At 42.0% G+C, this 57671-nt stretch carries 43 protein-coding genes (2 of these 43 cut by a window edge); 21 read left to right on the top strand and 22 right to left on the bottom strand.

The genetic code is table 11. The features are described 5' to 3' along the window. The 3 genes from KEM09_RS10515 to KEM09_RS10505 form a co-directional block, all read right to left on the bottom strand. A protein-coding gene (locus KEM09_RS10515) for an MFS transporter (protein ID WP_212228140.1) crosses the window boundary here: on the bottom strand, positions 1–1087 show its 5' portion. 233 nt of this gene lie to the left of the window's left edge; 1087 of the gene's 1320 nt are visible here — the first part of the coding sequence; it begins with the start codon at positions 1085–1087; the stop codon falls past the left edge of the window. A gap of 91 nt (positions 1088–1178) precedes the next feature. Next, positions 1179–2879 carry an alpha-amylase family glycosyl hydrolase gene (locus KEM09_RS10510; RefSeq protein ID WP_212228139.1) on the bottom strand — a complete coding sequence of 567 codons (1701 nt, stop codon included), beginning with the start codon at positions 2877–2879 and terminating at the stop codon, positions 1179–1181. 1 nt (position 2880) lies between these two features. Further along, positions 2881–4887 (bottom strand): alpha amylase C-terminal domain-containing protein, encoded by a 2007-nt coding sequence (locus tag KEM09_RS10505; protein WP_212228138.1) that lies wholly within the window; start codon positions 4885–4887, stop codon positions 2881–2883. Between the two features lie 365 nt (positions 4888–5252). Between KEM09_RS10505 and KEM09_RS10500 the strand changes: the two genes are divergently transcribed. Further along, positions 5253–5609 (top strand): hypothetical protein, encoded by a 357-nt coding sequence (locus tag KEM09_RS10500; RefSeq protein ID WP_212228137.1) that lies wholly within the window; start codon positions 5253–5255, stop codon positions 5607–5609. Positions 5610–5886: 277 nt separating this feature from the next. Then, positions 5887–7263, top strand: a complete 1377-nt coding sequence (gene rimK, locus KEM09_RS10495; RefSeq protein WP_212228136.1) for a 30S ribosomal protein S6--L-glutamate ligase — start codon at positions 5887–5889, stop codon at positions 7261–7263. 58 nt (positions 7264–7321) lie between these two features. Here rimK and KEM09_RS10490 read toward each other — a convergent pair whose 3' ends face one another. The 6 genes from KEM09_RS10490 to arcC all read right to left on the bottom strand — a co-directional run bounded on the left by KEM09_RS10490 (position 7322) and on the right by arcC (position 16928). Continuing rightward, positions 7322–9295 carry a GNAT family N-acetyltransferase gene (locus KEM09_RS10490; protein WP_212228135.1) on the bottom strand — a complete coding sequence of 658 codons (1974 nt, stop codon included), beginning with the start codon at positions 9293–9295 and terminating at the stop codon, positions 7322–7324. A 25-nt stretch (positions 9296–9320) separates the two neighbouring features. Further along, complete coding sequence (locus tag KEM09_RS10485) at positions 9321–10565, bottom strand: radical SAM protein (RefSeq protein WP_212228134.1); 1245 nt, start codon at positions 10563–10565, stop codon at positions 9321–9323. Between the two features lie 228 nt (positions 10566–10793). Then, positions 10794–11648 (bottom strand): mechanosensitive ion channel family protein, encoded by an 855-nt coding sequence (locus tag KEM09_RS10480; RefSeq protein ID WP_212228133.1) that lies wholly within the window; start codon positions 11646–11648, stop codon positions 10794–10796. Positions 11649–11856: 208 nt separating this feature from the next. Continuing rightward, a complete protein-coding gene (locus KEM09_RS10475; protein ID WP_212228132.1) occupies positions 11857–14694 on the bottom strand; it encodes a S9 family peptidase in 2838 nt (945 codons plus the stop codon). Between the two features lie 105 nt (positions 14695–14799). Continuing rightward, positions 14800–15801, bottom strand: a complete 1002-nt coding sequence (locus KEM09_RS10470; protein WP_212189107.1) for an ornithine carbamoyltransferase — start codon at positions 15799–15801, stop codon at positions 14800–14802. Between the two features lie 146 nt (positions 15802–15947). Then, positions 15948–16928 carry a carbamate kinase gene (gene arcC / locus KEM09_RS10465; RefSeq protein ID WP_212228131.1) on the bottom strand — a complete coding sequence of 327 codons (981 nt, stop codon included), beginning with the start codon at positions 16926–16928 and terminating at the stop codon, positions 15948–15950. A 319-nt stretch (positions 16929–17247) separates the two neighbouring features. Between arcC and KEM09_RS10460 the strand changes: the two genes are divergently transcribed. From KEM09_RS10460 to KEM09_RS10405, 12 genes are all read left to right on the top strand, one after another. Beyond that, a complete protein-coding gene (locus KEM09_RS10460) occupies positions 17248–17928 on the top strand; it encodes a hypothetical protein (protein ID WP_212228129.1) in 681 nt (226 codons plus the stop codon). 134 nt (positions 17929–18062) lie between these two features. Then, the gene (locus KEM09_RS10455) at positions 18063–20522 is read left to right on the top strand and encodes an FtsK/SpoIIIE family DNA translocase (RefSeq protein ID WP_212228128.1); all 2460 of its coding nucleotides are present in this window, start codon (positions 18063–18065) and stop codon (positions 20520–20522) included. A 73-nt stretch (positions 20523–20595) separates the two neighbouring features. After that, positions 20596–21237 carry an outer membrane lipoprotein periplasmic chaperone LolA1 gene (lolA1, locus tag KEM09_RS10450; protein ID WP_212228127.1) on the top strand — a complete coding sequence of 214 codons (642 nt, stop codon included), beginning with the start codon at positions 20596–20598 and terminating at the stop codon, positions 21235–21237. Positions 21238–21900: 663 nt separating this feature from the next. After that, positions 21901–23502: a carboxyl transferase domain-containing protein gene (locus tag KEM09_RS10445; RefSeq protein ID WP_212228126.1), complete on the top strand. Its 1602-nt coding sequence runs from the start codon at positions 21901–21903 to the stop codon at positions 23500–23502. After that, positions 23483–24283 (top strand): enoyl-CoA hydratase-related protein, encoded by an 801-nt coding sequence (locus tag KEM09_RS10440; RefSeq protein WP_212228125.1) that lies wholly within the window; start codon positions 23483–23485, stop codon positions 24281–24283. The genes KEM09_RS10445 and KEM09_RS10440 overlap by 20 nt, the downstream gene beginning before the upstream one ends. Before the next feature lie 6 nt (positions 24284–24289). Further along, positions 24290–26221, top strand: a complete 1932-nt coding sequence (locus KEM09_RS10435; protein ID WP_212228124.1) for an acetyl/propionyl/methylcrotonyl-CoA carboxylase subunit alpha — start codon at positions 24290–24292, stop codon at positions 26219–26221. 48 nt (positions 26222–26269) lie between these two features. Continuing rightward, a complete protein-coding gene (locus KEM09_RS10430; RefSeq protein WP_212228123.1) occupies positions 26270–27418 on the top strand; it encodes an acyl-CoA dehydrogenase family protein in 1149 nt (382 codons plus the stop codon). Positions 27419–27459: 41 nt separating this feature from the next. After that, positions 27460–28461, top strand: a complete 1002-nt coding sequence (locus KEM09_RS10425) for a beta/alpha barrel domain-containing protein (protein WP_212228122.1) — start codon at positions 27460–27462, stop codon at positions 28459–28461. 1 nt (position 28462) lies between these two features. Continuing rightward, positions 28463–29767 (top strand): hydroxymethylglutaryl-CoA reductase, encoded by a 1305-nt coding sequence (locus tag KEM09_RS10420; RefSeq protein ID WP_212228121.1) that lies wholly within the window; start codon positions 28463–28465, stop codon positions 29765–29767. Next, positions 29768–30691, top strand: coding sequence for a GYDIA family GHMP kinase (locus tag KEM09_RS10415; RefSeq protein ID WP_212228120.1), 924 nt, complete (start codon positions 29768–29770; stop codon positions 30689–30691). It abuts the gene before it with no gap. 1 nt (position 30692) lies between these two features. Then, entirely contained in the window at positions 30693–31724 is a 1032-nt protein-coding gene (mvaD, locus tag KEM09_RS10410) for a diphosphomevalonate decarboxylase (RefSeq protein ID WP_212228119.1), read from the top strand. Further along, positions 31702–32703, top strand: a complete 1002-nt coding sequence (locus KEM09_RS10405) for a mevalonate kinase family protein (protein ID WP_244824955.1) — start codon at positions 31702–31704, stop codon at positions 32701–32703. Before mvaD ends, KEM09_RS10405 begins: the two co-directional genes overlap by 23 nt. Positions 32704–33161: 458 nt before the next feature. On the opposite strand, the gene KEM09_RS10400 is transcribed toward KEM09_RS10405, so the two are convergent. The 4 genes from KEM09_RS10400 to KEM09_RS10385 form a co-directional block, all read right to left on the bottom strand. Beyond that, positions 33162–33701, bottom strand: a complete 540-nt coding sequence (locus tag KEM09_RS10400) for a GNAT family N-acetyltransferase (RefSeq protein WP_212228118.1) — start codon at positions 33699–33701, stop codon at positions 33162–33164. A 60-nt stretch (positions 33702–33761) separates the two neighbouring features. Then, positions 33762–34961, bottom strand: coding sequence for an Lcl C-terminal domain-containing protein (locus tag KEM09_RS10395; protein WP_212228117.1), 1200 nt, complete (start codon positions 34959–34961; stop codon positions 33762–33764). A gap of 62 nt (positions 34962–35023) precedes the next feature. Further along, positions 35024–36145: a nucleotidyltransferase family protein gene (locus KEM09_RS10390; protein ID WP_212228116.1), complete on the bottom strand. Its 1122-nt coding sequence runs from the start codon at positions 36143–36145 to the stop codon at positions 35024–35026. A gap of 6 nt (positions 36146–36151) precedes the next feature. Further along, a complete protein-coding gene (locus KEM09_RS10385; RefSeq protein WP_212228114.1) occupies positions 36152–37630 on the bottom strand; it encodes a carbon starvation CstA family protein in 1479 nt (492 codons plus the stop codon). A 197-nt stretch (positions 37631–37827) separates the two neighbouring features. Here KEM09_RS10385 and KEM09_RS10380 point away from each other — a divergent pair, with 197 nt between their 5' ends. Together KEM09_RS10380 and KEM09_RS10375 are read left to right on the top strand one after the other, a co-directional pair. Further along, positions 37828–39741, top strand: a complete 1914-nt coding sequence (locus KEM09_RS10380; protein WP_212228113.1) for a beta-N-acetylhexosaminidase — start codon at positions 37828–37830, stop codon at positions 39739–39741. Between the two features lie 347 nt (positions 39742–40088). Beyond that, positions 40089–41441 (top strand): MATE family efflux transporter, encoded by a 1353-nt coding sequence (locus KEM09_RS10375; protein ID WP_212228112.1) that lies wholly within the window; start codon positions 40089–40091, stop codon positions 41439–41441. A gap of 652 nt (positions 41442–42093) precedes the next feature. On the opposite strand, the gene KEM09_RS10370 is transcribed toward KEM09_RS10375, so the two are convergent. Continuing rightward, positions 42094–43806, bottom strand: a complete 1713-nt coding sequence (locus KEM09_RS10370) for a PNGase F N-terminal domain-containing protein (protein WP_212228111.1) — start codon at positions 43804–43806, stop codon at positions 42094–42096. Positions 43807–43913: 107 nt separating this feature from the next. Further along, entirely contained in the window at positions 43914–44711 is a 798-nt protein-coding gene (locus KEM09_RS10365) for an HAD family hydrolase (protein WP_212228110.1), read from the bottom strand. A 217-nt stretch (positions 44712–44928) separates the two neighbouring features. Between KEM09_RS10365 and KEM09_RS10360 the strand changes: the two genes are divergently transcribed. Together KEM09_RS10360 and KEM09_RS10355 are read left to right on the top strand one after the other, a co-directional pair. Continuing rightward, positions 44929–46800 carry a helix-turn-helix domain-containing protein gene (locus KEM09_RS10360; protein ID WP_212228109.1) on the top strand — a complete coding sequence of 624 codons (1872 nt, stop codon included), beginning with the start codon at positions 44929–44931 and terminating at the stop codon, positions 46798–46800. A 242-nt stretch (positions 46801–47042) separates the two neighbouring features. Next, a complete protein-coding gene (locus KEM09_RS10355) occupies positions 47043–47804 on the top strand; it encodes an energy transducer TonB (RefSeq protein WP_212228107.1) in 762 nt (253 codons plus the stop codon). Positions 47805–47873: 69 nt separating this feature from the next. Here KEM09_RS10355 and KEM09_RS10350 read toward each other — a convergent pair whose 3' ends face one another. Next, entirely contained in the window at positions 47874–48332 is a 459-nt protein-coding gene (locus tag KEM09_RS10350) for a protein-disulfide reductase DsbD domain-containing protein (protein WP_212228105.1), read from the bottom strand. 346 nt (positions 48333–48678) lie between these two features. Between KEM09_RS10350 and KEM09_RS10345 the strand changes: the two genes are divergently transcribed. Then, positions 48679–49203: a putative periplasmic lipoprotein gene (locus KEM09_RS10345; RefSeq protein ID WP_212228104.1), complete on the top strand. Its 525-nt coding sequence runs from the start codon at positions 48679–48681 to the stop codon at positions 49201–49203. Then, a complete protein-coding gene (locus tag KEM09_RS10340) occupies positions 49187–49735 on the top strand; it encodes a PepSY-associated TM helix domain-containing protein (RefSeq protein WP_212228102.1) in 549 nt (182 codons plus the stop codon). The genes KEM09_RS10345 and KEM09_RS10340 overlap by 17 nt, the downstream gene beginning before the upstream one ends. 213 nt (positions 49736–49948) lie before the next feature. Here the strand turns inward: KEM09_RS10340 and KEM09_RS10335 are convergent, their stop codons facing one another. From KEM09_RS10335 to KEM09_RS10315, 5 genes are all read right to left on the bottom strand, one after another. Then, positions 49949–52273, bottom strand: coding sequence for a glycoside hydrolase family 20 protein (locus tag KEM09_RS10335; protein WP_212228100.1), 2325 nt, complete (start codon positions 52271–52273; stop codon positions 49949–49951). A gap of 209 nt (positions 52274–52482) precedes the next feature. Continuing rightward, positions 52483–53811, bottom strand: a complete 1329-nt coding sequence (locus KEM09_RS10330; protein ID WP_212228098.1) for a serine hydrolase domain-containing protein — start codon at positions 53809–53811, stop codon at positions 52483–52485. 104 nt (positions 53812–53915) lie between these two features. After that, positions 53916–54497: a thioredoxin family protein gene (locus KEM09_RS10325; RefSeq protein ID WP_244824952.1), complete on the bottom strand. Its 582-nt coding sequence runs from the start codon at positions 54495–54497 to the stop codon at positions 53916–53918. Between the two features lie 11 nt (positions 54498–54508). After that, positions 54509–54988, bottom strand: a complete 480-nt coding sequence (locus tag KEM09_RS10320) for a TlpA family protein disulfide reductase (RefSeq protein ID WP_212228096.1) — start codon at positions 54986–54988, stop codon at positions 54509–54511. Positions 54989–55033: 45 nt separating this feature from the next. After that, positions 55034–56197 carry an Lnb N-terminal periplasmic domain-containing protein gene (locus KEM09_RS10315; protein ID WP_212228094.1) on the bottom strand — a complete coding sequence of 388 codons (1164 nt, stop codon included), beginning with the start codon at positions 56195–56197 and terminating at the stop codon, positions 55034–55036. A 91-nt stretch (positions 56198–56288) separates the two neighbouring features. Here KEM09_RS10315 and KEM09_RS10310 point away from each other — a divergent pair, with 91 nt between their 5' ends. Continuing rightward, positions 56289–56813: a hypothetical protein gene (locus KEM09_RS10310; RefSeq protein WP_212228092.1), complete on the top strand. Its 525-nt coding sequence runs from the start codon at positions 56289–56291 to the stop codon at positions 56811–56813. Between the two features lie 2 nt (positions 56814–56815). Here the strand turns inward: KEM09_RS10310 and KEM09_RS10305 are convergent, their stop codons facing one another. After that, positions 56816–57671, bottom strand: the 3' portion of a protein-coding gene (locus KEM09_RS10305; protein ID WP_212228091.1) for a hypothetical protein. It continues 590 nt past the right edge of the window; 856 of the gene's 1446 nt are visible here — the last part of the coding sequence; the start codon falls outside the window, past its right edge; its stop codon occupies positions 56816–56818.

Genomic DNA, 57671 nt, shown 5'->3' with positions numbered 1-57671 from the left:
GCATGCTGCCGGTAAAAACACCATTAAAAAAGAGGGCGACCAAAAACAGGTAATATATCTTGTAGTAGCCCACTTCAAAATAGTAAGGAAAATATTCGGTGAGAGCCGTAAAGACAATAAAGAGCATTAACGATCCGAAGGTAAGAATGGCAAAACGACGCGGATCACGACTACCTATTAGCTTTCCAAACAAAGGCAATAAAAGGATGGCAATCAGGTTAAAGATAATATTGTATAACGCCACCGTTGGATAGTTAACATCCAATGCTTCTTTGTAAAAGATGGTGACTACTGCATGGGTACTCATCCAGGCAAAGCCATAAAGCATAAAGCCTATCTCCAAATGACGAAATGGAACGTTCTGTCTGACGATGCATAATATCCGCTTGAAGGAGTCACCCACGGCATACCACATGGGCTTGGTAATGCGCTCGCCTTTCTGTATGAATTCAATCTTTGTCAGTTGATAAACCGATACAACTCCCAAAACACCAACCACCGGATAAAACACTTTGTAGGAGTTGGCATTCAAATGCAACAATTCCCCCACCACAAAAGTAGACACCAACACCGCAATTTTATTCACCGTGGTTGCATAACCAAATAGCTTCCCAAATAACTGATGCCGATAGTTTCCCTTTAAATATTGGTTGATAGAAGGGACTACCGCAATTTTTGAAGTATGAAACAAGAGAAAGACCGCCAGGAAAATCAAGTGGTAAATCTCAGGTAAACCCTGTTCGCCAGTTATGGATGGAAAAAAGGCGAAGCCCACCAATGGCAGTCGGGTGATAATGCCTGTAATGCGTAAAAACCTTTTTCGGTTGGAGAAACGGCGCATCAGCTCATTGGCCACCATGGCAAACAAAAACACCACCATGCTAAACTGGAACAGAAAAGCCAATTGCACATTGGAGCCTTTTAATGATTTAATAAAAATAAACTCATTGAGAATCAGTGCTCCGCTGGCAATACCATCGATACTGCTATAGAACAGATGTAAACGAAAGGTACGGGCTTCTTGCTGATTAAGTTTACCAAATAAATTCATAGCGCGCAAAGGTAAGCTTTTTGCGTAAAACTTCATCTGCGCAGTTTTGTTTAAACCGGCTAATTCTTAATGCTTATTGCCACCCTTATTTGTTATTATCAGCCATAGCATTAGCTGCCAAAACCAATCAATAACTAATTGCCAATACCAGGTAATCCCAGGCTGGTACACGAATATCTAAGCCCTGATTAATTAATTCTTCACTTCCCATATCAGTTACCAAAACCGCATTGAGTGCTGTGAAATGCAATTTTGAGGGCCTGGGAATGTTAAGCGTTTCAAAGGCATGTGCCGGCACCTGAACAGTCATCTGTTTCGACAAACTATCAAAATTACAAACTATCAATAGCTGCTGAGAATCACTGTACCTGATAAAAGCATATACTTTTTGCGAATCAAATAGAGCATTGTCCTTATTTTGCCACATCACATCATAAAACAGTCCCTGGCTTATAGCTGGTTGTGCGCATAGCAGGCTGATGTCAATATATTTCTGTCGCAAATATTGTTGGTCATCAGATAACAAAGCACCATCAAACAATCCATTATTCATCCATTTCTGATGTTCGGGTAAGTGCCAATAATCGAAAATGCTTGTACGACCATCATCGCCACTAAAACCACAAGGCCCCTCACCTTTTTCACCCAACTCCTGTCCATTATACAGCATCACTGGCCCCTGATGCATAAAAGCAGAAACCGCCATGGCCGGTATGGCACGCTTGGATTCTCCCACTATAAATCGCGAAGCCAAACGTTGTTCATCATGGTTTTCCATAAAGCGCAGCATATGCCTGTCAAGCCCATCCAATTGCTGCCAGCACTTTGATATATTCGTGGCTGGCTGCTCACCTTTAATAACACCAATCAAAGTATCGTACAGCCCCACTTTATCATAGAGGTAATCAAATTGCCCCTGCAAAACATATGACTTATACAACTTTGGATTATATACCTCAGCTATGAAAATAAGCCAGGGGGCTGTCTGACGTAATTCTGCAATAAGCCATTCCCAAAACTGGACTGGAACCATTTCAGCCATATCACAGCGAAAGCCATCAACACCTTTGGCTACCCAATAGTTGAGAATATGCTTCATCTTTAACCAGGTGTCAGGCAGCGGACTGAAACATTTTTTATTTCCCGCTGTGTAATCCACACCGTAATTCAGCTTAACCGTTTCGTACCAATCCGCAACACTTGGCGTTTCTGTAAATCGGTCGTTACCTGTAGCTTTAGCAGGCATTTCACTATATGAAACATTCGGAAACTTGCTCTTCAGCTCTGAAGGCAGTTCAAGTGCCTGACCGGGCAAGTAATAAAAGTTATTTTGCTGACTAAATGATACGGATGTATCATCTTGTTCACCAAAATCCTCCACACCGTCAGGCTTTACATCCGAATAATACTCGCGTGCCAGATGATTAGGCACAAAATCAATTATCACCTTCATGCCAGTTGCATGAATGCGAGCAAGCAAACTCTCAAACTCATCCATTCTTTTATCCACACCATCTGCCAAATCCTGGTGAACATCGTAATAGTCTTTGATGGCATAGGGCGAGCCTGCCTTACCTTTAATGATGAGTTCATTACCATCCGGTATTGAATAACCCGGATACCCCTCAACAACAGCATGCTCAATAACACCCGTCAACCACAAATGGGTAATTCCCATTTTCTTTAATTCCTGAAGCGCCGTATCAGTCAATGCACTCAACTTACCACAACCATTCTCCCTACGACTGCCATTAAGGGTCATATCGGTTTTTTCATTCCCAAATAACCGGGGTAAAAGTTGATATATAACTAGTTTTTGCTGTTCCATATCAAAAAATTCTTTTGGGTGGAGTGTGTTTTAGAACCAATGCAGTGCGACTGGGCAGGTACAAATGCACCCGATGTCGGTTAGACATCTGTGCCTCGGGTCTTGTGAAATAGTCAATGCCATCATCAATGCGGTTAAAACCACCAAAAGATGACGCATCGGAGTTGAGCAATACGTTGTACTTACCGGCTGGCGCCGAAATACCATAGAATGTGTAGGACTGACTGGGATGAAGGTTAAAAATAAACAACAGGTGCTTTCGCCGAATGGCTAATACCTGATCCTGCTCATTGGCTTCTAAACACTGGATATGCGGCTCATTGATAAACTGCTGATTCTGCTGAAGAGCAATCATAGCCTTATCAAAAGCATCCAGCTGTTCAAACCGGAGTTCATCGTTATCAACCAGGCTCCATTGACGGCGTGCATATTTATAGGACCAATCGTTGCCGGCACGCGGGAAATCAATCCATTCAGGATGACCAAATTCATTACCCATGAAATTAAGGTAACCATTGCCGGCACAGCAAAATGTCATCAGCCGTATGAGTTTATGCAAAGCCATGCCCCTATCAACTTTCAGGCTCTTATCCTTTTTGCTCATAGCCCAATACATATCTGAATCAATCAACCTGAATAGGATTGTTTTATCACCTACTAAGGCCTGGTCATGCGATTCGGCATAACTGATCGTTTTCTCCTCTGCCCGCTTGTTCGACAGTTCAAAGAAAATATTGCCAACGCCCCACTCTTCATCCTTCTTTTCTTTAATAAGCTTAATCCAGTAATCAGGCGTTCCCATGGCCAGTCGATAATCAAAACCCAATCCTCCCTGCGCTATGGGTGTTGCTAATCCGGGATAACCACTCATTTCTTCAGCAATGGAGATGGCATAGCTGTTACATTGCTTAATGAGCTTATTTGCTAAGGCAAGGTAGACAATAGCATCTTCATCCTGGCCACCATCATAGTACATTTGATACTGCGTGAAACTTCGCTCCAGCCCGTGATCGAGGTATAGCATACTGGTGACACCATCAAAGCGAAAACCATCAAAATGAAACTCTTCCAACCAATATTTGACGTTGGATAATAGTAAATGCAGCACTTCATGCCGGGCATAATTATAGCAAAGCGAATCCCAGGCCACATGTTCGCGGCGCTCATTATCGTGAAAAAACTGGTAGGGCGAACCATCGAACAAGCCAATACCTTCCAGTTCATTTTTAACAGCATGCGAATGCACAATATCCATTATAACAGCTATACCCATTCCATGTGCTACATCAATCAGTTCCTTTAACTCATCTGGTGTACCAAACCGGGATGATGGTGCAAAAAGGCTGGATACATGATAGCCAAAAGACCCATAATAAGGATGCTCCTGAATGGCCATCAGCTGAATAGTATTATAACCAGCATCCTTAATGCGCGGCAACACTTCAGTCATAAACTCGCTATAGCTGCCCACACCTTCGTTTTCAGTAGCCATCCCAACATGAGCCTCATAGATGAGAGGCACATCAATAGCGCTTCTTTGCGAATCATTTTGCCACACATACTGCGTATCAGGCTGCCACACCTGTGCCGAAAACAATTTTGTTTCTTCATCCTGAACAACCCTGTTGGCCCAAACTGGTATGCGTTCACCTTTACCTCCGTCCCAGTGAACCATGAGCTTATACAAATCGGTATGCTGCAATATCTGCTTTGATACTTTCAGCTCAAACACGCCATTCGCCAGCTTGTCAAATTGGAATTGTCCCTCCTCTGTCCAGCCGGAAAACTCGCCAATAAGAAAAATAGCTGTGGCATTAGGTGCCCATTCCCTGATTATCCAGTCCTCGCCTGACGGATGTAATCCAAAATACTTATACCCATTGGCAAAGTCATACAACGATGTCTTGGTGAGTTGACTCTCTTTCTTCAGGATAGCTTCTGTACGAGTAGCAATAACCGACTCAAATGGCCGCAGAAAAGCATCAATTTCTGTAATGTGATTTGGCATACACTATTTAATTCAAAGGATTTGAATTGCTGAAAGGGATGTTTAAAGATACAACTTATATTATTTTTTTGATGGCTTTTTGTGTTAATCAATCATCAAATTAAACCCCAATATTAAAAGATGCTACCAAATGTGGCATTTCCATCAAGGAATGCATCAGTGCGCAGCCTATCATATATAACATCAACTAAATTTCGCATCCATCATTTCGTTCATAAATACCTGGCATTCAGTAAGCGTTATCACCGATTTTTAAAGTGGCAAAAAAAATTAGTCGAGATTGAAAAAATTCCGGTAATATGTGGAAACAGTTATTATATTAGTGTCGTAGAAAAAGTAACAATTACTCAGATAAAACTTACATTATGATTACAAATAAACCGAAGGTAATCATGGATTATCAGAAGTTGGCTGAAGACCTTAAAGAACAGCTAAAACTGGTTTATCCAGAGGGATTTCATGATAATATTATCTGGTTTAATGATAGTAAAGGGCAACGGATTTCGGCACTACGCTTTGAAACTGATGAAAAAATATATATGCTACGCATGTCAGCGGAAAGAGCCCTTGAAATTATGGATGATGATGATGACTTTGGCAGTGATTATAAACTAAAATCTGATGTTCAGAAAGAATATGCAGATAAGCACAGTGATGTGGACTACTTGCCGGATAATCTGGATGATGATGACGATATGGATGCTGCTGATGACGACGACTAGTTTAAAATACTTCCGAAAACATATTGACTCGCAATCCCGCTATTTAATGGCGGGATTTTTTTGACCCTCTACTCTATTAACAAATCCTTAACCACTACAAAAACCATACTCTCAGCCCCTCATTTACTGATATTTATACACCAATAATTTTAGCTTATTTTAACTAAACCATGCGTGTGCAATCAATGGAAAGTTGAATATATTGCAGCCATAAAATCACATTGATTTTATGGGTTATATGACAACTTATTTTACCACCTCATTTATCATTAATTAAATGAATAACAGAAAGATAGTGGTTGGTTCGGAAGAATGGTGCAACCTGCCACAATTGAATTTACCAGGCATTAAAGCCAGGGTAGATTCGGGTGCAAAAACATCAGCGCTGCATGCCGTTAATATCAGCCCATTTATTAAAAATGGCGAACCATGGATTAGCTTCGATGTGCATCCAATACAAAATGATGGTAAAACAACGGTTCACTGTGAGGCACCAGTGCTTGATAAGCGTCGGGTGAAGAGTTCCAGTGGTTCCAGTGAGATACGTTTTGTCATCAAAACAATACTATCTCTTGGCGATGAAGCCTGGGAGATTGAGGTAACACTCACCAACCGGGATTCGATGGGCTATAGAATGCTATTGGGCCGACAAGCTATGTCAGGCAAAATATTGGTTGACCCGGAAGCATCCTTTTGCAGAGGTGAGCTAACAAAAGAAACGCTTCTGGGCTATTACCATACACATATTACACGTCCAACAGGATTAAAAATTGGCCTGTTGGCCAGCAACCCTGATTTGTATAGTAACCAGCGAATTATTGAAGCCGGCCAGGAACGCGGGCACGAAATGGAGTTCCTCAACCTGAAAGATTGCTACATTAAACTGGATGGTAAAAACCCGGAGATGCACTATCGTGGTGGACGTATTCTGAATAATTTTGATGCAATCATTCCACGAATAAGACCCAGTGCAACCTTCTACGGCTGTGCACTAACCAGGCACTTTGAAGCCATGGGCGTTTATACACTCAACACGGCTTCGGCCATCACGCAATCAAGGGATAAACTGTATGCTTTGCAGCTCCTCATTAACAATGGCTTACCTATTCCAACCACTGGTTTTGCCAATTCACCACTGGATACTAATGAGTTAATAAAGATGGTTGGTGGTGCTCCGCTAATTGTGAAATTACTGGAAGGCACACAAGGAAAAGGGGTTGTATTGGCAGAAACCAAGAAAGCTGCCGAAAGCCTGATTAACGCTTTTAAAAGCCTGAGAGCCAACATACTTGTGCAAGAATTTGTAAAGGAAGCCAATGGCAAGGATATCCGCTGTTTTGTAGTTAATGGTAAAGTAGTGGCCAGCATTATGCGCACAGCTGCTCCTGGTGAATTCAGGGCGAATATTCATATGGGAGGCACCGCTTCCATTACCAGAATAACTCCTGAAGAAAGACGCATTGCCATATTGGCTGCCAAAACGCTTAACCTGAAAGTAGCTGGTGTAGATATTATACGGGGCAATAGCGGGCCGTTACTTTTGGAAGTCAATTCATCGCCAGGCCTTGAAGGTATAGAGGGGGCATCCAATAAGGATATTGCCGGCAAAATGATAGAGGCGGTTGAACGAGATTTGAAATACACAAGACCATAAAAAGAATATCAGCCGGCTCAAGCTTATGCATGAGCCGGTTTTTTTTAAGGCATATCAACTAGTATTTTGAAGTTACTTTATCGTTTGAGAAATTAATCTTGCTCACGTTTTTAGCCTGCTCTATCCGATTAATAAAAGCATCGACCAATTGCTCATACAATCGGCCTTCGAGCAATGAATCCTCAATACCAGCATCAATGTTAGGATTATCATTGACCTCTACAACATAAGCCACATCGTCCACCAGCTTTAGATCGACCCCATACAAGCCATCTCCAATTAATGAAGCCGCCTTTTGAGCTGTTTGAATAATCACATCAGGCACATCCACTACAGCTATAGTTTCATGGGCACCAGCCTTGTCATCTTCTGCACTATCCCAATTGTATATCTGCCAATGGTTGCCCGACATATAATACTTGCATGCATAAAGCGGTTTATTATCCAGAATGCCAATCCGCCAGTCAAACTCTGAATACAAAAACTCCTGGCATACAATCATATCCGATTTCTTAAACAGTTTCATCAACTGTGCTTCGGCTTCCTCGCGTGATTCTACTTTAATAACACCCAAAGAGAAGGCACTATCTGGTTGCTTTAGCACCATTGGGTACTTCCATTGGTCCAGTTGATTTTTATTAAAAAAGTTTTTAGTCAACACCAGTGTTTCTGGCGTTTTTATCTTGTTCTTCCGGAAGAGTTCATTCTGATAAATTTTGTTGGAACAACGAAGTATAGACCAGGGATCATCCAGTACAACCAATCCTTCGGCATAGGCCAGTCGAGCCATTTCATAGGTATAATGGTTCACATTGGTGGTTTCGCGGATAAACAAGGCATCAAACTCATTCAGCTTATCCACATCAGCCTTAGTTATAAATTCAACATATACACCTTTTCGGTTGGCTGCCTTTTTCATCTTCTGCAAAGCCTCATCATTCGAAGGTGGATTTTCTTCCTGTGCATTCACCAGGATGGCCAAATCATACTTAAAATTCGTCAATCGCGGAAAATTATAACGCTTCTTTTTAAAAAAGCGATTGGCGAAATCATACATGGTTGACTCATCTTCTTTTGGCACTGTTTTTATATTTAACACCTTGATGTCCTTTATTAGCCATCGCTCGTGTCTGACAAATGTGACTTTAAACAAAGGGGCTTCATACAACTGATATAAGCTCAATGCCAAAGCCTTATAAGTCTTATCGGGGGTTTGTCCGAAATATACATTCAATGAAAACTGGCTGGCGTCAGACTTGCTAAGCAAACGATTCATCTGTTCATCAATTTCGTAGGCTGCAGACTGAATCACAAGATTAATTCTTAAATCACGAATTGTCGCATTACTCGGTATCACCCGTTGTCCACGGGCTGAGGCTAAAAGGGACACATAATAGCCGTAGCTCTGATACTTGTATGAGCTACAAAGATTAAACACCCTGAATCCTGAACCATTCTGATAAGTCGGATTATTGATATACTCTTTTACCGAGACAATTCTTGCATTGACGGATATATCTTTCCAAACATTGGGATGGTTTATGACAATCAAGTTGTTGGTTTGTCCTGACTCACGGCCGATGCTCATAACCATTTTACAGGCATGGTGGCCTTCCCCGTAATAATTTTCCAGAATATCTTTCTTTTCAAAGCCTTTCGCTTCATACCACCGGAGTAATTGTATGTTATCGGCACTTGCTTCCAATATTATTTTCTTGAAATACAACCTACTGGCCATTTCTTTAATGTAACAAAGAATATATTCCCCAACTCCTTTCTGCTGATAATCTTTACAAACACCAATGGAATAAATGCGTAAAGTGTGTTTGTACTTATACAGAATAGCACATGCAATGGATTGCTTGTGTGGGCGTCCGCTTTCCACAATCAACACCTCCTGAAAAGGACTTTTAATGGCATGCCTCAGATTATTAGCTGACGTTTGCTGGAATACCGGAAAGGCTTCTTTTTCGAGCCTAAGGAGAAAAACTAAATCACTGGATGTGGCTTTTCTTATATTTAATGCTGTCATTTTAGCAATACTATTCAATTGCTGATTAAAAATAGGCCCTTAAGCCGGATTCAATATATTCGAGTTGCCAGATACGAAACAGAAGGCTATCAGCAGGAGGCACACTTGGTTCAGCAGCTAACAAAGCTTCGATTTTGCCTTGTAATGTCAATGAAAGGTTCTCCTCTTTTAATATGTAATACTCTTCGTAGTTCCATAATTTATTATCTAGCCTGGTTGACTTCGCACCCCTATTTATGCTGTTACCTGTCAATAGTTTAACTAATTTATAGGCAATGGCATTTCCAGAAAATTCGCGCACATAACCTGCTGAAGTAATCATTTCAGGTGGGTACAACTCACGTGCCAGCATCTGACGATAACCTGCCTTCTGAAAACGGTGCTTATAATGAAAGGAGCAATAATTAATCCCTATTTCCATATCCTGGCTTCTGGCAGCGTTAAGTATTTCCAATGCAGCCATTTCAGATTCTAGCACCAATGGCCTTTCTGCATTAATAATGGTATAGCCGCGTTTGAGCAATTTACTGGCATTATGCTGTGTCAATCGCATCTGATGAAGATTCAGGTTAGTGACACCAGCCTTCTTCATAGCAGGCAACATAGCTATCAATTGTTCTTTCTCCTCTGGCACAGCCGGAATTTCAATGGTCACATTCGGGATAATACCCTTCGCCAGCTTTACTTTATCCAGCGAGAAATTAGTGGCCCCTATATCAAAACGTATCTCATTGAGTCCGTTATCGGCCAACTCTGCCATTCTATGAGCATCGGCCAACAAGCCATTGGTATACATCCATATGTAAATATCGTCCTTACAGTGTTTCCTTACTGCTTTCAGATAATCCTTTGTGCGCTGATAGAACAGTAATGGCTCTCCCCCACTAAAACTGACACCTTTGAAGTCAAAATGTTTAATATAAGCCGCATATTCCATGGCATTATTAAAATCTAGCCCTTGGGTAGATGGACGTTCATCATCATTTTGCGGCACCGGACAATAAAAACATGCTGCATTACATTTATTTGTGATAAATAAACAGCTCCATTGGCCTGCTCCACATATTGAGCAACCTTTGGATATTTGCTGATGATAAGGCTTGGTAGCATTAAACAAGACACTGTTATCGAGTTTTTCAAGTAAAACAGTTCTCTGAGCTTCATAGTCTGAAGCACTATAAGGGTTCAACCAATTAATTGACGACCACTTTGCAAACTCACCCTTGTTTTTATTAACCAGTGAGTTTAACCAACTATAAATTGCTTCCATTAAAAGGAAATAGAAAATGACTGCAAAAAACAACTAGGCGCACAAGTACTGGACTAACTATGCATTAGATTATCTACTTGCCGAATAATGGGCACCTTCCATTATTATCGCAATTATAGTTCTGAGAATATAATGAGGAACATGAGCATTTTTCTCATGTTATACAGAATTTTACTGGTATAAACAGCCGTTATCATTGCTTCTTATAGAGGTATTCAATGTACAGAATTATAAGGACTCTTCCTCCTGCTTGTTGGCATGCTGAATGATTACATTTCGGTAAGGATAAGGAATAGAAATTCCGGCCTCTTTAAAGCGACGCACAATAATATTGTTCAAATCACAATTTATAATAAACGCATCATCACTATCTTTCGCCCATACATAGGCTCTTAACTTAATGGCATACTCCATTAATTCTATGGTTCGAACAATCACCTTATAGCTCCCTTTTTCTACATCCTCTGGCTTGCGGACGTCTAATGTTAATGGGTGCTTTTCCGCTTCCTCCCTGATGATGTTGTGGGCTTTTTCGATATCTGAGTTAAAATCGACGGTAAACTCAATGTGTTTCTTTATCCGTGAATCAGATATTGAACTATTGACGATTGTTTCATCACTAATAATACCATTAGGAATAATGATACGCCTGTTTTCGTAATTGCGAATGATAATATGCCGCAGGGTTATTTCCTCTACAATGCCTCTGTATTCTGTACCAATAAAAACAACATCGCCCACTCTGAAGGGTCTGAATATAAGAATAAAAACACCTCCAATAATATTGGCAAAGGCCTTTTGCGCAGCAAAACCAATGATCGCAGCAAAAATACCTGCACTGGCAAACAGAGCCGTCTTCACCTGCTTGAGGCCAGGAACGTACTGCAATATATAGATAGCCGCAACACAAAAAATAATGAAGCCAACCGAATTCTTTAAAAATGAAAACGAGGTAGCATCCGCAGAGACGCGCTTAGCGTAGCGATTAATAAACAGCTTAATGATTCGTCGCAACAGAAAATTAAGTAAAAAAGCAATTATTAATGCCCCACCTACTCTGACAACAAGCGCATAATCTTCCATATCCAACAGATATACTGTACGTTATAAAATCTAATTCTAATAATAATGCCTTGGCAATTTACATTATTTAGTCAAATACAAATACACCAAAAGCAAATTTCGTCAAGTGACATAGAAAATATGCACTAAGTCATTCACCCGTTTAACATTACAACAAGCCCCCATCAAAAAAAATGATGAGGGCTTCACTAAATTCGTTGTCAATTTCTTACTCAACCAGATCGTAGCCAAGCTCTTTACCTTTCTTAACAGCAGGAATACCATCATGCATCCATACTGGCACAGATTCACCTTTTAGGTAATGATTAAAAAACTGCATCATTCGAATACTCAAATCCTTTGAATTGGCGCGACGCGTCAGGTTATGCTCTTCATCGTTATACACCAGCATCCAAACCGGCTTTTCCAAACGGCGCAGGGCCATATAATACTCAATTCCCTGGTACCAGGGCACAGCACCATCCTTATCATTATGCATCATCAGCAAAGGTGTTTCCACCTGAGGGGCAAAAAACACAGGTGAGTTCTCGATATATTTATTGGTTTTTTCCCATAAGGTTCCACCAATGCGGCTCTGTGTTTTTTCGTATTGAAACTGACGACTCATACCCGATCCCCAGCGTATACCCCCATAGGCGCTGGTCATGTTACTTACAGGTGCGCCCGCCATACCTGCTTTAAACAGGTTGGTGCGTGTTACGAGGTACGCCACCTGATAGCCACCCCAGCTCTGTCCCTGAATACCCATATGCTCCCGATCTATAAACGAAAAACGGTCAGCCATGGCCAGGCAACCACTAACTACAGCCTCGTAGGCGCATAACCCCGGATCACCATCGCGATAGAAGATGTCCGGCACAAATATGATGTAGCCATTGGAGGCATAAAAATTCCAGTTAACGGTTGAACGACTTGGAGCAGGCGCTCTGTATCCATGCAAGTTATCGGAGTAGCGCTCATAGAAATATGAAATCATCGGGTATTTTTGATTTGGGTCCAGATTTTCCGGTGTAATCAATAATCCCTGATGTGTTAAACCATCAGACGCAACCCAATCGACCAGCTGAATATCGCCCCAAACGTAGTCTCTTTGCTGAGGATTGGTATTACTAATAACTTTTGATTGAGTTAAATCTCCCTGACTCAATCGCAATTCGGGGTATTGAGTGAATGTGGATTTACGCCACAACATTACATCTGCTTTCTTCGCCTTTATGGGTGAGTATACACGATAATCCCCCATCATAATTTCCTCAATGCCCGTTGATGATAGCTTTGAAAAACCAGATTGCTTGTTTAAATCATTAAAGGTAGTTAGTAACCAGTCTTTTGCCAGATCAACTGTTTTTTCTTCTTTATCGAGCTTCACATAGCGATACTCGGTTGTATGCTTACGTCCATTTCCATTGGTCAGGCATTGAGCATCTGTTTTACCGGTTAAGTCGAGCTTCCAGATATCGTAACGATCATATACAACCAGGAATTTATTATCGCTGGTGAAGCCTTCAATACCATAGGCTGTTGCTTCATTAGGTGTATCGTGCAGCTCGTCAGCAAAACTAACATTAGCCCCTTTAGATATCAGTGCGTTGGCTCCGGTTTTTATATTGACTGAGTAATACTGACCATCATTGGCGTTATAGTATGCAATCCAGCTACCATTTTCAGCTACAGCCTCTTCCCCCGAATGATTGCGCACCAACAGTGTTCTTTGGCCAGTGATAATATCAATTTTATAGATATCAGCCGCCCAGCGCCCTGAATAGGTTCTGGCCCAACGATAGGGGGCACTGTCATAGCCAATGGCGATATTGCCGTTGCCCTTATCTAACACTTCAACCGATTTAATTTGCTCATCGGCCAGTTGCACCACTTGTTTCTTCTTGATGTGGTATACACAATTGTAGCTCGGGTCTTTTTCTTTGCTCAGATTTTTCTTCTGCATCGGCTGAATATCCATGTCTTTCCAGCCCCAGATGTCAACATGCGTTTTTTCATCAGCTACCAATGTATCCTTTGGTTCGGGAGATGGTCGCAAACCAGCTTCGAAAAACAGGCGTTCACCATTTTTTGAGAACTTCAAATCGCCTTTTGTGCGTGCAGCCCATTCCGCAGGTAATGCAACATGTAGCGTGTCAATGATCATTTGAGGCACCTTCATTTTAGGAGCGAAATGATATAAACGGTATACTTTTACATCAGCTGTATCTGGCGAAAAGAAGAAGGCACACTGTGCGCCATCATAAGCGCTGGCAATCTTCTCCACTTTACCAATTTGCTTAAATAGCGTATCAACAGTAAAACTCTGTGGATTAAATTTAAGCACCTTTGACACCTCTGTTGTATCACCAATACTTTGCACAATATAAGCTGCCGAACCATCTTCGGCCAGTGTGTAATGATTCACTTTTTCGATATAAAGGCTATCACCTGAGGATGGACGGTAGAAAACCAGCGGCTTACCCTTTGACTTGAAAGACTTTTTCTTCTTGTCTTTCTTATCCTTCTTTTCTTCGATAGCCTCTTCTACTTTGGTGGTATCCTTCGGCTCATCCTTTTTCTTTACTTCTTTGTCAAGCAAATAAGCCACCCAATCACCACCTTTCTTTGGCGCACTCCACTTACTAATGTCAGCTATCTTAGTCATTTCACCCGTAGACAGGTTCATGATAAACAGACTATCTTTAGGCAACTTATCTTTTTTGACTTTCTCCAGTTTCAATGCCCGAATACTATCTGCCTGAGGCAGCACATTAAAAGCAACAAACTGATTGCTATAAGAAAAAACAGGAGACTTTCCTCTTGGCACTGAATCGAGCTCCTCGGTGGCAACATTGTATAGATAGAGGTATGTATCGCCCTTTTGAGGCTTAATAACATACGAAACAAATTTCCCGTCGTTAGAAACAGCATAACCTCTGTCAATCGATTTCCATCCATCATAAACGGATGCATCCAACTGCTTTTTTTCGTCTGCCATTGATGGGACAAAAATCAATGACGCAAATAATAAGATAAGTGTAGTTTTAATTGTAGATATCTGCATAGTTAATATGTGTTATTGAATACCGAAGATAGAAAAATCGTTAGACATTTTTGAAACAAAAAAGGCACCTCAGATGAGATGCCTTCATATTGTTATTAAAAAGTATTATGCGCCTAAAGTTGCTACCATAACAGCCTTAATAGTATGCATACGGTTTTCAGCCTGATCAAATACAATTGAAGCAGGTGATTCAAACACATCTTCAGTTACTTCCATTCCGTCTAAACCAAACTTCTGGAAAATCTCTTCTCCCACCTTTGTTTCGCGGTTGTGGAATGCTGGCAGACAGTGTAAGAATTTACAAGCCGGATTACCTGTAGCTTCCATGGTTTCTTTATTGATTTGATATGGCTTCAGCAGGTCGATGCGCTCTTTCCATACTTCATCAGCTTCTCCCATTGATACCCAAACATCGGTATAAAGGAAGTCACATCCTGCAACACCTTCTTTCACGTCATCTGTGATGGTAATGGTAGCACCTGATTTTTCAGCAATTTCCTGGCACTGCTTCACTAAGTCTGCATCTGGCTGCAATGAAGCCGGACCTACAATGCGCACATCCATACCCATAATAGCACCACCCACTAATAATGAATTGGCCATGTTGTTACGGGCATCGCCTAGGTAAGCGTATGACACCTGATTTAATGGCACACTAGTGTGCTCCATCATGGTTAAGAAGTCAGCCAAAATTTGTGTTGGGTGGAACTCATCCGTCAAACCATTCCATACAGGCACACCTGCATACTCAGCCAACTCTTCAACAATCTTTTGACCATATCCGCGGTACTCGATACCATCGTACATACGACCTAAAACGCGTGCCGTATCTTTCATCGACTCTTTATGTCCGATCTGTGAACCTGAAGGGCCAAGGTAAGTAACGTGCGCTCCCTGATCGTGAGCTGCTACTTCAAAAGCACATCTTGTGCGTGTCGATGACTTTTCAAAAATCAGAGCAATGTTTTTACCGGTCATACGTGGCTGCTCGATACCTGCATATTTGGCAGCTTTCAAATCCTGTGACAATTTCAGTAAAAACTTAATCTCTTCCTGTGTGAAATCCAACAACTTCAGGAAGTTCCGATTTTTAAGGTTGAATGCCATAATTCTTTGTTTTTATATGTTATTTATTTGGTTTAAATTTAGCTATTAGCCTCTGGCTGATAGTCATTAGCTATAAACAGCTTGAAAAAACAATAATACTCTTCTCTCTACAACTTCTACCTACTGCCTAAAAGCTACTGAATTAATTACTTCTCGTACTTATTCAAATCTGCCTCGTCGTACTCTGTGGTAATTTTTGTACCATACGCTTTATCTTCCAGCTTTGTGGCTTCGGTAATCACACTCATATCGCCCCCACCTTCAACAAACTGAAGGGCTGCCTTGATTTTTGGAGCCATACTTCCTTCGCCAAATGTTCCGGCCTCGAGGTATTTATGGGTATCCTCCACGTTGAGGAATTCCAACACCTTTTGATCAGGCTCGCCAAAGTTAGTATAAACAAATGGTACATCCGTTAAAATATAGAAACGATCTGCTTTAATCTGACGCGCCAATAAAGAATTCGCCAAATCCTTGTCGATAACAGCTTCTATTGGACGAATATCCCCTTTTTCATCGGTGTAAACAGGAACGCCACCACCACCAACAGCAATAATTATGGTTCCTTCACGAGCGTTCTTTTCAATCACTTCCCAGTTGCCCACAGTTTTGGGCTGAGGAGATGGTACCACGCGTCGGTAGCCACTTGTAGTTTTCTTTTCCTCTTTAAAGGTCCAGCCTTTTTCCTGTGCCAGCTTATCGGCTTCTTCTTTCGAAACAATTTTACCAATTCGCTTAGTAGGATTCTTAAAGGCTTCATCATTAGGATCTACTTCCACTGTTGTCATCAAGGTAAGTACATTACGCTGAATACCGTGCTTACGCATCACATTCTTAAGCGAACGCTCGATCATGTATCCAATACCTCCCTGTGAATCAGCTACACAAACATCTAATGGCATCTGAGGTATATTATACATTTGTTCGCCAGCATCGTTGCGCATCACAATGTTACCAACCTGCGGACCATTGCCGTGAGATATGACAATGTTGTAGCCTTCCTTCAACAGAAATACGATATTCTCTAGTGTATCAGTAGTATTTTGCTCTTGCTCATCAATAGTACCAACCTGATTGTCACGCAACAGAGCATTTCCTCCAAGTGCAATAACTGCTAATTTGCCCATGGTTTTTTAGATTTTAGTTACTTGGTTTATAATTATTAGGTCTTCTTTTTGCGATATAACAAACTTTTAGTGATTTAATACATGATTATTATCACTCATCCCACATAAGCTGTTATTAAGCATATTTCGGCGGTTTCAATTTGTAAGTACGTGATAATTTAGTATCAGAATCTGCACAATAATTCTGAATAAACCACACGTAATCAAAGCTTGTTTTTGACCAATCATGGTTTTTACCTTGTCAACGATTATATCCGAAGCATTTATTATTATTACTTTTGACGTGAACCCATTAAGGGTATCTACAAACCAAAACACAATGCACAAATTATTTGTTTTAATACTTCTTACAGCTTTTGTTACAGCCTGTAACATCAACCAACAGGCCCCAAAAAACCAGGGAGTTATAAGCTATAAAATTGCATACCCCGAAGAGATTCAGGAAAAAGGATATGCCAGTTTCCTGCCTACCAAAATGGAAACCACCTTTAAAAACAAAAACTATAAAGTTTCTATAAAAGGCGAACTCAGTCTTTATAGTCTTGAATACATCTCAAGAGCCGATGGTGACAGCGCAACAACCTTGTTTAGAGTGTTTGACAAGCGTATGTTCCATAATCATAAAACTGGTGAACATCTTTTCCTTTTTGAGAAACACGGTGAATCAAGAGTAGAGTTTATAAATGATACGCACAAACAAATAGCAGGACTGATTGCGAACAAGGCTTTGGTGTATCTTAACGGCAGTAATAAGCCTGACATTGAAGTGTATTATTCAGAAGAGATAAAATTTAATCGCCCTAAAGAAAACAGCCCGTTTGATGACATACCAGGCGTTTTGCTGGAATTTTCACTGCCATATAAAGATTTGAACCTGACATTTACGGCTCAAAACATAGAACTTAAAAAGATAAATGACAAGGTCTTTGCTACTCCTAACAATTATAGTCAAAGTGACTCGGGTGAAATTGCAGAACTTGTTAGTTCACTAATTCAATAAGTTTAATACATTTACAAGACCCATATAATTTGTTCTTCTGCCATAGTTTTAAAAACTAATAAAGGAATGACTTTATTGGTGGTGGTTTTATTATTTTTGTGATTAAATAAGACCTCAGACAACAAAAATATCTTATGGCAAAGAAGAAAACGAAGACCAAATCACAGAAAACATCAGCCAAAGGAAGACTAAGTGCACTAAAGGACAATTTCAAAAACTTTAAATTTCGCTTTATACTGGGTATTATCACCATTGGTGTAGCCTTTTATTTCCTACTGGCCTTTTTCTCATTCCTTTTCACCGGGTTTGCCGATAAAAGTATATTTGACATTAACCGTTGGGAATTATTCACCAGCTCAGACATTGCAGTGAAGAACTGGACGGGGCATCGTGGTGCACTTATTGCCGACCTCTTTATAAACCAAGGAATTGGTATTGCAGCCTTTTCTATCGTTCTGCTTTTATTTATTATCGGATTCCGCTTATTGGGAGCACGTGTGCTACCATTGCGAAAAACCTTTTTGCACTGTTTTGTTGTCTCAGTGTGGCTGTCGGTAGCATTAGGCTTTTTATTCATCGGTTCAGTTAATGACCAGTACCTTTTATTGGGTGGAACGCACGGCTATTTCATGAGTAAATGGCTGACTGCTGCTATTGGTGGTGTTGGCACTGTCATTTTACTCCTTGTAACACTACTTATATACCTGTCTGTCACCTTTGATTCCTTTTTCCATTTTATAAGTAAGCCGCTTAATAAGGATCAAAAAGCAGAGGAAGAGCTTGCTGTCAATGAGCCAGGTAGTGAAGTGTCTGCAAACAATGTAACAGAGCCTGACACAACCACTCCTACGCCAGTTGAAGAGTTAAGCTTTGATAAGGAAATTGAACAGGAAGAAACGGAAGAAATTAAACAGGTAGAAGAAACGCCTGTTGAAACACCCCAGGAACCAATAGCTGGTTCAACACTGGAATTTTCGCCAACTGTTGACAAGAACATGGTGGATGATGAAGCCAGCCTGGACTTAACCATTGAAAAGGTGCAAGAGGAAGAGGTATCGGATGACTACGAAAACGAGCCGTTAGGCGATTACGACCCAACGCTTGATCTATCATCATACACGCTGCCGGGTGTTGAACTGCTGGACGATCACAGTGCCGACAACTCGGAAGTTTCGATGGAAGAGCTGGAATCCAACAAAAACCGGATTGTTAAAACTCTGGAAGACTATAAGATTCAGATTAAAAACATTAAGGCCACTGTTGGACCTACCGTTACTCTGTATGAGATTGTGCCGGCCCCAGGGGTACGTATCTCTAAGATTAAGAATCTGGAGGATGATATTGCCCTTTCATTGGCTGCCTTGGGTATTCGAATCATTGCGCCTATACCAGGACGAGGTACCATTGGTATTGAAGTGCCTAATTCAGAACCAGAAGTAGTTGCAATGCGCTCGATCATAAGCGCCAAGAAATTTCAGAATACAAAATATGAACTACCTATCGCATTAGGTAAAACCATTTCGAACGAAACCTTTGTGATTGACTTGGCCAAAGCGCCTCACATGCTGGTAGCTGGTGCCACCGGTCAAGGTAAATCAGTTGGACTGAATGCCATCATCTCTTCACTGTTGTATAAGAAACATCCATCACAGTTGAAATTTGTGATGGTGGATCCGAAAAAGGTAGAATTGAATATCTATTCGAAAATAGAGCGTCACTTCCTGGCGAAAATGCCCGATGAGGAAGATCCGATTATTACCGATGTGCAGAAAGTGGTAAATACGCTTAACTCGCTGGCCATTGAGATGGACAACCGCTATGAGCTGCTTAAAACAGCCCATGCACGTAACATCAAGGAGTACAACCATAAGTTTGTTAAACGTCAGCTGAATCCTGAAAAAGGACACCGTTTCTTACCATACATCGTAGTTATCATTGATGAGTTTGCCGACCTGATTATGACCGCAGGTAAGGAAGTAGAGCTACCAATTGCCCGTATAGCCCAGCTGGCACGTGCGGTAGGTATTCACATGATTGTAGCTACCCAGCGTCCGTCTACCAATATTATTACGGGTGTCATTAAGGCTAACTTCCCAACACGTGTGGCCTTTAAAGTAGCTTCGATGATTGACTCACGAACTATCTTAGACTCACCCGGAGCTAATCAGCTGATTGGTCGCGGTGATATGCTGATATCACAAGGCAGCGACCTGGTGCGTGTGCAGTGTGCCTTTGTTGATACACCTGAGGTGGAACGCATCAACGATTTTATTGGTTCGCAACGGGGTTATACGTCGGCCTTCCTGCTGCCAGAGTATGTTGGTGAAAGCAGTTCTGAACCTGCCGCCGGAGAGGTTGACTTAAGTAAGCGTGATCCCATGTTTGAAGAAGCCGCCCGCGTGGTTGTTGCTAACCAAAGTGGCTCCACTTCGCTTATTCAACGCCGCTTCTCCATTGGTTATAACCGTGCCGGACGCATCATCGACCAGTTGGAAGCAGCGGGTGTTGTTGGTCCGTTTGAGGGTAGTAAAGCGCGCCAGGTACTCATACCTGATGAACTGGAACTGGAGAAACATCTGGCTCAATTTAATTAAAGTCTATTTTTGGAACAGTTATTGATTGCTATAGCACATCTAAACAAAACAGCATATGAAAAAAACGATTAATATGAGATACATTTTCACACTGGCACTGGCTATTATCGGCCTAATTAGCAATGCTCAATCACAAGAAAAAGCTAAAACCATTCTTGACCAGCTATCTGCTAAAACAAAAGCCTTCACTTCCATTGAAGCCTCTTTTTCATTTTCCCTGGAGAACATGCAGGAAGACATCAACGAAGTATATGATGGCCACATCATCCTGAAAGGCAATAAATACAAGGTAAACCTGATGGATGTGGACACCTATTTTGATGGTGAGATATTATATACTCACATGATAGATGCCGATGAAGTAAACATCACTGTTCCGGATTTGGACGATGAAGAAACGCTTAACCCGGCAACCATATTTACCATTTATGAAGAAGGCTATACATATAACTATGTGGCTGAAGGAACTGCTAACGGAAAAGCCTGTCACGAAATTGACCTGTATCCGGTGAACCGCGACAAACCCTTTTCGCGCATTAAACTATTAGTATTGAAGGATGATTTGCAGCTATACTCAATCCGCCAGGTGGGTAAAGATGGCAACAACTACACGGTAATTGTGAAGGACATGAAAACCAATAAGTCATTTGATGATAAAACTTTTGCATTTGACAAGGCTGCCAATCCTAATGTGGATGTTATTGATATGCGATAAACAACTTGAAAATATTCGAATGAAAAGTCTGGCTCATGCCGGACTTTTTTTTTGCATGAAAACATTCCCCAATTCAAAAAAAGGGTTCTGTATGGATATGAGTGGGTAAACTCAGGAATTCCCCAACAGCCTTGGCTGGTAAGCCATAGCCGAAGTTTTTTTGCTTGCGTTTTTTCATCTTTGAAAAAATGAAGTCGGGGCTTGGGGTTGAAAACCCCAATACGTTACTTGAAACTTTACCCACTACAGATTATATAGAGCCAAAAAAAGAACCAATATCATTTGGTATCGACGTCTTTTTAATTTCTTGACGATACCATTTGGTATCAGTCTGTCTTAAGAACCAAACAAGCAAATACCATTTGGTATCGGTCCATTTTAGTAGTTGGACAAGCAAATACCATTTGGTATTAGTCTGTTTTAGTAGCTGTACAAGCGAATACCATTTAGTATCGGTCCGTTTTAACAGCTGGACAGGCAAATACCATTTCGTATCGGTTGATTTATTCCCAGAAGCAAGCAAATACATTCGCTATTGTTTTAGAATCAGAAGGTAAACCTCATAAGATATTAAAATCGGCAGCCGATACGTTCAGATATTTCCTCATTTTGCTGAACATTTACCCTGTGAAAAGGTTATTATTTGCGAATAGCGAATAAAAGATGTTTAAGTATAAAACAACCATAAATACCGGCACTCTGGAATTTATCAATAACCAAAAGTTAAACAGGTTGTTGGCTCAGGAATACCTTCAAAAACTGCGAAAAGTACATGAAGGTGTTGGTTCCAAAGCTATGCAAAAGCACATGCAAAAAGGTAAACTAAGCGTTCGTCAGCGCATCGATTACCTCCTCGATAAGGATTCATATTTTCTGGAGTTATCTGCTCTGGCGGCTAATGGCCAGTACAACGATGCTTTTCCATCGGCTGGCATTGTTACCGGCATTGGACAGGTGCATGGCCGGCAGGTAATGATTGTGGCCAACGATGCCACAGTAAAAGGAGGAACCTATATTGCAGAAACGATAAAAAAGCATCTGCGGGCACAGGAAATTGCACTGCAAAACCAACTGCCTTGTATATATATGGTGGACAGTGGAGGTGTATTTTTGCCCAACCAGGCTGACGTATTTCCCGACAGGGATGATTTTGGTCGTATCTTTTTCAACCAATCACGCCTTTCGGCTAAAGGCATTGCACAGATTGCCATCGTAATGGGCTCATGTACAGCCGGGGGTGCCTATGTACCAGCCATGAGTGATGAAACAATTATTGTTAAGGAACAAGGCACCATCTTCTTGGCAGGCCCTCCATTGGTAAAGGCAGCTACCGGCGAGGTGGTGAGTGCAGAAGAGTTAGGTGGTGGTGCTGTGCACACGCAAATCTCCGGCGTTGCCGATCATCTGGCCGATAACGATGAGCATGCCATTCATATTTGCCGAAACATCATTGAAACCTTGCCTAAGCATGCTGCAATTGCACAAGACGAAAATACTGAGCCCAGCTACCCTGTTAATGAACTTAACGGACTAGTACCAGAAACAGGTAAACCGTTCCCGGATGTTCGTGAAATAATTGCCCGCCTGGTTGACGGCAGTCAATTCCATGAATTTAAAAGTGACTATGGTAATACATTGGTTACTGTATTTGCCAGGATTGAAGGCAAACAGGTCGGCATTTTGGCCAATAATGGTATTCTCTTTTCAGAGTCGGCCCTAAAGGGTACACACTTTATCCAGTTGTGCAATGAGCGTGGTATTCCCATGCTATTCCTGCAAAACATCACCGGCTTCATGGTAGGTAAAGATTATGAACATGGTGGCATTGCCAAAGACGGAGCCAAAATGGTGAATGCCCTGGCTAATTCAACCGTACCTTACTTTACCATAATTATGGGAGGCTCGTACGGAGCCGGCAACTATGCAATGGCTGGTCGTGCTTACGATCCTCACTTTTTATTTATGTGGCCCAATGCCCGTATTTCGGTGATGGGTGCCAAACAGGCGGCACAAGTATTAACCACTCTTAAACGTGACCAGGCAGCAGCACAAAATACGATTGTTGACGAAGCTGAATTGAAAGAAATAGAGGCATCCATCCTCAAAAAATACGAAGAGGAAGGCTCGCCCTATTACAGTACCAGTCGCTTATGGGACGACGGCATCATCACGCCTGACTCCACTCGCTCCATTGCAGGACTGGTATTAAAAATAATGTATAACAACGAAACAAAAAACACAAAATATGGCGTCTTTAGAATGTAGTATTAAACCACTTGTGGAGCTAAATCAATCCAATGGCATCAGTCGTTTATTGCTGAACGATCCTACCAAACGAAACGCACTTTCAAAAGGTATGCTGTCATGCCTCATAAAGGCGCTCAATAAGATAAAAGACGATGAGCGGCAAAAAATAGTTGTTATCAGAGGAGCAGAAGGCGTATTCAGTTCAGGAGCCGATTTACAATGGATGCAGAAAGGTTTAAGCCAGACTCATGAACAAAACCTGGCTGATGCCAACTTGTTTTATGAAGCTTTTGAACTGCTCAATAACTTTCCAAAGCCAGTCATTATCTGGGTAGAAAAGTATGCCATGGGCGGTGCATTGGGCTTATTGGCCACAGCCGACTATGTAGTAGCCGATAAAGATGCCCGTATGGCATTTTCAGAAGTTAAACTGGGATTGGTACCAGCCACTATCGCTCCTTTTGTGATAAACAAAATTGGCAACTCACATGCCAGAGCGCTCATGTTAAGTGCTGCATCCTTTACAGCAAAAAAAGCACGTCAGGTTGGCCTAGTTCACGAAACAATGGCCAGCAAAGACATACCAGCACGTATTGATGAGCTATGTGAAGCCTTTAAAGGAAACGGACCACAAGCCATGGCAACAACCAAGCAACTTATTAATCAAATGGGTCAGGCCAGTCTGTCACAGAACAAAGCAACATGTACCAGTGCAATTGCAGAAGCACGCAGCAGTGCCGAAGGCGTGGAAGGCGTAAAAGCATTTTTTGAAAAGCGCCTGCCTGAATGGAATAAATAAGAAAGAATGATGAGGAAAGTACTGATACCAAACAGAGGAGAAATTGCGGCCAGAATAATACGGGCAGCACATCAGTTGGGTTTGAAAACGGTTGTCACACTCTCTGAACTCGAAAAAGATACACTACCGGCACAGCTAAGTGACGAAGTACACCTATTTGCTGATGGACCATTCGAAGAGAATTACCTGAATATTGAAGGCATTATTGATATTGCCAGGCAGTATAAAGCTGACTGCATCCACCCGGGTTATGGTTTCTTGTCGGAGAATCAACACCTGGCAGAGGCTTGCCAAAAGGCGAATATTACATTCGTAGGGCCATCAGCCGATAATCTTAAACGGATGGGCGATAAACAAGTAGCCCGCAGCATTGCGCAACAGGCCAATGTATCACTTACCAAATCATGGGAAGGTTCTCTGCAAACTATTTTGGCTGAGGCAGATGCCCTACCCTACCCGGTACTTGTTAAAGCTACCATGGGTGGTGGTGGGAAAGGCATGCAAATATGCCATAACAAAGAGGAACTGCTGGAATACCTGCCCATTTTAAGCAAGCAGGCGTTAAGGTATTTTGGCGATGAACGTCTCTATGTTGAGCAATACATTAAAAAGGCGCGTCACATTGAGGTACAGGTATTGGCTGATAAGCATGGTAATTTAATTCACCTGTTCGACAGAGAATGTTCTGTTCAGCGTCGCTTCCAGAAAATAATAGAAGAAGCACCTGCTGCAAATCTTTCTGATGACATAAAACAACGACTATATGATGAGGCGCTGCGACTTTGCCGCTCCATTAACTACACCAATGCCGGTACCATTGAATTTTTAGTGGATGATGAGGGACAGCATTATTTTCTGGAGATGAACACACGCATTCAGGTTGAACACTGCGTAACAGAAGAAATCACAGGTGTAGATTTAGTTCAATGGCAATTTAAGATTGCCAATGGTATAGCGCTTGACTTCAATCAGGATGACCTGGCTATTAATGGTCATGCCATTGAACTACGCTTATGTGCCGAAGATGTGACTAATAATTTCAGACCGAGTCCTGGAGTGATAAAGAATTTATTGCTTCCTGATACCAGTCTGGCACGACTAGAGATAGGTTTTAATAAGCCAGGTGAAATTCATTCGCAGTTTGATCCGATGATTGCCAAACTGTTGGTGCATGCCCAAGACAGGGCATCAGCCATACGAAAAGCATTAAACGCAAATAATGCTTTGATCATCGGAGGCATTACCACCAATGCCGGTTTCCTGAACACAATACTGCAGCACCAGGCTTTTGCAGAGGTGAGTTTACACACCCGCTTCTGCGATGAGCATCTCGCAGAATTATTGAAAACTACAGCTGACGATGATAAACTAATCGGTCTGGCTTATACAGCCTACCGCATCAAACGGCAACAGGGACGTTTTTGGCGACAATTGCTTCAGTTTGCTTTTAGTATTGGTGATAATCGCTACCTGAGCGAAGCAAGTCTGGCTGATAAAAACCTTAACATTCAACTCAATCAGGAAGCTTTTCAACTTGAAAAGTGCACATTAGAAAATCATCTTCTGAAGTTTCAGCTGGAAGGTAAAATTCATCATTTCTATTGCTTTGAGGAATTGGATACTGTACTTATCAATCATCATCAACAATGGCTAAGCATTAAAGCCGATGACTGGCTGCCGGATTACCATCCTGAAAGTAATGGGGAGAGCACTTTAAATGGCGATCATTACCTGGCTCCTATCCCATCGCAGGTGATGAAGGTGCATGTGGATGAAGGGCAAGAGGTGAAAAAAGGCGATTTGCTGCTGGTACTTGAAGCCATGAAAACAGAAAACCATATTAAAGCCTGGAAAGATGGCATCATCGATAAAGTACATATCAGCGCAGGACAGCAGGTAAAGCTCAATCAGAACCTGCTGGCTTACAAAGCTGAATAACACAAAAGAACATAACTGAATTTGAAATATAGCATAACAAAAAATTACATGTCAATACTAAGCACAAAAGAACACGAAGCTTTTAGACAAGAAGTGAGAGCCTTTGCCGAAAAAGAGATTAAACCAATGGCCGCCCAGCTCGACGAGAACGAAACCTTTTCGGTGGAGTTATCCCGTAAAATGGGACAAGCAGGCTTATACGGCATTGATATTCCCAAAGAGCATGGCGGACAAGGCAAAGACACCTTGTCTTATATTATTGCCGTTGAAGAACTGGCACGTGTGGATAGTTCGCAGGCTGCTACTATGGCTGCTCACAACAGCCTGGGACTGGCTCCCGTATATCATTTTGGCACCGAAGAGCAACGTCAGAAATATGTACCTTTATTAACATCCGGAGAAGGACTGTGGGCCTTTGGTTTGACTGAGGTAATGGCAGGATCCGATGCTCAGGGCGTTGAAACAACTTCTGAAGACAAAGGTGATCACTGGCTGATCAACGGCAGTAAACGGTACATTACCAATGGCAGTAATGAACTGATGAAAGGTATTACCGTACTGGCCGTTACAAATGAAGAAGATGGCAAGAAGCGCTTCTCAACAATACTGGTTGACAGGGACTCAGAAGGATTTGAAACCAAACGTATTTTTGGAAAGATGATGTGGCGGGCCTCCGATACCGCCGAACTCAAATTCTCTAATATCAAGGTCAATAAAGATCAGCTTTTAGGTAAAAAAGATAAAGGTCTGGGGCAAATGCTAAAGACGCTTGATTCAGGCCGTTTATCCATTGCTGCCATGGGATTGGGACTGGCACAGGGAGCCTATGAGATGGCCCTGGAATATGCTCAGAAGCGTGAACAATTTGGTCAGACCATTGCCAGCAACCAGGTGATTGCTTTCAAACTGGCTGATATGGCCCTGAAGCTTGAGCTGGCGCGTAATACTTTATACAACGCCTGCGCTTTGAAAGATGCCGGACAGCCTTTTGGCAAGGAAGCGGCTATGGCCAAGCTTTACTGCAGCGACATTGCCAAAGAAATAGCAGATGAGGCCGTTCAGATCTTTTCGGGACAAGGCTTACTAAAATCATCCGCCATAGAGCGCTTCTATCGCGATCAGCGTATTCTGCAAATTGGTGAAGGCACATCTGAAATTTTGCGCATTGTTATCAGCAAGCATTTGGGATTGGTTTAAGTTCACCTTATTTTTACCATAATTAAACAAAACCACAGGTAATGGAAGACAGGAAACGCGACCATATTGATTTAGCTTTTAGCTCGCGACTTGAAGCGAAACATGCCGATAACCGCTTTGATTACGAGCCCTTGTTTGGAATCCATCAAAAAACGGAGCAGGAATTTCATTTCGCCGGTAAAAAAATGCGGTTACCATTATGGGTCTCCAGCATGACGGGTGGCACCAAACGAGCCGGTACCATCAACAAGAACCTGGCTCAGGCCTGCGCCGAATTTGGTTTGGGAATGGGTTTGGGCTCATGTCGCATTCTATTGGACTCACCTGAACACTTTGAAGATTTTGATGTTCGCCCCATCATGGGTAATGATGCTCCGCTGTTTGCTAATATTGGCATCTGCCAGTTAGAAAGCATGCTGCAAGATGGCAGCTCAGATAAATTAGCTGAACTGGTTGAAAAATTAGATGCTGATGGCTTGATTGTACACATCAATCCATTACAGGAAGCTTTTCAGCCCGAAGGCGATCAATTAAAGCGACCGGCTTTGGAGTTGCTTCAGGAATACCTGGAGAACACCACCATGAAGATCATCATCAAAGAGGTTGGTCAGGGATTTGGCTATGCCAGCCTGAAACAACTGTTACAATTGCCGATAGAAGCCATCGAGTTTGCGGCCATGGGCGGTACCAATTTCTCACTGGTGGAGCTCAACCGTTCCGATGCCGTTGCTGCCGAGGTGTTTAATCCTTTTATACATGTCGGCCATACAGCTGAAGAAATGACACACATGGTGAATAAATTGGTGGATGAACTACCGCTTGAAGCCATACAGGCGAAACAGCTCATCATATCAGGTGGCATTTCAAGTGTGCTGGATGGTTATTACCTTACATCTATCTCGAAGCTACCCGCATTTTATGGCATGGGTTCTGCTTTTCTTCGTCATGCCATGGGCGATTACAGTAAGCTACGTGTATTTGTCGAGAAGATTGACCAAAGCTGGAGCCTGGCAACTAATTTCCTCAAAGTCAAACAAGCATAATATGCAATCACTGATAAAAGGCTTCTCTAAATTGAGTCGTGAAGAAAAAATTCAGGTGCTGGTTGAGCAACAGCAGCTGGCACCTGAAATTGCCGCATCCTTTGACGTATTTCTTCACCCTGAACAGCAACATTTATTTAATGATATTTCGGAGAATATCATCTCAAATTTCTATTTACCATTTAGCCTGGCGCCAAACTTCCTGATAAATGAAACGCTGTATATAGTACCCATGGTGATTGAAGAAAGCTCAGTTGTGGCTGCTGCTTCAAAGGCTGCAGGTTTTTGGGCTAAAAATGGTGGTTTTCAAACCAGAGTCATCAGCACCATAAAGAATGGTCAACTCTTCTTCAACTGGCAAGGCAATGTCAATGCTCTTAATGAACGTAAGCAAGAGATAGAAGATTTAATACATTCTGTTACAGCCACCATCACTTCTAAAATGCGACAGCGAGGTGGCGGCATAAAGGGAATTGAGTTTAAGGCGGTACCCAATATGATGGATACCTGTCAGGCACTGATTAAATTTCAGACAGCTGATTCGATGGGCGCCAATTTTATTAATACTTGCCTCGAAACCATCGGTCCCGAGCTAATGGCCTACATCAACCAACATCCCCAGCTTCTGCAGGAACAGGAGGCATCGGTTATTATGGCGATATTGAGTAACTATACGCCTGAGTGTTTGGTTGAATGTAAAGTTAGCTGCTCAATTGAACAACTGCGACCTTACGCAGGCAGCTACACACCGAAAGAATTTGCAAAACGGTTTAAAACGGCAGTGGACATAGCTGTTAATGATCCGTACCGGGCCGTAACTCACAACAAAGGTATTTTTAATGGCATTGATGCTGTGGTATTGGCCACTGGTAATGATTTCAGAGCCATTGAAGCCGGCGCACAGGCCTACGCATCGCGCAACGGCCGCTATGCATCACTCACCAACGCTGAATTGACGAACGAACACTTTGAATACACATTAACAGTGCCATTGGCATTGGGTACGGTTGGCGGATTAACGAACAATCACCCCATGGCCAAAGCAGCTATGCACATATTACAGCAACCATCGGCCGAACAGTTAATGCAGGTGGCAGCAGCAGCAGGCATGGCCAATAACTTTGCTGCAGTAGCATCGCTCGTAACTACCGGCATACAAAAAGGCCACATGAAACTGCATCTGAGCAACATACTTAATGCCTTTGGTGCTAATGAAGCGGAAAAAGCTGCAGCTACCAAACATTTTAAGGATAGCGTGGTTAGTTACACGATGGTGGAAAACTTTTTAAACACTTTGAGACCTTAGATGCTGCAGGATAACTCACAATCATACTATGCACATGGAAAACTGCTGATAAGCGGCGAATACCTGGTATTAGCAGGCGCAAAAGCATTGGCTTTACCTATAAAGTACGGACAAAGGCTGACGGTTAAAGAAAATGAAATGCATTTTCTGACATGGAAGGCAAGCACAGTCAATGGCAGCTGGTTTGAGGCCAGCTACAACCAATCATTAGAAGTGTTAGAATGTGACAACTTATTACTGGCCCAAAGATTGGCTGACATACTTCGTAAATGCCAGGACTACAGGGAAGATATAACACAATTATTACAGAACATGTATGTATCAACTCACCTGGAGTTTAATGCAAGTTGGGGATGGGGAAGCAGTTCAACATTGATATCACTACTGGCGCAGTGGCTGGGGGTTAATCCCTACCTTTTGCTGCAAGACACTTTTGGTGGCTCGGGTTACGACATTGCCTGTGCAACAGCAACATCGCCTATCTTCTATGAGCTGAAGAATGGCATTCCTAAAAACGAATCTGTAAAGTTTCAGCCTGAATTTCATGAACAAATATATTTCATCTATTCGGGCCGAAAACAAAGCAGCCAACAAGCAATTGCCAGCTTTAACAAAAAGGAAATACACCCTGAAAGTATCCTGCACATCAGCTCTCTTACTGATAGGATGCTTGCATGTAACGACTTATATGAGTTTGGCCAATTGATGGAAGAGCATGAAGCCCATATCAGCAATATTGTTCAATTATCGCCAATCAAAAGTGAACATTTTAAGGATTTCCGTGGTTTTATTAAAGCACTGGGTGCATGGGGAGGCGATTTTATCATGGTAGCTTCCACAGAACCTGAAAAATATGTTAAAAACTATTTTTCTGAAAAAGGCCTGAACACCATCTTTAAACTAAACGAATTAAAAATAGGGTAACATGTCTATATCAACTCAAAGCTATCAGTCAGCCACCAGTGCCCCATCAAATATAGCCATTGTCAAATACTGGGGAAAAAAAGGTATACAGGAACCGGTTAACCCAAGCATCAGCTTTACGCTGTCAAAAGCATTAACCAAAACAGCGGTCTCCTATCAGCCAGGTGATGCTCCATTAAATATAGAGTTCCTGTTTGAAGGACTAACTAAACCTGACTTTTTACCCAAATTACAAACCTTAAGCGACAGACTGAAAGCGTTTCTGCCCTTTCTAAATAGCGGACGTTTGAAGATTGAAAGCTCCAACACCTTTCCCCATTCAAGTGGTATCGCCTCCTCGGCCAGCTCAATGGCGTCCATAGCCAAAGCTTTATTGGCTATTCAGAAGCAGTTAGATACCTCACAACTACCCGATGATTATCGCCAGATGCTATCCGAAATGGCTCGTCTCGGCTCTGGGAGTGCTTGCCGTTCAACTATCTCAGGCTGGGTATTATGGGGTGAAACATTAGCCCTGCCAGAGGCATCCAACAAGTATGGCCTTAGCATTAACCAGCAGGTACATGATTCATTCAATGATTTACAAGACACGATACTGGTCATACGTAAAGGCAGCAAAGCGGTAAGCAGCTCATTGGGGCACGAGCTAATGACTCATCACCCCTACCGTCAGGGACGTATTGAGCAAGCCAATAAAAATACCATTGCCCTGCTGAAAGCACTAAAAGATGGTGATTTTAAAGCTTTTGCTCAGATTTGTGAAGAAGAAGCCCTTAGCCTACACGGCTTAATGATGAGCTCTTCACCTGGCTATACGCTGATGGCTCCGGAATCGCTGCGGGCAATTAAGCGCATTGTTAAATTCAGGGAACATCAGCATATACCAGTGACCTACACCCTAGATGCGGGCCCCAACATCCACCTCATCTATCCTAAATCGCAGAGTAAAGTGATGTTGCCATTTATTGAGGAGCACCTTAGGCCGCTTTGTGACAACCAGGAAGTAATCTATGACGAAATTTCGATTGACTAACAGAAGCATGCAGGAACAAACTAAAAAAGATATCTATTATTCAAAGGTGATGCTTTTCGGGGAGTACAGTATTATCCTGGGCTCAATGGGACTCACGATACCCTACTCCCATTTTAATGGTGAACTCAAATTCATCAACAGCGATAGCTATACAAATCTTACGTTTGCTAAAAATTCAAACAAGCAGCTGCAAGAACTGTTTGATTACATTGCTTCGCTTAAAGAACAAAAGGTGCTGCTGGCCGATTTGAATACCGAAGGTTTGGCTAATGACCTGAAAAAAGGCTTGTACTTCGAATCATCGATCCCTGAAGGATACGGATTGGGTAGCAGTGGTGCTTTAGTGGCTGCGCTTTATAATTCGTATGCCAATAACCGGATTGATGCGCATATAAATATCAGTGATAAAGAGTTGTTTGAACTTAAAAAAATATTTGCTCAGATAGAATCATTTTACCACGGTACCAGTTCGGGCATCGACCCGCTTATCTGCTATCTTAAACACCCAATTGTACTGGAAAATGCACATCATATTTCATCTGTAGGTATTCCTCGACAGGATATACTCAACGAAGATGCCATCTTCTTGCTTGATGCCGAAACTACCGGTAAAACGGCTCCATTGGTGAAGCAGTTTATGGATAAGGTGAGCGACCCAGGCTTTAAAAAGCTGATTGACACCCAACTGATTCCTACCACCAATCGCTGTATCAGTTCAATGTTAAGTGGGCAGTTGAATGATATGTTTCACTCGTTAAAAGAACTTTCGAATTTTCAGCTTAACTATTTTAAGGAGATGATACCTGAGCCAATTCAGGCATTTTGGGAAGAAGGATTTAGTACAGAACTCTATACCCTTAAGCTTTGTGGCTCTGGCGGCGGAGGTTTTTTCCTGGGTTTTACACGTAATTACTCGGCTGCTAAAGCGTATTTTGCCACTAAAGGTAAAGAGATTATCCCAGTTTATCAGGAAGTTTAACAGCCTGATACCAAAAACTGATAGTATAGAACCTCAACAAGCAAACGGAAACGTATATCTTCAAATTATATTAAACAACAGCTTTCTAATGACTACAGCACACAGAGCCTGACCAGAACCACAATACTTTGCACCTGAACATGACCTCTGTGATACATAAAAAAAACTGCGATACACATCCTTGTCAGGTATTTCTTCCACCATAACAACCACAAATGTAAACAACATTCATCCAGCTACTTTGTAAATAGTATAAAAACGAAAGGGCGCTGAAAATATGATATTTTTGACGGCCTTCCCGTATTTTCCATGGCCTGCTATAAAAACGCAACGGCCTTCCCATATTTTCTAGGGCCTGCTAAATAAAATGCAGGGCCTTTCGGTATTTTTAATGTCCTGCCAACAAATACCGTGTCTACCATGTCAAATTTTATCGCAATAGTTTACTATTCCTTCAATTATACTATAGTTTTCCAATCCTTTTTAAGCACAGCATAAACCAGGTCATCCACCCATTGCCCGTTAATCAGCAAGCTCTGCACAAAATGCGCTTCTTTGCGAAAGCCCAGGCGTTCAACCAGCTTTATAGAACTACTATTAGCCGGGTCAATAGAAGTAATGATTCGGTGTTTGCTAAGGTGATTGAACAGATAGTCTACCACCACCTCAAGTGCTTCAGTGGCGAATCCTCTGCCTTGAAACGTTTTATCGATGGTGCAGCCAATCTCAACCTGTTGGTTATCGCTATCGAAAAAGTGTAAGCCTACATCACCGATTATTTGCTGAGTAGCTGGCTCTATCAGCACCAGCTGGAACCAGGTATCGGGCACATTCACTTGCTTCGCCACCTTGGCAATAAATGCTTCTGCATCTGCAATGGTTTCGGGTATCCACCCCTGGTATTGATTGGCTTCCTTGTCTGAACGATACTTAAATAACGCAGTTGCATCATCGGCGTCAATGGGTCGGATAATGAGTCGTTTAGTCTGGAGTTTCATAGTAAAATCTGTTTTTCTGGCCCCAATAATATCAGCTATTTTGTAAATAATACCATTACATTAGTCAGTATCACAATCACGCACACATCGCACAAAGTTATAAACATAGCGTACATCACCCTGCGGGCCGAAAAATTGCGGGTAGCTATTTCGATTGCCGCTTTTAGGATCGCTTCGCTGACAGCCTGCCCCGTGTACATCCATCAGCACACCCCGCATCATCCCCCGGCCTTCGCCAAACGCAATGTAAACAGCACTGGCGTATGGGTTTCGACCATCCTGATGCGTGGTACTTGTCCAAAAGAATGGATAGTGTCCTTTGTTACCTTTCGAATCGGCAATTGTTCTGGTTTCAAAAATGGGATCGATAGCGGCAGAACGGCTTGTTTGAGGCGAACGGGTATAATCCACAATACTTTGTAATTCCTTGGCGTTAGGCAGCCGCCAATCATTGTGTTTACCTAACTCCAGATTCTCGGCACAGGCCAATGCTTCCTGCCAGTTCCGGGCGATGCCGTCATCGGCCTTTTGCCACATCAAACCGGTGGCCTTATCACTCACCGTACCATCGCCATTATCAATAAATTGGTTCTTGCCATAATACTTGTTTCCACGCACCAGCCGAAAATACATTTTATTAGGTCGCTTACTGCGTGGATTGTATTTGGGATAACCCTTTATTCGTCCGTCAACAAAGTTAACACCAAACACGGTTTCATCTCCCCCCATGGTGCGGCCTACGTATTCAGTCGACGACCAGCTTTGCGCGTCAATCTCCCGCTCACCATTGCTAACATCTCCCAGTGGCTGTTCAAAATAGTTGGTATCAATAAATAAACGTATCGCCCTGGCTCCTTTGACCTGGCCAGTAAACTGAATAAGTGAATACAGCTCTTTAATGGTCGGTACACGCCAATCGGTATAAGCTCCTAAGTTGGATGATTGTGCTTTCTCAAAGGCTTCTTCAAAAGTTATTTTTGCGCCCATATCCTTTTCCCACATCAAGCCCGTTACATTATCGGTGATGGTTCCGTCGCCATTGTCAGTGTATGAAGGCTGATGACCATCGTAACAGGCATCCTGCCCATAAAAAGCATCGCCTGCCGATAGCTCTGCTATGATGGCAACATCGCTGTAGAATGTTTTCACATTGGTATCAACAATCGGGTAGTTTCGTTGTGTCACCTCTCCCGCTTGTTGGCTTTTTGCTTTAAAGAAAGGAACAATTGCAAAGAAACAAATCAATAACCGGATTTTCATACTGCTCATTTTGTGTGATTCCTTGTCTGTATAATTCGGCAATAAGGAAGAAAAACACTTCCCTAAAACCTGAAGAAACTAATCATCTTTTGGCGCAGCATGCCCAGCATGCGGATGCTTAAGGTGCCAAGACGCTTAAGGGTTGATTGTGAATTATTATCACGTTTTATAATACGCTGCTTTACAAAAGCCAACTTTGCGGCCAATCCCTTTGTATTTTTTAGTCGTTCAAGCGCTATCTCGTAGCTGTAATCAGTTCCACCCTCGCCTTGGTGATTCAAAAAGTAAATCACTCGCTTTTTAACCGAGCGAATTGTTTTACCCTCAATTCCATGCTCAATAAAGTCAAAGTGATGAGCAAAGAGCTCTTCAGTGGCATAAAGCAAACCCAACACCGGTTCAGCGCAATTAAGTTCATGTAGTTGCTGCATAAAATCGCCCTCGCACTGCCCGAACTCATCAGATTGGCTATAGACAATAAAATCGTAGAGCCACCCAATGCGCAATCCACCACGTTTTACGGTATAATACAGGTGCAGACATAGATATATTAGATTCAGATGTGGATGAATACCCAAAGTATGCTTGTGTCTGATAGCCTGTTGCCAGATAAGATCAACCGGTAAGTTATAATTAGCGTCATCCGGAAATAATCCCCGATGAAGTTCTATATATACACCTTTGTATGTAAGTCCAGGCAGATGATGATCAGTAGTTGAAGAATACGGCTGATATCCGGGTTCTGCACTGACAGCTCCTTTTTCAAGTAATTGAAGATAGAGTTCATCGGCTTCCTGAGGCTTCATCAATACATCAATATCACTCATGGCCCTCAGGGTAGAATCAGCGTAGATGTATTGCGATAGATAAATGCCTTTGAGCGGTATATAGCTAAATTGAAGTTGCCCCATCTTCACATTCAACTCTTTCCAAACCTGCTCTATATTGGCATTACGCATCAGGTTAGTAAAATACGCTTTTTTCAGCTCAGCTTTTACATCCTGCGGGCAATCCAGCTTCTGTTCACTGATGGTTTGGAACACCAAGGCTCCTACTCCATTTTGCACTGCGATATGCACTGCATTATCACCATCACAGCTCATTGGCCACTTTGGTTGCTTATTAGCCAAAACCTCAATCAGCCATTGCTTCTCAGTCGCTTGTATTATGCTCTCATCGCCCATAAAGTGCTATTTTATATCATCTACCTTTAAATATACAGCTTGTGCTTTCATGGCGATTCGCCTGGTACGGAATATAAATAAGCCTAAAGCCATTAAACCTGACAGCAAGCCAATTGCAGTTCCCAATTGTACTTCCATAGCCAATCCGCCATTTTTCAAAGGAGCCACCATCAAATAGGTGATACAAACCACGGTCATGAATGTAGCAGGTAATGACAAATACCAGTGCGCCTTATTGACTTTAGCGAGATACATGGCCCCTGTCCACAATACCACCACAGCCAGTATTTGGTTCGATAGTCCCAGGTATTTCCAGATAGTTGTAAACTCCAGCTGCGACAATATAAAACCCACAGCAAATAACGGCAGACTAATGATTAAGCGCTTTTTTATGGTCGACTGATCGTATATAAATACATCTGCAATGGTAAGCCTTGCACTTCTAAAAGCTGTGTCGCCGGTTGTTATCGGACAGGCTATAACACCAATAATGGCGAAAACAGCCCCAACAGACCCTAACCACGCTACGCTAATTTCGTTCACCACCCAGGCCGGATTATGTCCATCCATTTGCATAGTTATATTCAAGCCTTCGGCGCCGCCAAAGAAGGTCATTGCAGCGGTTGCCCAGATGATAGCAACAATCCCTTCGGCCACCATCGCGCCATAGAACACATAACGGCCATAGCTTTCCTTTTGAATGGTACGGGCCATCATGGGAGCCTGCGTACTATGAAAACCACTCAGAGCTCCACAGGATATGACAATGAACATCATAGGAAACAGGATATTTTCGGTGGGATGATGGTGCCAGTTGGCAAAGCTGGCAGCCGATAATTCGGGCATCTGTACTGTGCCCGACAGTCCACCCCAAAGCATCGCTCCGGCAATGGCCAGTGCCATAATTATTAAAGCAGCGCCAAAGAGTGGATATATTTTACCAATGATTTTATTGATGGGCAATAAAGTGGCAATCAGGTAGTAGGCAAATATCACGTATAACCAGATGCGCAGACCGCCGCCGGTGAGGTTGGCCAACAGGCCGGCTGGCCCAGAAACAAAAGCTACCCCAACAAAGATTAGCAACAACAAAGTGAACACCCGCAGAAAATTCTGAAATCCCGGTCCGAGATATTTACCCACAATCTCGGGAATACTTGCCCCTCCGTGGCGTATAGACAGCATACCAGAGAAATAATCGTGTGTAGCCCCCATAAAAATACAGCCCAACACAATCCATACATAGGCCATTGGCCCATACATAGCTCCCAAAATAGCTCCGAATATAGGACCCAGTCCGGCAATATTCAAAAACTGAATTGTAAATACTTTCCAGGTAGGCATGGGCGCAAAATCAACACCATCGGCTTGTTTAATTGCTGGTGTTGGTCTGCTGTCGTCCGCCCCAAAGAAGCGCTCCATAAATCTGCCGTAAAATATAAAGCCAAGTACTAAAGCCACTATGGCTCCAACAAATGTCCACATAGTATAATCTTAAGGAGTTTCACATTAACAAAACTAATGGTTTATAAAAAGCAGACAATCATGTGTGTAAAAATAATGCGTTAGTTGAGTGTTTTTCTATTATGCAGGATGTAACAGCACACAAAAGAATTCCCGCCCTTTCCTTGCAATCGCCAGTGCATTTCGTATTTTCGGAATTAAATTGATAAACCAGTAATATGCGAATCCTTTTCTTATGCATTGCCCTATTGACGGGCCAATTGACCATCGCCTCTGATTTAAGCAACTATCTGTTGCCAGCGCCTAAAGCACTTCAAATACCTGAGGGACAACTGCAAGCCACCAAACTGACGATTCACCTGCCCGGCACTGCTATTCAATGGAGCAAACCATTACTCCATTTACTAAGCAACTTTGAACAAACCGGTATTCAATCAAAACTTTTACTTACCCCAACGCTAATTGGCCAATCTGCTCTCTCAATTAAAATTGACCAACAACTAAAGCCACAAGCTTACACGCTCACCATTGGCGAATATGACATACAACTAACTGGCGGCAGCGAAACCGGGGTGTATTACGGACTGCTAACTCTACAGCAAGTAGGCCGCTATGCTGTTGACCATGGCTACTGGCCAATGGTATCCATTGTTGACGAACCAGATTTTGAACGACGTGGTGTGATGCTGGATATCAGCCGTGATAAAGTGCCTACCATGAAAACACTGTATGGCATTGTGGATAAGCTGGCGTCATGGAAAATTAATGAGCTGCAATTGTATACCGAACATACCTTTGCTTACAAGAATCACCAGACCGTATGGCAAGATGCCAGTCCAATGACAGCCGAACAAATACAGGTCTTAGATGCCTATTGCCGGCGTCATTATATCGATTTGGTGCCCAACCAGAATTCCTTTGGCCATATGAAGCGTTGGCTGATACACGAAGAATATGAGCACCTGGCCGAACTGCCACAACCCGGCAAAACCATCTGGGGCATGATGTCGCGCACCAGCCTTAGCCCCGTTGAGCCCGGCTCACTGGAGCTGATGCAAGAGCTGTATGCCGAGCTGTTGCCCAACTTTACCAGCCAGTATTTTAATATTGGCTGTGACGAAACTGTTGAACTGGGCGTTGGCAAATCAAAAGCGCTGTGCCAGCAAAAAGGCAAAGGCCGTGTGTACCTCGATTTTGTTCTCGAACTTAAAAAGGAAGTGGATAAATACAACCGCACCACACAGTTTTGGGGCGATATCATTCTGCACCATCCCGAGTTAATACCTGAGCTACCCAAAGACATGGTGGCCCTTATCTGGGGCTATGAGGCCGATTACCCCTTCGATAAGAATTGTCCAAAGTTTCAGCAGGCAGGCCTACCCTATTATGTATGTCCGGGGACGTCTACCTGGAACAGTATTATTGGGCGTAACCAAAATGCGTTTGCCAACCTAAAAAATGCCGCCGTAAATGGCAAGCAATACGGTGCCAAGGGCTTTCTGAACACTAATTGGGGCGATCAGGGCCACTGGCAACCGCTCAGCATTTGCTATCCTGCCCTATTATATGGAGCAGCACTTAGCTGGAGCGTTGAAAGCAATACCGAAATTGACATTGCACAACACGTTTCGCTGCAGATACTGAATGACACAAGCGGACAGAGTGGAACAGCACTGGTCAATCTGGGCGATGCCTACCTTAAGATGCATGCCCCGACTGACAACAGTAATATATTTCATCAATTACTGAAACGTAACAGCAAATCCATTAAAACCGATCGATGGCTTAAGAGGATTAATAAAACCAATACTGAAGCAACCATTGCTTTTATTGAGCAACAACTCGCCGCATTTCAAGCTGCTCCTATCCAATGTGCAGATGCAGATATTGTCCGACAAGAGGTGACACAAGCCTGCGCATTAGCACTACATGCCTGTCATCTGGCACTGGCCAAGCTCACCACCACAGATGGACATTTTTCCAGTTTGGATGCAGCCAGAAAAGCCGAACTAAAGCAAGAACTGGAAGCTCTTATTGCTCAGCACCAAACCATCTGGCGAATGAGAAACCGTGAAGGAGGCCTGACTGATTCGGCCAATAAGATGAAGGCCGTATTGAAGACATATAGGTAGTTTATGAAGTCGAGCCCTCTTCGGTGCTCTTTCCTATTTACTTTGTCCCATGGGTTACACCTATGGTTATTATTGTATCATCCTTTCAGGATTAAGTCAAAATTGGCATTAAGATATTTGCATTTTTGACTGACATAATTACCAAATCACTTAATTTTTTAACGCTGATTAACACAAAAAGCAATTACTTTTGTGCCAATCTTTGGCGACTTTAATACATTGATGACCGGCATTTCAAAGCTTCTCACCTTGAAGCCCAAAACCTCGTTTTGCAAGCCTTGAATGTTGCAGGTGTATTAAAGGGCAAGGTCTCGCCCACATTATAATTTGTTTATTTTATTTTTATTATGAAGCGATACTGGCGTTTGTTTCGTCCGCACTATGCCGAAACACGAAGATTAGCGCTGCCTGTTATTATAGCGCAGGTAGGACAAATTACCGTTGGAATGGTTGACAACATGATGATTGGCCATTTGGGTAAAACAGAATTGGCTGCTGCAGCCTTTGCCAATACCTTGTTTTCATTACCACTTATTTTCGGAATGGGTTTTGCCATGGCCATCACGCCATTGGTAGGTAAAGCATTTGGTAAAAAGCAGTACGAACATTTGCATTTTCTGAAGTATGGAGCTTATGCCACCAACAGCCTGATGGGCATCATCCTGGCCATCACCTGCCTGGCACTATACTATGCTATGCCCTTTATGCATCAGCCCGAGAGTATAATTCAACAATCACAAACCTTCTTTAGTATCATCAGCCTGTCTATTATACCACTCATGCTGTTTTTAAGTGGCAAGCAACTCGCCGAAGGTCTTTCAAACACACGCTTGGCCATGGTTGTTACCCTAATTGCTAATGTAATGAATATCCTGGGCAACTACATCCTGATTTTTGGAAAGCTGGGAGCACCCGAACTGGGCCTCTACGGAGCCGGCTGGTCGACGCTCATTGCAAGGGTGGCAATGGCTGTTATAATGACTGTCTTCATCAGAAGGTATAAACCTCTGAAATCTGAAGCTGTTAAGCTCACTTTTAGTAAGGTATTGCAGACGGTTAAATCAATTGTCAAACTGGGTGTTCCTATGGGTTTACACCTGTTTTCAGAGGCATCGGCGTTTATTGTGGCCGGCATTATGATTGGTTGGCTAAGTGATACTGGCCTGGCTGCCCATCAGATTGTTATTAGCCTCTCCACCTTTGGATTTATGCTTTACCAGGGCATCGGTGCAGGCACCACTATTCGCATCAGTCAGTTTTCAGCCCGCCAGGTACCGGCATTGATTAAACAAGCCTCACAGGCCTCTTTTCAGATTGTTATTGTGATGGTAGTAGTTATATCATCTGCTTTTATATTGTTGCGCAACTGGCTGCCCCAGCTCTTTACTAACGATGCGGAGGTGATTGCCTTAGCATCAAAAATGATTGTGGTACTGGTAATCTTTCAGCTTTTCGATGCCATACAAATCATTTACTCAAGCATTTTACGAGGTATGGCAGACGCTACCATCCCCGGCATTTTAACCATTATCTCCTATTTTGGTATTGCCATCCCATTTAGTTACTCGGCTGCCTTTATAGGAGGATTTGGAGAAATAGGCATCTGGCTGGGCTTTCCGGTCGGATTAGGCATTTGTGCCTTGCTTTTCCATTTTCGACTTCAGAAGCTGAATAAAAAAGCGCTTCAGATTTCAACTTAACAGCATTAAATATTAAAAAGTGTCAAACATTAAGCAACCCCCATTTATTGCAGTTAAAATGGCAATCAAATGGGGATTATTGCTTACACCCCCTACTAAAATGAAATTTCCAGGATAAATTTATGCAATATACAGCACTATACCCCCTATTTATATTACCGAAACATGTCATTAATTAGTGTTTTTACAGAAACACCCCCTATTTTAATGGTGCTTTTACAATTTTTTAACACTTTTACTCTTGCAACCCCCAAAAATATCCCCATCTTTGTAATGGATTTTTTCATAAAACTTGGATTTAGTTAGCTGATTTAAGGGTAAGGACAGATAAACGTATCTGTCCTCTCTTTTTTTATAGACCACCCAACTTCCTTCGTAATCAGATTAATCAACAACCACTACCTATCCAGTTACCCTTGCCATCATTCACATAAACCTTACCATAGATTTTAATTGTGGCTTCAAAATGGATTTCTGCTATCCTAATAATTGTATAGTGAACAGAAATATGCCATTTGATAACGTCCTGATTTTTGAAGAAGGAAACTGAAGCCTACACCATATGCTCACAACCTCCATTATGGGGCTGAATAAAAAGAAAAAGGCCAATACAATTCTGTATTGACCTTTTCAGATTCACACATTCTAACTTCTACTCAAACTCACCTATCAGAATACCTGAAATATTCCAGGCACTAAAACTTGTTCCGGCTCGCTCTCCAAGTGGAATAGCCACTTTCAATTGGTGACGTCCGGGCTTTAAATCGGGCAACTCCACATATTCGGGATTGGTGGCCGTACCCGGACACCAGCCACTTCGGCTTAAATCCGATGAAGAAATGCCATTCCAGAAATTACCCGACACAGGATTGTGTTTGCGATATGCAGCACAATCGGTACGCCAGGGCGTATATACAAATACACGTTCACCATCGATAAAAATTTCATTTTGCTTAGGATTGAACTCATCGCCGCCACCCCAGCCACCGTGACCGGTTGTTATATATCGCAGCTTGATATTTTTCGCTCCTTCGGGTACCGTGAAATCAAGTGTCAGGCTGTCATTTTTAAACATGGTACCATAGCGCTGACCACCCATCTCCATCACATTGCAGGTATTAAAGAGCGGTTGCATATATTGCTTTTTACCCGCATCCTCTTTCCAATCGAAACTACCCGGATAGGCCTTAATATCGAGCGACAGCTTATGTCCGCCCCTATCATAATTTCCAATAAATGCCCCAATCAGCACCTCGCCTTCCAGGTATGGCTTCAGTTCAGTAATATCCTGCTTATACGTTGAATGATCTTCCCATTCAATATCCTTAATTTTCACCCGGTCATTAAAGTGACGCACTCCAAAGGTGGTAAAGAAACGCACCAGTTCAACGACTGGCTCATAGTTATCTGTCACTACAACACCCTGATAATCGAGACTGTCGGCATCGTAATAAATGGGCAAGGTACCCATGCCATCTCTTAGCCCATCCCAGAAACTCTGCTCTTGGTTGGTTGGTATCACAAACACTGAGCCGGTGCGGTCGTAGGCATCGCCATTACTATACTGCTCAATCTCAGCAAACACCGAATAATGGTCGGGTGTTTCGGGCAGTTTCACCTTTTTTACAATCAAGGTGCCACCAGCGAAGTGATAAACCGAATCCAGCACTGGCTCTGTCACCTCCATTTTATCTTTACCCCAGCATATTTGCTCATCGTCAAACACTCGAGTGGTGATAATCATCTTCTCCCGCTTGATATCACCCAGCTCATTTTTCGTTACCGTCTGCCCAATAGAAGCAGGCAATACTGATTCTTTAGCTTTCTTTCTTTTAATATCAATTTTGGTGGCGAGTGTCTCATAGTTTCCATTGCGAACAATGCTGAGCACCAGACCAGGTACATAACCCACGTGTGGTTGAGGCGAGCCTTCAATGCCAGCTTCGGTGGTGTACCACACCTCAATATGATTGGAGTTGATAACTGTTTTGGCCTGCTTACAATTGTAGCCTCCTATTTCGCGTGTTTTATCAGTTAATTCCAATGTTGGCAAACCATCAAAGCCAGTACTCGAATTATAAACATCACCATTATCAAACGAAGCCATCTGAATCAATTCCTTTTTGATGTAATCAACATAGGTAGCCTCGTGAGCATAACCTGGTATCAGTTGTTCCACCGCAGGTTGGTCGCGCCAAACTTTAGCAGATTGCTTGGCATACATAACATGCAATAGCGGCATATCGACCCGCTCTTTGCCATTATACAATACTTTGTAAGATATTGTCCCCTGTTTTGAATAATCCTGCGCTATTGCACTACTCGCTAAAATGAGAGTCAGTAGCGACCAACAAAAAATCTTCATATGTTTCAAATTGAGTTAATTGTAGTTTGACTACAAAATTAAACGCCATTGTTACATATAAAGGGAACAAATGTTCAAGAAAGAGTTAAAACAGGTATCGACAACCCTTAATTGGTCAATTGAGCCAAGCTCTTACGAATGGCATGCAACACGCCGCTTTCATCATTACTCAGGGTTGAAAACCTGGCCACCTCTTTTATGTCAGGGTGCGCATTGGCCATAGCATAACTGTGCCCTGCTACCTGCAGCATTTCATAATCGTTCAGATAATCGCCAAAAGCCATTGTTTCATTGGCCGAAATACCAAGCTCTTGTTGCAGAAACTGCAGCGCTCTGCCTTTATTAATTCCATTGGGCATTACATCGAGCCAAATAGGACTGGATGTACTAATCTGAAATGATTGCCCAAAACGCTCCTTTAACAGTGGATAAACCTGCGACTCGATGTTTGAGAAGTCATTAATAGCAATTTTCAACAGGTGGTCATCAACACGCAGTAAATCATCAACCAACTGATGCTTTGCATAGTATTTGGCCAGTTCGGCTTTAAATGCATCTGAGGAAGTGTTTTCAACATAAGCCGCTTCTTTGCCACATAACACAATATTAGCCCCTGCTTCTCTGGCCGCCATTATCAGTGGTTTTATTTCTGTCATAAGTAATGGCTGCATCACTTTTGTTTGCTCATTCCAGCCAATATACCCGCCGTTTTCAGCTACAAAGGCAATGTTATGATCGAGGTGGGCAAATTCATCTATCAATGTATAATATTGCCTTCCACTGGCCACTACAAACTGTATACCTGCCTGTTTGATTTGCTCATAGACCTCAGCAAAATCCTTGGGCAGTTGCTTATTGGAGTTTAATAGTGTACCGTCCATATCAGACACAATCATCTTAATCATCGCCTAAATTTTTGCAACAAATATAAATTGAATAAATCAGCTGATGCCACGACAAATGTTAATATTCTGAAAGAAAGTCAAAACGCCAATAACAAAGGACTGTAAGCATTATTTAGTACTCATCAAATTATACCGCCTCACTCTTGTCATGGTCTGCCATGAGGTCGTATCTTTACCTATTGCGAACATTCAATCATCACTATTCACAACTACTGCCATGGAAGAACATCAATCTATGGATGATCAATTCATTAGCAAAGTTCAGGATATCATTGAACAGAACATTGACAATGAGAATTTTTCGGTAGAAGAATTGGCCTGCCAGGTAGGATTGAGTCGTTCCATGTTACATCGAAAACTAACCAAATTAACAGGTAAGAGTGCTAGTGAAACAATTTCACATGTACGTTTAAGCCGGGCTAGAGATTTATTGGAACACAACGTTGCTACCGTATCAGAAACAGCCTACCGCGTAGGTTTTAAAAGCCCCAGTTACTTTAATAAAGTATTTAAAAGCTATTACCACATATCACCTGGCGAGATCAAAAAAGAAGCGCAAGCCGAAGATCAGGTCAAACGCTTTCAACAAACAACTGTCAATACTAGCGTACACCTCCTATTAACTAAAACTAGAGTTAAATTCATAGTTACTATTATTACATTGGCAGGTATCGGTTTAATCTTATTATTCTCTCTAACCGCACTATTAGCTACACCTAAATCCGTAGCCGTTTTACCACTTGAAAACCTGACAGGTTCAGCTGATAATGACTATATTATAGATGGTATACACGACGCATTAGTTGGTGAATTAGGTCAGTTTTCAGCACTAAGAGTCATCTCACGCAGATCTACACTACGCTATAAAGACAGCGATATGTTAATTAAAGATATTGCTGAAGAACTGGATGTTAACACCATCATTGAAGGCTCAATACTATCAGCTGGCGATAGTATTCACCTGCTTATTCAAGTCATAAAAGTTGGCCGTAAAGAAGAACACTTGATGACATTAGACTTTCATGATAGTTTAGCCAATATACTCAGCATACAATCGAAGGTTGCACAAGCTATAGCTAAAAAAATCAGAGCTAACATCTCCAATAAGGAATACAAACAAATGCAAAACACACAAATTGTTAATCCGGAACTTTACAAAGCCTACCTTAGAGGAATGTATTTTTTGCATCAGGGCAACACTGCAGATTTTGAAGAAGGTATCACCTACCTGGAAGAAGCCATTGAAAAAGATCCTGGTGATGCATTTGCTTATGCCGGCATGGCACTTGGCTATGCCACTATGGGTCATGGCCAGCTTGATGCTCATACAGCTTTTTTAAAAGCTTTTAATGCTGCCAATAAAGCCATTAAACTGGATCCTACTCTTGATGAATCATACACTGCTCTATCCTTGTTAATTCTTTATCAGGATTGGAACTGGTCGCTTGCTGCATCATCATTCGAAAGTGCACTTGATGTCAATCCTAATAATGCTGTGGCTCATGCTCATTATGCGTGGTATTACGTACTCTTCAATAACAATAAGAAAGCCATTGAACATGCCTACCAGGCAACTATACTTGATCCTCTTTCCGCTTCCTTTCATGCCTGGCTGGGACTAATATATGTCCACAACCATCAATTTGACAAAGCTGAACAATCTGCCCGCCGTGCATTGGACTTAAATGCCAAAGCCGCCTATGGTCAACTAATACTGGGCAGATGTTGCCTTTACCAAAAAAAGTACCTCCAGGCAATAGCCTATCACGAGCGCTTGCCTAAGGGTATGTATTGGGACGCCCAACGCGCCTTTTGCTACATTGAAAGCGGGCAGCGAGAAAAAGCTCTGGAAATATGGCAACACTATGAAACCTTAGCACAAACCCAACCTATAAATTCTTGCTACAGAGGCATGATGGCTTCTTGCTTAGGCTTTAAAGACGATGCCTTTAAATATCTGAATGAAGCCATTGATAATAAAACATACCCCATTACCTATCTTAACTTTTACCCCCATAGTAAAGCCATTAAAGATGATGTTCGATATATACATCTTTTACAAAAAATGAAACTTCCGTATACAAAATAGTAACACGAATGCACTTTTATTCCACAATATTACAATAAAAGTGCAGGCCTTATTGTGAGGTGCTACTAAATTACAATAACTGAAACATATCTACTCTTGATGCTGCAATAACCTGCAACTTCATAGTACAGTTAACACGTCAATTTCATTGTAATTTGCATATTGAATCTAACAGTAAAACGTTCTTCTGTCTATTTGATTACTGTTGCTTTTCAATCAATTACTCATTTAATCTACAAGCCATGAAAAAGACATTGTTAACAATTGCTATGTGTTTTTTTGTTCTTGGCTTAGTTGCACAGGAAGAAAGAAACATCATGCTCAGTGACCAACAAGTGGTCCCTCCAAAATTTAAAGGAGTTGAACCAGTTGTTAAAGAAGAGGTAAAGCAGTCCCCAATTTGCTGCTACCTGCAAGAAAATCTAGAATTAGAAGTACCTATAAATGACTACTTGCCAGAAGGTACTGTAGCTATTGAATTTACAATTAATCGTGATGGTACCTTAAGTAACTTTACTGTTACCAACCGGGTGAATTACACATTGGAACAAGCAGTGATAGCCTGCATTAAGGAAACAGAAGGTATGTGGCAACCTGGTGAAGTTAACGGGCAGCCATCGCCTATGGAAAAAAGAGTGTATGTAAGGTTTGACAATCCTGACAACGAATCATTCGAACAAATTGCCAGAGACCATTACCTGGTAGCTCTTAAACGCTTCAAAAAAGGCATGTACATCGAAGATAATCAGCTTCTATCGACCAATCAAAGAAAACGTAAATCTCAACGCTTATTTAACAGCTCATTAAACCAGCTGGACATAGCCACTGTTTACATGCCTAACGATCCAACAATTGCCTTTTGGAAAGCACGTAACTATGAAGAACTGGGTATGCACAAAGACATGATTAATATGCTCGAAAAAAGAAGAGAGCTATTGAGCATGAAACTTTCAGAACGAGAACTGAAAAACCATTATGATTTGGCAATTATCACGCTCAAATAAATAATTGAATATGTGCCACAATAAAAAATCCCGCAAAATGCGGGATTTTTTATTGTATTTTAGATGTGTTTACTTCACTTGGAATTCGAATTCTACATCAGTTGGGGGCAGACACGTTTCATTATCGCAGCACATAAAAGTCAAATAGCCTTTAACAGTTGCCGGCCGCTTTGTAATGCGCACATTATGCGTAATGGTTGCTTCGTGCTTAAAAAATGGCACCTCCATATCAAACACATCATCGTGCTTTACAATTGGTTTAGTCACTTCCACGGGCTTTTTAATTTCTTTGGCATTCTCCATGCCTTCAAAAGTAAATTCTGTAGCTACAGGGCCACCTTCTGGCACATTTACGCCATAAGTTTTCCAGCCATCTTCAATAGTAGCATGCGCAACTACCTGCACTTCGTACTGGTTAACCTCTTTAATCTCAAACTTCCATTTCACAGGCTCTTTCACCTGAGCACTTACCCCTATTGCTCCAAAAATAAGGAGTACCATTAAGGCAAAAATGTTTCTTTTCATCATTGATTACTGTTTTTAATATGAAACCGTATTATCTTCAACTTATACGTTAGTGTAAATAGGATACAACAAATATACGACCAAATTATCTTCTTAAAATCTCTTGTAATGATTTTGGTTAAAAATCATATTCAACATAAAGACACTAATATACGCGATTTGGGTGACACAACTCTTAAAAAAACTTACCATCCGCAATTAACTGCTCAAACTTGTTAATACGATGTTAAACCCAGACTAAACCAAGGAAATAATTAAGTATCTACGATTCTTATTAGAGCTAAATATGTAGCTTTATCATCGATAAATATTTTTTACAGACCATCAACAAACTAAAATTAATCGTAACATGAAACATTTATTATTGGCAGCCGTTGCCCTTATTAGCCTGATCGCCTGCAACGGACCAGCTAAGAAAACCAACGAAACACAAAACGAAACACAACAACTTAAATCAGTATCTGTCGATAACCTGCTGGCTCAAGCCGACAACCTAGTAGAGAAAACCATTAAAGTGAAAGGCCATGTAACGCATACTTGTAAGCACTCGGGCAAACGTTGCTTCTTGGTTGGCGACAATGAACAGTTTACCGTTCGCATAGAAGCAGGCGGAAAGATTACTGGCTTTAATCGCGAACTGGTTGGAAACACTATCGAAGTGGAAGGTGTTCTCAAAGAGCGTCGTTTATCGAAAGAATATATTGACCAGATGGAGCATGAAGTCAATGAAAAGGCGAAGGAAGATGGATCGGCCGAAAGCTGCGCTACAGAAATTAATAACATTAATGATATGCGTAGCTGGATGAAAGCAAATAATAAAGACCATTATTCAATATACTTTGTTGAAGGATTGAACTATGAAGTGGTCGAATAAAGCTGTCAGAAAATGGCTCCGCATTATCCACCGCGACCTGGGCTATGTGATGGTGGGCATTACTATTATATATGGCATTTCGGGCTATGTGCTCAATCATATGGATGGCAAAGACCCGGCCTACGAAACCATTGAAGGAACACTAATGCTGCCAGCTGGCTTATCAAAGACACAGGTTGAAACGGCATGGGCATTGCAGACTGACGTACCTGCCCTAAAACGCATTCTTCCTATTGACACTGAGCATTACCGGCTAATGCTCGATGGGGGGATTGGCGTTTACCAAAGTCACAATGGTGAGGTGGTGTATGAGCAGCACCGCAAAAAACCTTTCATTTATTTCATTAACAAATTACATTACAATAAAGTAGGTGGCTGGACCATCATGGGCGATATCTTTGCCTTTACATTGATATTCTTCGCAATTTCTGGCCTGTTCATGGTGAAAGGCTCCAAAGGACTGGCCGGGCGAGGTAAATACTACCTGCTGCTGGGCCTGGCCATACCAATTATTTATATATTTATGCTATAACAATACAGCTTAGCCTCATCTGTCGATGGGGCTTTTCTTTGCTGAACAGCTCCGTACTACACCAAAGCAAAAGAAGTAAGCTAAACATAGAACTATTTGTCTACCGACACCAATTGATCTGCAGCACTAAAGATTAGAAATTCTGAAATTGAAAGGGCAGATACCCGAAGATATCTGCCCTTTACTTCCAATCACTACATTATTAACCTAAACCTACTCTACAATTATTTCATCAACAAACAACCAGGCTTTACTTCCAGCTGCTCCATGCCATGAGGGCAGCATCCCCTGGTTAACTACAGTCACTTTTACATACCGGGCGGTTGTACCTGAAATATCCACCGTAAAATCCATCACTTGATCTTCACTCTGCAGTGGAATGTTATTAATGGTTGCCCCTGCTTCAGTAAAAAGCTCACCATCCAGCGATGTTTGTACCTTAACCTGCTGTGGTAAGAATATCCATGAGCCAGTCTGGTGCAGACAACCAACAGTCACCTTCGTTAAATCTTCAACCTTATTTAAATCGATAACTACATCCACATCATCTCCTTCAAAACCTTGCCAGTTGCCGTCATTAAAATTTCGACTACCGCGTAGGCTGTTAACTAAGGTTATATCTGTAAGGCCCGGATATTTATCACTTGGTTGCTTCTCATACCTCAATGGCTTTGCCGTAGCTAGATGCAGACTAAAGTTCACACGGGCATCTTTTCCGGCCTGCTTACCATTAATGAATGAGGCAGCCACCACCTCTACCGATGAGTTAATATCAATGGCTCCTGAGTAATGATTTGACGATAGATCCGGCTGTGTACCATCCAGTGTATAATATATATCTGCATCCGGTATTTCTGTATTCAGCTCAAGCGCAATGGTTTTATTCTTGGCATTAAACACACTCTCGAACTGTACAGTGTACATACTTTTGGCATAGTTTAAGCCCATAACATCATAGCTTTGTGTCATTTGCCCAATCCGTGTTGTAAAATCACTCCAGTTGCGTGTTTCGGCGTTTGTCCAGAGTGCTTCAGCCATTGCAGCCATGCGAGGAAATGTCATGTACTGCATATGTTCTTTTGTGGGCACATGTTCTGTCCATAAATTACCTTGTCCACCCAAAATATGTTTGGCGCTTTCAGCACTTAATTCTGCCGGAACAGGATTAAACTGGTAAACTTTTTCCAAAGGAATGTAGCCATTGAACGCTACAGGTTCCGTATCCATTGGCCCTTGATAATAATCAAGGTAACAATGCGAAGTTGGCGTCATAACAACATCATGACCGCTTTGTGCCGCCTCAATGCCACCATGAAAACCTCTCCAGCTCATTACTGTTGCATTCGGAGCCAGTCCACCTTCTAAAATCTCATCCCAACCAATTAAAACTCTGTCATTGGCCATTAGGAACTTCTCTACACGCTTAATGAAATAGCTTTGTAATGCGTGCTCATCGGCCAGCTTTTCACTTTTAATCCGAGCCTGACATTTGGCACATTTTTCCCATTCAGCTTTATTGGCTTCATCACCGCCTATATGGATGTATTTTGATGGAAATAGCTCCATAACTTCGGTTAAGATGTCTTCAATAAACCCAAATGTTTCATCCTTACCTGCGCAATAAATATCAGTTATAGGCCATAAGCCTCCCGGTACTACGTTAAAGGGTCCTCCAGTGCATGAATACTCAGGGTAGGCAGCTAAGGAAGAGGTTGTATGGCCAGGCATCTCTATCTCAGGCACAACTGTGATAAACCGCTTTTGTGCGTATGCAACAACTTCTTTGATATCTTCCTGGGTGTAATAACCTCCGTAAGTGGCTTCCTCACCAGCCTGCATAGCCGGACGGGCATTCCAGGGTAAATGTTCCCTATCAACGCGCCAGGCTCCCACTTCTGTCAGCTTCGGATATTTCTTTATTTCGATTCGCCAACCTTGATCATCCACCAGGTGCCAATGAAATACATTTATTTTATGAAATGCCAGATAATCGATCAGCTCCATCACCTCTTCTTTGGTGAAAAAATGGCGCGATACATCGAGCATCATTCCACGCCAGGCAAACTGAGGACTATCCTCAATACTGGCACCTTTAACTGCATAACTAAACTGGCTTTTTTCTCCATCAACCAATAATTCCGGGCACATCTGGAGGAATGTTTGGAGCGCATAATAGACTCCTTTCGCACCGGATGCTTCAACTATCACACCAGCGCTGCCTACTTCCAGTTTATAGCCTTCATCAGGTAACTGCCCATTAAAATTGATGGTAATATTAGACTTTGCAAGGGCATTATCCGTAATCTTCAGTTTATTTTTACAATGTCGGGCAATCCTCTCATTGAATGCTTCAATGCCCGGTAACAAATCCGCTTGCTCAATCACAATTTGGGTCTTATTGGTCAGAACAAAAGCATCGGAATGGTAATGGATACTATTGGGTAAAGGAATTAAAGGTGTTTTATCGGCCTCCTTATTGTTACATGCGACTAAAAACAGTAAGGATCCAACAAATAAAAGCATGTGCAATTGTTTCATGTTTCGGCGTATTTTAATTCATCATAAAATTCACCAAAAACAAATGCTTGTAAAACCGCAGCGTGTTCAATTACTCTTATCGGTGTTCATAACAGGCATGTATCCCCCTCAAAACATGTTCACGGCATTAGCACATATGTTTACACCAAGAGAAGTTTAGCAAGATACCCAACCTACTTAAGAAGTCTTAAGAATTGATTTAAAAGAATTTAATAAATTACCTGTGGACGCTTTCGCGTTGAAGCCCAGGTATTGTCCATCTGAAAAAGGTTATAATCAGGCCAGTTTTCAACCGCACCCAAACCACGATCCATTACTCGTGCAATATCGTTGGCTAATGCAGGCCCTTTCCAGCTACCGGTATTAAATAGTACAACGTATGAAATTCCGTTTTCTTGTCGGGCCATCAACGCCGAGGTACCAGCTAGTGTTCCTGTTCGAAACCAAGTATTGGAGCGTATACGACGCCATCCCAGTGGACCATATTTATTACTTTCATCATCCACCATCGTTTGAATACTTTCGGCACTCAGAAAATCAGGATAACTATCAAAACCATCTATTGACAGCATCAGCTTCATCAGATCTGTAGAAGATGCAATCCATCCACCTGCTGCACCTAAGGCATACATATCATTTCCCCCATAAGTGCGCAGCACCTCACCCTCAGCACCTGTATGATCAGCTACCATAAATGTAGGGGTGGGCTCATAATACTTCACTTCTAATGCGGCACGTTCATGCAAATGACTTCCTCCAATGCGCATATCAAATATACCCAATGGATATAGTAAGTTGGTTTGTATGTACTTTTCGTAATCCATACCTGAAGCATGACTGATTACCTCGCCCAATATCATATAACCCAGGTTGGAATAGTAGGATGATTCTCCAGGGGTAAAATGTAATCGTTTATTAAGCACGAAACGAATAATATCACTTTTGCTGACAGGCAAGGACTTGTTCAGCGAACTGGCCACAATAGTTGGCATAAACATTTGATCACCCCAGCGAGTAGTCCAGCCCCCGCTATGTTCCAACAGATGACGCACCGTAATATCTTCCACCCGTTTATCACGATAGTTTAAATAGATTGAATCGTTTAAAATACCATCAGCCCCAAAAACTTTATCATCCAAGGATACTCTTCCCTGCTCCTGCAAACGCATGATGCCTGCTGCAGTAATCAGCTTTGAAACACTTGCTATTCTAAACAGGTGTTGCGGCTCTACTGCTATTCCTGACTCTTTATCGGCAAAACCAAATCCTTTGGCATATACCAATTTTCCATCTCTGGCAATGGCCACAGAAGCACCCTCTAACACCTCGCGGCGCATAAAGCGCTGCAATTGCTTCTCCAACTGAGTAAACTCTTCGTTATCGGATAAATAGGCCGGTACGTGAAACGAACTGGCCTTGCTCCCGGGGGGATTAAAATCACTACCGTATGATTCGGTAACCGGATTTATCATTGCTGATGAAACCCACAAACAACTTGTTATGGCAACTGCTGCCAGAGATTTATATAGTAACTTCATGTATTCAATGTCCAACCACGCAAAAATAAAGCTTTCTGCTCAGTTTTAAAACTTTCAAACAAGTAATTCGAGAGTTATGCGACTGAATTGGGCAGCTTTATGCATTAAAAAGGTTTGATACTGCACCCAATTGCTTTTGTTAATGTAGGATTAATTGCCGTTCCGTTTTTAACAGCCTTAATGGCATTCTCCAGATATTTTAATTGGACCTCACTGGCATCCTGCGGACTATCATCAATCGCTCCAATATATCCTACTTTAAACTTATCAGCACCGGATTTAAGCAGCAAAAACACATGTGGCGTTTTAGTAGCACCATAGGCTTTATAAATCCCTTCATTGTCCAGCAAATAAGGAAACTCATAGCCTTTATCAACCATGTATGAAAAACCGTCTTCTTTGTATTTAACCGAGTCATTAGGATTAATGGCTACAACCGGAAATCCCTGTGATTTATAAGCTGAGTGCAGCTGCTTAATACGTTCTTCGTAGAACTTGGCATATGGGCAATGGTTACATGTAAAAATCAGAATAACCCCTTCCTGAGCTTTATAATCGTCTAATGCCACCTCAGTATAATCCGTGTTCAGCAGTTTAAATGCCGGCGCAACATCACCAACCTGTACCTGCGCCATTGCAACCAAAGACAAGGCGAACATGAATAACAACGTGCTAATTTTTCTCATAACATATTTCATTAATGGTGAATAGTCTTAATTAGTTCCTTCAATTCATGAAGGTTTAACTCCCCTTCATGGAAAACAGATGAACTGTTCTTATAGATCACTGTTGCCGGAATAGCGCCTGACCACGAAGGATTAATCAAATCAACCCAGTCATTCGGATTCCGTTCATTCAGTAACAACACTTCCTGTTCCATCTTATTCTGACGGATAAAGGGTATAAGAGTTTTTTCCTTTTGCGATTTAAAATCAAGGCTGACCAGTAAAACTTTAAGGTGTTTCTGGTATTGATGAAGCTCATCAGCGCTAAAAACAGGTAACTCTTCAACACAAGGCCCACACCAAGTAGCCCAGAAATTGACTACATAAACACTGTCATTTTGCTGGTTAACACGTTGCAGTAATTGCTTAATAGTCACCTCTTCCACCTGCTGACTATAAGTATGCGTAAAAAGTCCAGTCAGCACAAATAAACTCAGAACCATCCGTTTCATACTATCAAAAACAGAAAGTTGCATAGATGGTTCGAAGCAATGGTGTTAACGCCTTGTTAAGAGATATAGCCAGGTAGCATACCGGCTAATTAGCAGAAGACATAAAGGGTACACAATAACAGGCACGTATTGCGGTATCATCCAAAAGAACACAACAGGAATAGCTGCACATACTACCAGCAATGCCAGGTATAGCTTAAATACCTTTGACTTGTAAAACCATGAAGCAAAAAATGCTACAAACAAATTAAACGGCATAGCCCACAGCATGTTGAAGTTTTCACCTGTTACACTGTGCCTTGAAAGAAACCAGAGAAAGAAAATTAATGCTCCAACGATACCTGTCAGCAATAAAATCAGCCGATTAAGGAATACCAATGGCTTTTTCCGCTTTAGCTCGGTGTAAGCAATAAACACTGAAAGGATAAACAGGAACCAAAATACCTGTGCAGGTCCAAATCTACCAGGTGCAACAGTTGTTTTAATGGTTATTACAGGTATATCGGGTCCTAATAACGATTTGGCATCTTCATTACTGATGCTGGCTGCTGCCAAATGCTGCTGCAAATAATCAGGTAAAAACATTTGGTTAAACTGGCTGGCATTATCGTCTGTTTTAAGGCCAAGAATAATGTCAAGGCCGTTGCTAATCCAGGGATATGCACCATTGTAAAGGTGCAACATTTCGCGATAGCTATATGATTGCACCTCTTTGGAATCATAAGTTAGCGTTCCATCAACATTAGCTTCTATAATATCACGGATGCGCGAAGCACAGTTATCGAATAAGAAATCATAGCGATAATAGCGGTTTTCTTCCTGTGCATTTAACAAAAGGGCATCAAACAGTTTTTGCTTCTCCTTGTTGCTCAGGTTTAACTTATTCTCAACTACGCTTTGTCCATAATAGGCATAGGCTCTTTTAAAACGCTCAAAACTATAATAGGTAAGCCAATAGTTTAGATCGCCCTTTGCAAACTTGAGGTAGAAATTTGGTGTATCAAAGTCAAAAGTACCATAGTTAAATACCTGATCGTATCCGGTAACCGGATCATTCACTCTGATAGCACTATGCCCAAACAACGAATAGAGCTGATCGCCAGGCGAGCAGGTTAATAATGAGATACTGGCTTCGTTTGACAACTGCTGTGTGGCAGACGTATGAAAAGTAAAACCCAGCAGTAAAGAGAGTATAAGGAGGTAACGCATTTTCTATTTTTTTGTCGAAGATATAAAATTATCATTGCCAAAAAACATCTTGCTGCAATCGATTATTGCGCAAGGGCTGTATCTTTGTGCTATGCATAAACGAAAAGAAGAACTAATATCACTGATTGATGGCGAATGGGCAGGCGATTCATTTAAAAGCCTGGCTAAGGAACTATACCAATCATCACATGATATTCAAATTCTTTTTGAATTAAACGAACATGCAGATGGTAAAATCGCCTGGCGTTCTGCATACCTGCTTGACCTGGCTCATGACATAGATGTGCATGTACTGGATGACTATCTGGAGCTGATTTTGGAACGCACCCCACAGCTTACTAATCAAAGCATCAGGCGGCATTACCTGAGAATACTTACCCAGCACGATATTAGCGAAAAAGCTGATGGTAATTTGCTCGATTGCTGTTTTACCTGGCTACAGACTGAGGAAACACCCATAGCCGTGAAAGCCCATTGTATGCAAATCATTTATAATTTGACCACCACCTATCCGGAACTCATTCCCGAACTCAAAGCCGTGCTCGAGAATCTGCTCCCGTACGGCAGTAAAGGAGAAGTCAACAGGGCTAAGAAAATTTTAGAAGCGATCGCCTGATATTAATTGGCCTTATCGCCATTATTCAGCAGTTTATCCTCCCACTTTTTAGCAAAATCATTTAAGAAAGGTATAGATACCCCGACGATGAAACGCCAACGATTCCAATGAACATCGGTGTAGGCATCTGGATCAAAAATACCGGAACCGCCATCTTCTGGAAATACCAGCGAGCGCTTAATACGGTAGTCAGTTGTTGCCAGCGAAGCACCAAAAGTAATATCTGCTCTTTTGAGGTGCATCACCACCCCACCGCCAAAATGGTTAATATTACTCTTAAATGTAGACGCGTAGGTTTTAGCCCTGAATATTTCTCCTTCGTTAATTGTTGCCGAAGCTGCGGAAAAATCTGTTGAATAACTGATATATCCATAAACAGCATCGCTAAAAACAAAATTATAACCAATGCCAAAGTTGAGCACCGGTTTCAGCTTATCAACCAATACTGCCTGATATTCTGTATTGGTACTCTGACCTGTAAACGGCTCACTGGTCATCAGCGTATATTCACTCACCGCCCCAAAATACTCGGCACTGGCATGTATTGAACTTCGCTCAATGTTTACTCCCACCCCACCTGCTATCGAAAAGGGAGTTTTATAGGTCATATCTAAATCATTTTGCTTGTTGCGCTCATATATAGGGTTAGCCTCATTGATACCTGTATAAATGTAGTCGTAGTTAAAGGAGCCATTACCCGATAGAGAAACTGTTGGCGTTGTAATTGTAATCCCGCAGATTATCGGGTCGAGATTCCATGCCATGCCAATTTTCCACAACAAACCAGCATGCGAAAAACTATAGCTATTATTGTTTTTATAAGATTCAACATCCTGTGCTTCGGTATAAGCATATATC

It is taken from the genome of Carboxylicivirga mesophila (assembly GCF_018271975.1).
GTDB lineage: Bacteria > Bacteroidota > Bacteroidia > Bacteroidales > Marinilabiliaceae > Carboxylicivirga > Carboxylicivirga mesophila.
The sequence above is the reverse complement of the archived record's forward strand: the minus strand, read 5'-3'. Positions and strand labels throughout refer to the sequence as shown.

What these genes read in the sequence shown, in the direction of transcription:
- KEM09_RS10510 (WP_212228139.1), bottom strand. Translation starts at nt 2,879, where the DNA reads ATGGAACAGCAAAAACTAGTTATATATCAACTTTTACCCCGGTTATTT.
- KEM09_RS10505 (WP_212228138.1), bottom strand. Translation starts at nt 4,887, where the DNA reads ATGCCAAATCACATTACAGAAATTGATGCTTTTCTGCGGCCATTTGAG.
- KEM09_RS10500 (WP_212228137.1), top strand. Translation starts at nt 5,253, where the DNA reads ATGATTACAAATAAACCGAAGGTAATCATGGATTATCAGAAGTTGGCT.
- rimK (WP_212228136.1), top strand. Translation starts at nt 5,887, where the DNA reads ATGAATAACAGAAAGATAGTGGTTGGTTCGGAAGAATGGTGCAACCTG.
- KEM09_RS10490 (WP_212228135.1), bottom strand. Translation starts at nt 9,295, where the DNA reads ATGACAGCATTAAATATAAGAAAAGCCACATCCAGTGATTTAGTTTTT.
- KEM09_RS10485 (WP_212228134.1), bottom strand. Translation starts at nt 10,565, where the DNA reads ATGGAAGCAATTTATAGTTGGTTAAACTCACTGGTTAATAAAAACAAG.
- KEM09_RS10480 (WP_212228133.1), bottom strand. Translation starts at nt 11,648, where the DNA reads ATGGAAGATTATGCGCTTGTTGTCAGAGTAGGTGGGGCATTAATAATT.
- KEM09_RS10475 (WP_212228132.1), bottom strand. Translation starts at nt 14,694, where the DNA reads ATGCAGATATCTACAATTAAAACTACACTTATCTTATTATTTGCGTCA.
- KEM09_RS10470 (WP_212189107.1), bottom strand. Translation starts at nt 15,801, where the DNA reads ATGGCATTCAACCTTAAAAATCGGAACTTCCTGAAGTTGTTGGATTTC.
- arcC (WP_212228131.1), bottom strand. Translation starts at nt 16,928, where the DNA reads ATGGGCAAATTAGCAGTTATTGCACTTGGAGGAAATGCTCTGTTGCGT.
- KEM09_RS10460 (WP_212228129.1), top strand. Translation starts at nt 17,248, where the DNA reads ATGCACAAATTATTTGTTTTAATACTTCTTACAGCTTTTGTTACAGCC.
- KEM09_RS10455 (WP_212228128.1), top strand. Translation starts at nt 18,063, where the DNA reads ATGGCAAAGAAGAAAACGAAGACCAAATCACAGAAAACATCAGCCAAA.
- lolA1 (WP_212228127.1), top strand. Translation starts at nt 20,596, where the DNA reads ATGAGATACATTTTCACACTGGCACTGGCTATTATCGGCCTAATTAGC.
- KEM09_RS10445 (WP_212228126.1), top strand. Translation starts at nt 21,901, where the DNA reads ATGTTTAAGTATAAAACAACCATAAATACCGGCACTCTGGAATTTATC.
- KEM09_RS10440 (WP_212228125.1), top strand. Translation starts at nt 23,483, where the DNA reads ATGGCGTCTTTAGAATGTAGTATTAAACCACTTGTGGAGCTAAATCAA.
- KEM09_RS10435 (WP_212228124.1), top strand. Translation starts at nt 24,290, where the DNA reads ATGATGAGGAAAGTACTGATACCAAACAGAGGAGAAATTGCGGCCAGA.
- KEM09_RS10430 (WP_212228123.1), top strand. Translation starts at nt 26,270, where the DNA reads ATGTCAATACTAAGCACAAAAGAACACGAAGCTTTTAGACAAGAAGTG.
- KEM09_RS10425 (WP_212228122.1), top strand. Translation starts at nt 27,460, where the DNA reads ATGGAAGACAGGAAACGCGACCATATTGATTTAGCTTTTAGCTCGCGA.
- KEM09_RS10420 (WP_212228121.1), top strand. Translation starts at nt 28,463, where the DNA reads ATGCAATCACTGATAAAAGGCTTCTCTAAATTGAGTCGTGAAGAAAAA.
- KEM09_RS10415 (WP_212228120.1), top strand. Translation starts at nt 29,768, where the DNA reads ATGCTGCAGGATAACTCACAATCATACTATGCACATGGAAAACTGCTG.
- mvaD (WP_212228119.1), top strand. Translation starts at nt 30,693, where the DNA reads ATGTCTATATCAACTCAAAGCTATCAGTCAGCCACCAGTGCCCCATCA.
- KEM09_RS10405 (WP_244824955.1), top strand. Translation starts at nt 31,702, where the DNA reads ATGACGAAATTTCGATTGACTAACAGAAGCATGCAGGAACAAACTAAA.
- KEM09_RS10400 (WP_212228118.1), bottom strand. Translation starts at nt 33,701, where the DNA reads ATGAAACTCCAGACTAAACGACTCATTATCCGACCCATTGACGCCGAT.
- KEM09_RS10395 (WP_212228117.1), bottom strand. Translation starts at nt 34,961, where the DNA reads ATGAAAATCCGGTTATTGATTTGTTTCTTTGCAATTGTTCCTTTCTTT.
- KEM09_RS10390 (WP_212228116.1), bottom strand. Translation starts at nt 36,145, where the DNA reads ATGGGCGATGAGAGCATAATACAAGCGACTGAGAAGCAATGGCTGATT.
- KEM09_RS10385 (WP_212228114.1), bottom strand. Translation starts at nt 37,630, where the DNA reads ATGTGGACATTTGTTGGAGCCATAGTGGCTTTAGTACTTGGCTTTATA.
- KEM09_RS10380 (WP_212228113.1), top strand. Translation starts at nt 37,828, where the DNA reads ATGCGAATCCTTTTCTTATGCATTGCCCTATTGACGGGCCAATTGACC.
- KEM09_RS10375 (WP_212228112.1), top strand. Translation starts at nt 40,089, where the DNA reads ATGAAGCGATACTGGCGTTTGTTTCGTCCGCACTATGCCGAAACACGA.
- KEM09_RS10370 (WP_212228111.1), bottom strand. Translation starts at nt 43,806, where the DNA reads ATGAAGATTTTTTGTTGGTCGCTACTGACTCTCATTTTAGCGAGTAGT.
- KEM09_RS10365 (WP_212228110.1), bottom strand. Translation starts at nt 44,711, where the DNA reads ATGATTAAGATGATTGTGTCTGATATGGACGGTACACTATTAAACTCC.
- KEM09_RS10360 (WP_212228109.1), top strand. Translation starts at nt 44,929, where the DNA reads ATGGAAGAACATCAATCTATGGATGATCAATTCATTAGCAAAGTTCAG.
- KEM09_RS10355 (WP_212228107.1), top strand. Translation starts at nt 47,043, where the DNA reads ATGAAAAAGACATTGTTAACAATTGCTATGTGTTTTTTTGTTCTTGGC.
- KEM09_RS10350 (WP_212228105.1), bottom strand. Translation starts at nt 48,332, where the DNA reads ATGATGAAAAGAAACATTTTTGCCTTAATGGTACTCCTTATTTTTGGA.
- KEM09_RS10345 (WP_212228104.1), top strand. Translation starts at nt 48,679, where the DNA reads ATGAAACATTTATTATTGGCAGCCGTTGCCCTTATTAGCCTGATCGCC.
- KEM09_RS10340 (WP_212228102.1), top strand. Translation starts at nt 49,187, where the DNA reads ATGAAGTGGTCGAATAAAGCTGTCAGAAAATGGCTCCGCATTATCCAC.
- KEM09_RS10335 (WP_212228100.1), bottom strand. Translation starts at nt 52,273, where the DNA reads ATGAAACAATTGCACATGCTTTTATTTGTTGGATCCTTACTGTTTTTA.
- KEM09_RS10330 (WP_212228098.1), bottom strand. Translation starts at nt 53,811, where the DNA reads ATGAAGTTACTATATAAATCTCTGGCAGCAGTTGCCATAACAAGTTGT.
- KEM09_RS10325 (WP_244824952.1), bottom strand. Translation starts at nt 54,497, where the DNA reads ATGAGAAAAATTAGCACGTTGTTATTCATGTTCGCCTTGTCTTTGGTT.
- KEM09_RS10320 (WP_212228096.1), bottom strand. Translation starts at nt 54,988, where the DNA reads ATGAAACGGATGGTTCTGAGTTTATTTGTGCTGACTGGACTTTTTACG.
- KEM09_RS10315 (WP_212228094.1), bottom strand. Translation starts at nt 56,197, where the DNA reads ATGCGTTACCTCCTTATACTCTCTTTACTGCTGGGTTTTACTTTTCAT.
- KEM09_RS10310 (WP_212228092.1), top strand. Translation starts at nt 56,289, where the DNA reads ATGCATAAACGAAAAGAAGAACTAATATCACTGATTGATGGCGAATGG.